General features: G+C 65.5%; 43 protein-coding genes, 6 tRNA genes and 1 other RNA gene. 18 read left to right on the top strand and 32 right to left on the bottom strand.

The window, feature by feature from the left end:
* Positions 1 to 72: 72 nt before the first annotated feature.
* The 5 genes from ffs to HMPREF1868_RS07685 form a co-directional block, all read right to left on the bottom strand.
* Positions 73 to 168, bottom strand: an RNA gene (gene ffs, locus HMPREF1868_RS07705) — signal recognition particle sRNA small type.
* Between the two features lie 133 nt (positions 169 to 301).
* Entirely contained in the window at positions 302 to 1,924 is a 1,623-nt protein-coding gene (locus HMPREF1868_RS09615; RefSeq protein ID WP_082719585.1) for a BspA family leucine-rich repeat surface protein, read from the bottom strand.
* 223 nt (positions 1,925 to 2,147) lie between these two features.
* On the bottom strand, positions 2,148 to 4,460 hold the full coding sequence (locus HMPREF1868_RS09610; RefSeq protein WP_197414977.1) for a C69 family dipeptidase: 2,313 nt from the start codon (positions 4,458 to 4,460) through the stop codon (positions 2,148 to 2,150).
* Positions 4,461 to 4,700: 240 nt separating this feature from the next.
* On the bottom strand, positions 4,701 to 6,395 hold the full coding sequence (gene pgi, locus HMPREF1868_RS07690; RefSeq protein ID WP_062531567.1) for a glucose-6-phosphate isomerase: 1,695 nt from the start codon (positions 6,393 to 6,395) through the stop codon (positions 4,701 to 4,703).
* A 201-nt stretch (positions 6,396 to 6,596) separates the two neighbouring features.
* Positions 6,597 to 7,154 carry a hypothetical protein gene (locus tag HMPREF1868_RS07685; RefSeq protein ID WP_062531566.1) on the bottom strand — a complete coding sequence of 186 codons (558 nt, stop codon included), beginning with the start codon at positions 7,152 to 7,154 and terminating at the stop codon, positions 6,597 to 6,599.
* Positions 7,155 to 7,275: 121 nt separating this feature from the next.
* Between HMPREF1868_RS07685 and trxA the strand changes: the two genes are divergently transcribed.
* Positions 7,276 to 7,593, top strand: coding sequence for a thioredoxin (gene trxA / locus HMPREF1868_RS07680; protein ID WP_009278325.1), 318 nt, complete (start codon positions 7,276 to 7,278; stop codon positions 7,591 to 7,593).
* Positions 7,594 to 7,692: 99 nt separating this feature from the next.
* Positions 7,693 to 8,388: a phosphatase PAP2 family protein gene (locus HMPREF1868_RS07675; protein ID WP_062531565.1), complete on the top strand. Its 696-nt coding sequence runs from the start codon at positions 7,693 to 7,695 to the stop codon at positions 8,386 to 8,388.
* Positions 8,389 to 8,473: 85 nt separating this feature from the next.
* On the opposite strand, the gene HMPREF1868_RS07670 is transcribed toward HMPREF1868_RS07675, so the two are convergent.
* From HMPREF1868_RS07670 to HMPREF1868_RS07650, 5 genes are all read right to left on the bottom strand, one after another.
* Entirely contained in the window at positions 8,474 to 8,923 is a 450-nt protein-coding gene (locus HMPREF1868_RS07670) for a YfcE family phosphodiesterase (RefSeq protein ID WP_062531564.1), read from the bottom strand.
* A gap of 32 nt (positions 8,924 to 8,955) precedes the next feature.
* Positions 8,956 to 9,693, bottom strand: coding sequence for a LytR/AlgR family response regulator transcription factor (locus HMPREF1868_RS07665; RefSeq protein ID WP_062531563.1), 738 nt, complete (start codon positions 9,691 to 9,693; stop codon positions 8,956 to 8,958).
* A gap of 101 nt (positions 9,694 to 9,794) precedes the next feature.
* Positions 9,795 to 11,141, bottom strand: a complete 1,347-nt coding sequence (locus tag HMPREF1868_RS07660) for a sensor histidine kinase (RefSeq protein WP_009278321.1) — start codon at positions 11,139 to 11,141, stop codon at positions 9,795 to 9,797.
* Positions 11,134 to 12,360 (bottom strand): glycosyltransferase, encoded by a 1,227-nt coding sequence (locus HMPREF1868_RS07655; protein ID WP_062531562.1) that lies wholly within the window; start codon positions 12,358 to 12,360, stop codon positions 11,134 to 11,136. Before HMPREF1868_RS07655 ends, HMPREF1868_RS07660 begins: the two co-directional genes overlap by 8 nt.
* 3 nt (positions 12,361 to 12,363) lie before the next feature.
* Positions 12,364 to 12,990 carry a QueT transporter family protein gene (locus tag HMPREF1868_RS07650; RefSeq protein ID WP_009278319.1) on the bottom strand — a complete coding sequence of 209 codons (627 nt, stop codon included), beginning with the start codon at positions 12,988 to 12,990 and terminating at the stop codon, positions 12,364 to 12,366.
* A gap of 196 nt (positions 12,991 to 13,186) precedes the next feature.
* Here HMPREF1868_RS07650 and HMPREF1868_RS07645 point away from each other — a divergent pair, with 196 nt between their 5' ends.
* Complete coding sequence (locus HMPREF1868_RS07645) at positions 13,187 to 14,104, top strand: YitT family protein (protein WP_062531561.1); 918 nt, start codon at positions 13,187 to 13,189, stop codon at positions 14,102 to 14,104.
* A gap of 27 nt (positions 14,105 to 14,131) precedes the next feature.
* On the opposite strand, the gene HMPREF1868_RS07640 is transcribed toward HMPREF1868_RS07645, so the two are convergent.
* Positions 14,132 to 14,803: a hypothetical protein gene (locus tag HMPREF1868_RS07640; RefSeq protein ID WP_062531560.1), complete on the bottom strand. Its 672-nt coding sequence runs from the start codon at positions 14,801 to 14,803 to the stop codon at positions 14,132 to 14,134.
* A 102-nt stretch (positions 14,804 to 14,905) separates the two neighbouring features.
* On the opposite strand from HMPREF1868_RS07640, the gene HMPREF1868_RS07635 reads away from it, so the two are divergent.
* Entirely contained in the window at positions 14,906 to 15,541 is a 636-nt protein-coding gene (locus HMPREF1868_RS07635; RefSeq protein ID WP_062531559.1) for a hypothetical protein, read from the top strand.
* A 102-nt stretch (positions 15,542 to 15,643) separates the two neighbouring features.
* Here HMPREF1868_RS07635 and arcC read toward each other — a convergent pair whose 3' ends face one another.
* Positions 15,644 to 16,609, bottom strand: a complete 966-nt coding sequence (arcC, locus tag HMPREF1868_RS07630) for a carbamate kinase (RefSeq protein WP_062531558.1) — start codon at positions 16,607 to 16,609, stop codon at positions 15,644 to 15,646.
* A 438-nt stretch (positions 16,610 to 17,047) separates the two neighbouring features.
* Here arcC and gluQRS point away from each other — a divergent pair, with 438 nt between their 5' ends.
* From gluQRS to HMPREF1868_RS07615, 3 genes are all read left to right on the top strand, one after another.
* Entirely contained in the window at positions 17,048 to 18,028 is a 981-nt protein-coding gene (gene gluQRS / locus HMPREF1868_RS07625; RefSeq protein ID WP_062531557.1) for a tRNA glutamyl-Q(34) synthetase GluQRS, read from the top strand.
* 166 nt (positions 18,029 to 18,194) lie between these two features.
* A tRNA-Ser gene (locus HMPREF1868_RS07620) sits at positions 18,195 to 18,286 on the top strand.
* Between the two features lie 182 nt (positions 18,287 to 18,468).
* A tRNA-Arg gene (locus HMPREF1868_RS07615) sits at positions 18,469 to 18,545 on the top strand.
* Between the two features lie 93 nt (positions 18,546 to 18,638).
* Here the strand turns inward: HMPREF1868_RS07615 and HMPREF1868_RS07610 are convergent.
* Entirely contained in the window at positions 18,639 to 19,007 is a 369-nt protein-coding gene (locus HMPREF1868_RS07610; protein ID WP_156439444.1) for a hypothetical protein, read from the bottom strand.
* Positions 19,008 to 19,164: 157 nt separating this feature from the next.
* A complete protein-coding gene (gene serS / locus HMPREF1868_RS07605) occupies positions 19,165 to 20,451 on the bottom strand; it encodes a serine--tRNA ligase (protein ID WP_062531555.1) in 1,287 nt (428 codons plus the stop codon).
* Between the two features lie 153 nt (positions 20,452 to 20,604).
* Between serS and HMPREF1868_RS07600 the strand changes: the two genes are divergently transcribed.
* The gene (locus tag HMPREF1868_RS07600; protein ID WP_062531554.1) at positions 20,605 to 20,823 is read left to right on the top strand and encodes a DUF6724 family protein; all 219 of its coding nucleotides are present in this window, start codon (positions 20,605 to 20,607) and stop codon (positions 20,821 to 20,823) included.
* 135 nt (positions 20,824 to 20,958) lie between these two features.
* Here HMPREF1868_RS07600 and HMPREF1868_RS07595 read toward each other — a convergent pair.
* Positions 20,959 to 21,045, bottom strand: a tRNA-Leu gene (locus tag HMPREF1868_RS07595).
* Positions 21,046 to 21,198: 153 nt separating this feature from the next.
* Here HMPREF1868_RS07595 and HMPREF1868_RS07590 point away from each other — a divergent pair.
* The 6 genes from HMPREF1868_RS07590 (at position 21,199) to pknB (ending at position 30,708) form a co-directional block, all read left to right on the top strand.
* Positions 21,199 to 22,974, top strand: coding sequence for a protein kinase domain-containing protein (locus HMPREF1868_RS07590; protein ID WP_369817537.1), 1,776 nt, complete (start codon positions 21,199 to 21,201; stop codon positions 22,972 to 22,974).
* 5 nt (positions 22,975 to 22,979) lie between these two features.
* Positions 22,980 to 24,062: an FhaA domain-containing protein gene (locus tag HMPREF1868_RS07585; RefSeq protein WP_062531553.1), complete on the top strand. Its 1,083-nt coding sequence runs from the start codon at positions 22,980 to 22,982 to the stop codon at positions 24,060 to 24,062.
* A complete protein-coding gene (locus tag HMPREF1868_RS07580; RefSeq protein WP_009278308.1) occupies positions 24,059 to 24,472 on the top strand; it encodes an FHA domain-containing protein in 414 nt (137 codons plus the stop codon). Before HMPREF1868_RS07585 ends, HMPREF1868_RS07580 begins: the two co-directional genes overlap by 4 nt.
* Positions 24,469 to 25,785 carry a Stp1/IreP family PP2C-type Ser/Thr phosphatase gene (locus HMPREF1868_RS07575; protein WP_062531552.1) on the top strand — a complete coding sequence of 439 codons (1,317 nt, stop codon included), beginning with the start codon at positions 24,469 to 24,471 and terminating at the stop codon, positions 25,783 to 25,785. Before HMPREF1868_RS07580 ends, HMPREF1868_RS07575 begins: the two co-directional genes overlap by 4 nt.
* A 1-nt stretch (position 25,786) precedes the next feature.
* Positions 25,787 to 28,639 carry an FtsW/RodA/SpoVE family cell cycle protein gene (locus HMPREF1868_RS07570; protein WP_062531810.1) on the top strand — a complete coding sequence of 951 codons (2,853 nt, stop codon included), beginning with the start codon at positions 25,787 to 25,789 and terminating at the stop codon, positions 28,637 to 28,639.
* An 89-nt stretch (positions 28,640 to 28,728) separates the two neighbouring features.
* Positions 28,729 to 30,708, top strand: a complete 1,980-nt coding sequence (gene pknB, locus HMPREF1868_RS07565; RefSeq protein ID WP_062531551.1) for a Stk1 family PASTA domain-containing Ser/Thr kinase — start codon at positions 28,729 to 28,731, stop codon at positions 30,706 to 30,708.
* A gap of 147 nt (positions 30,709 to 30,855) precedes the next feature.
* On the opposite strand, the gene HMPREF1868_RS07560 is transcribed toward pknB, so the two are convergent.
* The 12 genes from HMPREF1868_RS07560 to HMPREF1868_RS07505 form a co-directional block, all read right to left on the bottom strand.
* Positions 30,856 to 30,931 (bottom strand) — tRNA-Arg (locus HMPREF1868_RS07560).
* 239 nt (positions 30,932 to 31,170) lie between these two features.
* Positions 31,171 to 31,839 carry a hypothetical protein gene (locus HMPREF1868_RS07555; protein WP_062531550.1) on the bottom strand — a complete coding sequence of 223 codons (669 nt, stop codon included), beginning with the start codon at positions 31,837 to 31,839 and terminating at the stop codon, positions 31,171 to 31,173.
* Positions 31,826 to 32,722, bottom strand: a complete 897-nt coding sequence (locus HMPREF1868_RS07550; RefSeq protein ID WP_197414976.1) for a phosphoribosylaminoimidazolesuccinocarboxamide synthase — start codon at positions 32,720 to 32,722, stop codon at positions 31,826 to 31,828. Before HMPREF1868_RS07550 ends, HMPREF1868_RS07555 begins: the two co-directional genes overlap by 14 nt.
* Positions 32,723 to 32,859: 137 nt before the next feature.
* Entirely contained in the window at positions 32,860 to 34,398 is a 1,539-nt protein-coding gene (locus HMPREF1868_RS07545; RefSeq protein ID WP_062531549.1) for a HAMP domain-containing sensor histidine kinase, read from the bottom strand.
* Between the two features lie 12 nt (positions 34,399 to 34,410).
* Entirely contained in the window at positions 34,411 to 35,136 is a 726-nt protein-coding gene (locus HMPREF1868_RS07540; RefSeq protein WP_009278301.1) for a response regulator transcription factor, read from the bottom strand.
* 111 nt (positions 35,137 to 35,247) lie between these two features.
* Entirely contained in the window at positions 35,248 to 36,453 is a 1,206-nt protein-coding gene (locus tag HMPREF1868_RS07535) for a Tat pathway signal protein (RefSeq protein ID WP_072500325.1), read from the bottom strand.
* A 64-nt stretch (positions 36,454 to 36,517) separates the two neighbouring features.
* Positions 36,518 to 37,864, bottom strand: a complete 1,347-nt coding sequence (gene purB, locus HMPREF1868_RS07530; RefSeq protein ID WP_062531547.1) for an adenylosuccinate lyase — start codon at positions 37,862 to 37,864, stop codon at positions 36,518 to 36,520.
* Between the two features lie 127 nt (positions 37,865 to 37,991).
* A complete protein-coding gene (gene argH / locus HMPREF1868_RS07525; protein WP_062531546.1) occupies positions 37,992 to 39,389 on the bottom strand; it encodes an argininosuccinate lyase in 1,398 nt (465 codons plus the stop codon).
* A gap of 131 nt (positions 39,390 to 39,520) precedes the next feature.
* A complete protein-coding gene (locus tag HMPREF1868_RS07520; protein ID WP_062531545.1) occupies positions 39,521 to 40,834 on the bottom strand; it encodes an argininosuccinate synthase in 1,314 nt (437 codons plus the stop codon).
* A 557-nt stretch (positions 40,835 to 41,391) separates the two neighbouring features.
* Positions 41,392 to 41,467, bottom strand: a tRNA-Lys gene (locus tag HMPREF1868_RS07515).
* A gap of 51 nt (positions 41,468 to 41,518) precedes the next feature.
* Positions 41,519 to 42,802, bottom strand: a complete 1,284-nt coding sequence (locus HMPREF1868_RS07510; RefSeq protein WP_062531544.1) for an aminopeptidase — start codon at positions 42,800 to 42,802, stop codon at positions 41,519 to 41,521.
* A gap of 49 nt (positions 42,803 to 42,851) precedes the next feature.
* Positions 42,852 to 42,926: transfer RNA gene (locus HMPREF1868_RS07505), tRNA-Gly, on the bottom strand.
* Between the two features lie 188 nt (positions 42,927 to 43,114).
* Here HMPREF1868_RS07505 and HMPREF1868_RS09750 point away from each other — a divergent pair.
* Entirely contained in the window at positions 43,115 to 43,321 is a 207-nt protein-coding gene (locus tag HMPREF1868_RS09750; RefSeq protein WP_129583199.1) for a hypothetical protein, read from the top strand.
* A 37-nt stretch (positions 43,322 to 43,358) separates the two neighbouring features.
* On the opposite strand, the gene HMPREF1868_RS10045 is transcribed toward HMPREF1868_RS09750, so the two are convergent.
* Positions 43,359 to 47,768, bottom strand: a complete 4,410-nt coding sequence (locus tag HMPREF1868_RS10045) for a M28 family peptidase (RefSeq protein WP_062531542.1) — start codon at positions 47,766 to 47,768, stop codon at positions 43,359 to 43,361.
* Between the two features lie 168 nt (positions 47,769 to 47,936).
* Here HMPREF1868_RS10045 and HMPREF1868_RS07490 point away from each other — a divergent pair, with 168 nt between their 5' ends.
* Positions 47,937 to 48,914, top strand: a complete 978-nt coding sequence (locus tag HMPREF1868_RS07490; protein WP_062531541.1) for a helix-turn-helix transcriptional regulator — start codon at positions 47,937 to 47,939, stop codon at positions 48,912 to 48,914.
* On the top strand, positions 48,907 to 49,860 hold the full coding sequence (locus HMPREF1868_RS07485; protein ID WP_062531540.1) for a helix-turn-helix transcriptional regulator: 954 nt from the start codon (positions 48,907 to 48,909) through the stop codon (positions 49,858 to 49,860). The genes HMPREF1868_RS07490 and HMPREF1868_RS07485 overlap by 8 nt, the downstream gene beginning before the upstream one ends.
* A 5-nt stretch (positions 49,861 to 49,865) precedes the next feature.
* Here HMPREF1868_RS07485 and HMPREF1868_RS07480 read toward each other — a convergent pair whose 3' ends face one another.
* Both HMPREF1868_RS07480 and HMPREF1868_RS07475 read right to left on the bottom strand, forming a co-directional pair.
* Positions 49,866 to 52,811, bottom strand: a complete 2,946-nt coding sequence (locus HMPREF1868_RS07480) for a helicase C-terminal domain-containing protein (protein WP_062531539.1) — start codon at positions 52,809 to 52,811, stop codon at positions 49,866 to 49,868.
* Between the two features lie 17 nt (positions 52,812 to 52,828).
* A complete protein-coding gene (locus HMPREF1868_RS07475; protein ID WP_062531538.1) occupies positions 52,829 to 53,794 on the bottom strand; it encodes a D-alanine--D-alanine ligase family protein in 966 nt (321 codons plus the stop codon).
* A gap of 113 nt (positions 53,795 to 53,907) precedes the next feature.
* Here HMPREF1868_RS07475 and rlmN point away from each other — a divergent pair, with 113 nt between their 5' ends.
* A complete protein-coding gene (gene rlmN, locus HMPREF1868_RS07470) occupies positions 53,908 to 54,975 on the top strand; it encodes a dual-specificity RNA methyltransferase RlmN (RefSeq protein WP_062531537.1) in 1,068 nt (355 codons plus the stop codon).
* A gap of 313 nt (positions 54,976 to 55,288) precedes the next feature.
* Here the strand turns inward: rlmN and HMPREF1868_RS07460 are convergent, their stop codons facing one another.
* Positions 55,289 to 56,158, bottom strand: coding sequence for a ParB/RepB/Spo0J family partition protein (locus tag HMPREF1868_RS07460; protein WP_082719582.1), 870 nt, complete (start codon positions 56,156 to 56,158; stop codon positions 55,289 to 55,291).
* Positions 56,151 to 56,951, bottom strand: a complete 801-nt coding sequence (locus HMPREF1868_RS07455) for a ParA family protein (RefSeq protein ID WP_062531534.1) — start codon at positions 56,949 to 56,951, stop codon at positions 56,151 to 56,153. Before HMPREF1868_RS07455 ends, HMPREF1868_RS07460 begins: the two co-directional genes overlap by 8 nt.
* Between the last annotated feature and the right edge of the window lie 88 nt (positions 56,952 to 57,039).

Raw genomic sequence — 57,039 nt, 5'->3', positions numbered from 1 at the left:
CAGCCAGGGAACGGCGCCCCAGATAACAAAGGCGCTCCCGGTCACGAGGTGGCCATGGAGCGCCCTGGAGCGCGCTCGGCGGGAACGGGTGCCCGCCAGAGGCCCCTTATGGCTGCTGCCTTCCGACCCTGACCAGGTTCGAGGTGTGACGTCACCCGAACCCGCCCAACGCGCTTGCGGGATAACTCTACCAAAGTCGCACGTGGGGCGTGCCGCTCACACCAAACGGCCACGAGCGTGACGACGAGGCCCGGGCCACCCAAGGCAGCCCGGGCCCTCGAAGTCGAGAGGGACGCGCGCCCTAGGCCTTGACGCCGTACCAACCGACGTTCTCGTTGCGCCAGCCGAGCCTGACCAGGCCGTCGCGCTCTCCGGCGTTGACAGTGTAGTGATGCGACCCCGCCTTGGCATTGGGGTTGTAGAGACGGAAGAGCGCCTGTCCCTTGGCGTCGTCGGAGTACCAGCCTATCCCCTCGTACCTCCAGCCAAGGCTCACGAGCTTGTCCCGCTCGGCCTTGCTCGTGGTGTAGTGGTGGTCGCCGGCGTTCTTGTTGTAGAGGCGGAAGACCGGGGTGCCGGACTTGGTCGGAGCGACCCAGGCCACGCCCTCGTAGCGCCAGCCGGCCCTCACGAGGCCGTCGCGCTCGCCTGTGCTCGCGGTGTAGAAGTGCTCACCGCTGTTGGGATTGTAGAGGCGGTGCATGGCCTGGGCCTGGACGGCCTGCTTGCCGGACTTGGGACTCGGCTTTGGGTTCTGGTTGGGCTTGGGGTCGGCCTTAGGCTTGGCGGCGCCACCGTTATTGGGCTTGCTGGGCTTTGTGGGAGTCTTGCCCTGCTCGCCGCCCTTGCCCTGGGGCTTGGGGTCGGCAGGCTTGCCGGAGTCCTGCTTGGGGTTGGAAGGCTTCGGGTCTGCGGGCTTGCCCCCCTCGTTCTTGGGCGTCGAGCCCTGACCCTGCGGCTTTTCCTCGGGGACGGGCTTCTCCTCCCCCTTGCTGCGGTAGGTGTCGGCCATGCCGCTGCGCTGGGACTTGATCTGGTCGTTCGTGTACCAGCGGGAGTCCTTGACGGACCACCAGCCACGCTCGTTCGGGGAGCTGGGGAGCTCGTCCAGCACGGCAGGACGGAAGCCCTTCCCCACCTTCCACTCGACCAGGCCGGCGACGTCTCTGAACACATGCAGGGCCTCGGCCACGGCACCCATGTCAACCGCAGAAAGGTCGAGGGCAGAAAGCCGCGAGTCTCCCGCAAACATGGCATCCATGCCCCACAGCTCCGTGCCAAAGGTCTTGGGCAGCCTCAGGTCGGCAAGGGCATAGCACTCGGAGACCAGGGCGTTGGCAACCCTCACGCTCCTGAAGTCCAGCGATGAGAGGTCGAGGGACGTCAGCGAAGAGCAGGCGTAGAACATGTGGTCGACACTTTGAACCTTGGAGGTGTCAATGCCGCCCAGCTCGACCGAGAGCAGCTCGGAGCAACCCTCGAAGAGGCTGGCGAGCCTGATGGTCGAGGACGTGTCGAGACAGCTGAGGTCCGCGACCTTGAGTCCCTTGAGGTTGAGGAGCTCGCTCGAGTCCTCTGGTGCCTTGACGCCGGACCTGATGCTTATGGCGACGACCCTCTTGGTCACGTTTTCAGGAATCGCGTGGACCGACTCCATCACGCCAGAGACGCCGTCGGTCGGAAAGACCACGAGCTCCCCCCCGTCGTCCAACGTGTAGGAGCAGCCCTCGCCAAAGGTTCCCTCGACCGTCTTCGCCACGACGGACGTGGGAAGGAGGATGGAAGCGGCCAGCGCGAAGGCCGCGATGACGGACGCCAGAAGCACTCGGCCCACGTCCTTGATGTGTAGCCCTGTCGTCCGCCTTGCGGGATTCGGGGGCATGCCCACGTCTCTCTCCTGTCTGTTGTAGATTCTGACGTTCATTCAATAGTTCCGAACCGGATATAAAACCGTGGGGGAGCCGGCAGGGAGCATATTAACTGGGCAAACACACGGCACAGTTCCACTGGGCGGATGCGCGTACGTTGTGGATATTTCTCCATGAGCGAGAGGGGCGCGCGGCCGTCGTGGATGGCCCTTCCCACACAAGCGAGGGCGGGTCCCGCAAGCTGCGAGACCCGCCCCGAAGAGGTGACTTGGCGAGAGGCTACCCTGCCTTCACGCCGTACCAGCCGATGCCCTCGCTCCTCCAGCCGAGCTTGACGAGGGCGTCATGCTCGCCCTGGCTCGTCGTGTAGTGGTGGGAGCCAGACCTGGCGTTGGGGTTGTAGAGGCGAAGCAGGGGCTCGCCCTGGGCGTCGTCGGAGTACCAGCCGATGCCCTCGTCCCTCCAGCCGAGGGTCACGAGCGCGTCCCTCTCGTCCTTGCTGGCGGTGTAGTGGTGGTCGCCCGCGTTGGGGTTGTAGACGCGGTAGACCGGGGTGTCGGACTTGACGGGGGCGGTCCAGCCCCTGCCCTCGTAGCGCCAACCGGCCGAGACGACCTGCACGCACTCGTCGAAGCTCGCGGTGTAGAAGTGCTCGCCGCTGTTGGGGTTGTAGAGGCGGTACATGGTCCCGACGGGCTGCTCGACGACGGGCTTGCTCACGGTCACCGTGACGACGTCGGACTCGGCGGTCAGGCCCTCAGCATTGGAGACGACGACCTTGTACTTGGTCTCACCGACGGTACTGGTCTGAGGCACATAGGTGTCGGAGCTGCCCACGTTGCTCCAGCTGCTGCCATCCGTTGACTTCATCCACTGGTAGCTCAGGGGCGAGTCCGTGCGGCCGTCTGCCGCGACGGAGAGCGCGACCGCGCCGCTGCCCTGCTCGTAGCTCGCGGACATGGGCTGCTGGGTGATGGTGGGAGGGACCACCTTGGAGGCATAGGACAGCGTGCCGTCGAGGTCGCTGGACTTGAAGGGCACGGAGAAGTCGCCCGCGTTGATGTAGTCGCGAAGCTCCGTGCGCAACGCCTGCATCTTCTCGAACACCTGGGTCGAGACGACGTCGAAGGCCTCGTTGGCAAGGGAACCGCGCTCGCCCTCGGGCAGGGTCTTCATGTACTCGTCGACGATGCCATGCTGGTCATTAATCTGGTCCTGGACGAGCTTGAGGTATTCGGCGACACCACCAGCGCATGCCTGACGGTTGTTGTACGTCAGGGTGTTGATGTCCATCATGACGTAGTCCATGGTGTCGTCGTCCGCATCAGTAAGAGCGGTCTCGACGCTGTCGATGGACTCCTTCTTCCCCACATGGCTCAAATTGATGGTCTCGAAGTTGTCATAGATTCCCGGAACCTCGGTGAGAAGCGCCGAGTAGCTGGGCAGGTAGACGCTGAACTCCGTGCGAGAGAGAGCCTCCCACTGGATGGTGGCGATATCTGGGCTCATCCCCCTGCGAGTCTGGAAGATGTGGGACTCGATTGTCCGGTTGTTCCCAATGGCATAGAGCTTGCTGTTCTCGTTGGCGTTGAACTGCGTGCCCTCGCCGCGGGCCGCAAGGGAACGCTGTGCGTCATAGAGGGAGTAGTCACTGCGACCAGGAGTAAAGAAGAGGAGACGTGCCTCGGGGCTGACACCGCTCACCCTGCCGGAGGTATCGACCTCGAAGGTACCGTCGGTGAGGGGATTGCCGAAGTAGGAGCGACCCTGTGCATAACGCGTGTTCTGACCCGCGCCAGACTCGGTCTCGCCGTAGGAGCTGGCGACGTCCATGCCACCGTCCGCGAAGGTCACGTAGGTGCCGGCCTTCTTTGCGGTCTCCTCGAGGCCCTCCGAATGCAGACATACGCTCTTGTCGGCCAGGTCGACCTTGAACTGCAGGTTGCCCATGTTGGGATTGATTGAAGCAACGTCGTCAGAGATCTTGATGGCGATCCACTGGTGTCCCGAGAGCTGCTGGAAGTTCCAGACCTCGTTGGCGTCGCCAACCCAGATCTGGTTGCAGTCCTGGGCGCCGTACTTGTCCATGACGTCGCCGAGTATCTCCACTCCCTCACGGGCAGTGGCGGCCTCACCGAGCACGACGTCCGCGATGTTGTACTCGCCCAGGCCCTCGGCCGTCTTCGGGTCTGCCTCCTCGATCTTCTTGTTGAAGTCGGTGGTGAGCGTGGCGGAGCAGGTCACGCCCTTCTCGTTGATGCCTGCTTCGGCATAGGGTGGTGCCAGCTCTCCCCAGTCCGCCTGGGCATCGCGCACGAAGGTGTAGCGGTAGGTCTTCCCCACCGTCCGATTGAAGGCACTCTCTTCCGAGGTGTAGGTCTTGCCATCGGTGGCTTCCTGGACCCCGAAAATCTTCACGTGGCGCGACGCATAGTCTTCTGCGCGGCCGTACAGCACGTCACCCGAGGCGGTGAGCTTGGGACCGATGTAGACCTGAGTGCACGCCAGTGCCTGGACCGGCGTCGCCATGGCAATCGAGGCGGCTGCCATCGAAGCCACGGCGAACCTCTTGAGCAGGTTGCTCCTGTGCATGAGCACGGACTCCCTTCTTCAGCGGTCCCCCGACAGGCCAGGGACCAACCAACTAGACCACTCTTCCGCAGCATAAACGAAACAAAGCTGAAACAGTCATTAACGATTTGCTTCTCCTGCTGAAGGGACAAAAAAGTCCGCCGGACGTGTGCCGGCAGGCCAAGGGAGGACCCTGCGAATATGAAGGGGCGCCCTCTCACCATCGGACATGGAGGCGAGAGGGACGCCCTCACTGGGCTGCTACTTCCTATGCGCGCGGTAGTACGCGATGAGCGCCTTCGTGCTGGCGTCCTGGCCCTGGAGCGCCTCGTCGTCGTGGAAGGCTGGCGTGATCTGCTTGGCGAGCTGCTTGCCCAGCTCGACGCCCCACTGGTCGAAGGAGTCGATGCCCCAGACCGTCCCCTCGACGAAGGTGATGTGCTCGTACAGGGCGATGAGCTCTCCCAGCGCATGGGGGGTCAGCGCCTCACCGAAGATCGAGGTCGTGGGACGGTTGCCCGTGAACACGCGGGCGGGGACCATCCACTCGGGCGTGCCCTCGGCGCGCACCTCATCTGCGGTCTTGCCGAAGGCGAGGGCCTTGGTCTGTGCCAGGAAGTTGCCCAGGAAGAGCTCGTGCACGTCCTGGTCGCCGTCCTTGGTGGGGTTGGGGGTGTTGGCGAAGGCGATGAAGTCGGCGGGGATCAGCCTCGTGCCCTGGTGGATCAGCTGGTAGAAGGCGTGCTGCCCGTTGGTTCCCGGCTCGCCCCAGAAGATCTCGCCGGTGTCGGAGGTGACGGGGCTGCCGTCCCAGCGCACGCCCTTGCCGTTGGACTCCATGGTGAGCTGCTGCAGGTACGCCGGGAAGCGATGCAGGTACTGGTCGTAGGGCAGCACCGCGTGGCTCGCCGCGCCGTAGAAGTTGACGTACCAGACGTTGATGAGGCCCATCAGGGCGACGACGTTCTGCTCGAGCGGCGTGTCGCAGAAGTAGCGGTCGAGGTCGTTGAAGCCCGAGAGGAACTCCTCGAAGCGCTCGGGGCCAAAGGCGACGATGAGCGAGAGGCCCACCGCGGCGTCGACGGAGTAGCGCCCTCCGACCCAGCTCCAGAAGCCGAAGGCGTTCTGTGGGTCGATGCCGAACTCGGCGACCTTGTCGAGCGCGGTCGAGACGGCGACGAAGTGCTTCGCGATGGCCTCCGCCTCCCGCTCGGGCGAGCCGTCGATTGCGCCGCTGGCACGCAGGCCCTCGAGCATCCAGGCCTTGGCCTCGCGGGCGTTGGTCAGGGTCTCGAGCGTGGTGAAGGTCTTGGAGACGACGATGACCAGGGTGGTCTGGGGGTCCAGCCCGCGGACCTTCTCGGCCATGTCGTTGGGGTCGATGTTGGACACATAGCGCACGCTGATGCCCGCGTCGGCATAGGGGCGCAGGGCCTCGTAGACCATGACCGGACCCAGGTCGGAGCCACCGATGCCGATGGAGACGACGTCGGTGATGCACTTGCCCGTCACGCCCTTCCACTCGCCCGAGCGCACGCGCTCGGCGAAGGCGTACATGCGGTCGAGGACCTCGTGGACGTCGGCGACGACGTCCTGGCCGTCCACGACGAGGCTACCGCTCTCGCTCGCGGGGCGGCGCAGGGCGGTGTGCAGGACGGCGCGGTCCTCTGTCGTGTTGATGTGCTCGCCGGCAAACATGGCGGCGCGCCTCTCCTCCAGGCCCACAGCCTGGGCGAGCTTCGCGAGGAGCTTGAGCGTCTCGTCGTCCACGAGGTTCTTAGATAGGTCGAAGTGCAGGTCGCCGAGGTCGAACGAGAGCTTCCTCACGCGCTGTGGGTCGTTGGCGAAGGACTTCTTCAGGCTGAAGCCGCTCGTCACCAGCTTGTCGTGATGCTCCTGGAGCGCCTGCCACTCGGGGGTCTGGGTCGCGTCAATAGGTGCGGGAACGCCTGCCATGTCTGCTCCTTTGTTCGCCATGAGAAGAACCCTGGACACACAGCTAGCGTAGCGCAAACGGAGGGGTCGGACGTCACGTTTGGCAGATGCTTGGGAACGCCTCGACCCCGCGCCAACCCGATACGAGGGCGAGAGGGGCGAGCTTCCGTCATAGCACCCCCGCCAGGAACCACGAAGCACGCCGTCGCCGACGGCCCTGGGCTAGTACGGCTCACCCAGCGGCGGCAACCTCTTGAGGCGCGCCCACATGAGTTGCTTCTGGCGACCGTCTCCCAGAGAGGCCGCAAACTCCCCCAGCGCCATGACGCGCATGCCCAGGACGTGGGCCACGACGCCCTCCTCGAGCATGGCGGCGTCGAAGTCCGGCAGCCCTGCCAGCTCCGCGGCGTAGGCGTCGCGCAACGCCATGGCGGCGACGCCGTCCACCGCTATGACCGTCGCGGGGTCCAGTACGCAGACCGCCTCGCGCAGAAGCGCCGCGTCCAGCGGCGCTGTCGAGCCGAGGCCCACGGCGCCCAGGGCCACCCAGTCCTCCGGCGCGTATCCCAGCGCCGCCAGCGCCGCGCGCAGCGCCTCGCCGTCCGCACCACCCAAGAGCGGCCCGCCGGCGAGCTCGTCCCCTGAGAGGGACCCCTTCACAAAGAGGCAGGACGAGAAGGCGTTTCCGGACATGTTTACGTCGCGCTCGGCGAGGGATGCCAACTCGAAGCGCTGCTTGCGCAGGTAGGCATCCCGTCTTAGCTCGCGCTCGCCCCTCATTGCCCGCCTTCCGTCACCGTTTCCACACTTATCGATTCTACTGCCGGCATGCCACCGCTATGGGGTATAAGCCGCCCAGAGAGCAAGCGCCGCAAGGCACCCTACACAAGGAGAGACAACAATGGCCAACGCTATCACCAACGCCGAGTTCGACTCTGTCCTCGCCAACTCTGACAAGCCCGTCCTGGTGGACTTCTGGGCCTCCTGGTGCGGCCCCTGCCGCGCCCTGGGTCCCGTCGTCGAACAGGTCGCCGACGAGCTGTCCGACAAGATGGTCCTCTACAAGTGCAATGTCGACGACGAGGGCGAGCTCGCCCAGCGCTTCCAGATCGTGAGCATCCCCACCCTGATCCTCTTCAAGGACGGGAAGCCCGCCCATACCATGGTGGGCAACATGCCCAAGGCTGACCTCCTGAGCGAGCTCAACGCCAACCTCTAAGCCTTTTGAGAAGGGCAGCCCCTTGGCGGCCCGAAGTAATACCCTTGGAGGCGGACGCCCACGCGTCCGTCTCTTTTTGTCTCTGGCTGGAGGGTCCACATGGGCGAGCGCGTCAGTAAAACCTTCGACCTCTTCGGGCGCCTCGTGCGCAAGAACCTCTGGACCATAGTCCTCATCCTCGCCGTGGTGGGCTTCATCGCACTGCTCGAGGAGGTGCACGAGGACGGGCTCCTCGCCCTGGACGGATGGGCCTACTACCTCGTCGTGCTCCACATGAGGAGCGAGTGGCTCACTCCCATAATGCAGTCCATATCCGAGCTCGCGCTTCCCGTCGTCCTCGTCGTCATGCTCCTGGTCGTCGAGGCCTTCGCCCCCGGAAGGCGTCCCGGCCTCTGCGCCGCGGTCAACCTTGCTCTGGCGCTTGCGCTCAACCTGGTGCTCAAGGAGCTCGTGCAGCGACCCCGGCCCGAGGGCTACCGGCTCATCGCGGAGTCCGGCTATAGCTTCCCCTCCGGCCACTCCATGGTGGCGATGGCGTTCTATGGGCTCCTGGTGTGGATGGTCTGGCGCTACGAGGGGGACCGCTTCGTGAAGGTCCTCTGCATGAGCGGGCTCTCGCTGGTCATCGTCGCCGTCGGCCTGAGCCGCATCTATCTGGGTGTCCATTACGCGTCAGACGTGATTGCCGGATTCTGTGTGTCCATCGCCTGGCTCTGCGCGTACACCCGCATCTTCGTGCCCATGTTCCTGCCTGAGGGACATGGGCCGGAGCGTCGGGCGGCGCAAGAGCCATAGCCCCCGGCACCCAGCCGGCAACGGGAAGCTCGCACCTCTCGCCCCTTCCAGGCGAGAGGTGCGCCTCATCCTGGCTCGGAATCGCTCACAGGCCTACGATCTCTGCCTTGAGCAGTCTGCCGTCCTCCGCGATGATCCTGCCCATGGTCGGGCCGCCGCCACGGGGCAGGCTGGGGCTCCCCGGGTTCATGACCAGGACTCCCGTGCGGGAGTCTCGCTCCAGGAGGGGGCGGTGCGTGTGTCCGCAGATGGCGACGTCGCAGACCTCGAGGTCGAGTCTCTCCTGGTAGTGGCAGACCTGCCAGCGCAGGCCGCTGGCGAAGAAATGGGTGACGTTGCCCACGAAAGGGCCGTAGTCGTAGCCCCAGTCGTTGTTGCCCTTGCAGAGCTTCAGGGGGGCTATCCGCTCCAGGCGGCGCGCGTCCGCCGTCGAGCACATGTCACCGGCGTGCACTATAACGTCAGCGCCCTCAAGTGCCCGGAGCAACTCTGCGGAGAGGTGGCCGTGGGTGTCAGAGACTATGTCGTAGCGCATGGAACTCCCGTCGGGTCCGTCTTGTCGGCGGCCTAGATGCCCAGGGCGCGCTTGAGCGCGACCACGCGGCGGCGCGAGACGGGGATCTTCTTCTCGGGAATGCCCTTGAGGCCCAGCTGCAGGATTCCGCTGGAAATGACCTCGACGTCCTCCACGTGGTCGAGGTTCACGATGTAGCCGCGATGCACCCTGAAGAAGCCGTGGGGCACGAGCCTCTGCTCGAGCTTGGCCAGGGAGATGGTCGAGAGGAAGCGGTCCTCGTCGGTGTAGATGCAGGAGTAGTCGTCCTTCGCCTCGATGAAGCGAATCTGGTCGACGGGGACCAGCACCTTGCGTCCGCCCTTCTCCACCGGAATTCGCTCGATGGAGACGCGGGTGCTGGGAGCGGGCTTGAGGCGCGCCTCGACCTTGTCGAGGGCCTGGGAGAGGCGATCGGTCTCGACCGGCTTCATGAGGTAGTCGACCGCGTCGACGTTGAAGGCGTCCAGCGCGTACTCGCTGTATGCGGTGACGAAGACCACGGCAGGCGGGTTCTTGAGCTTCCTCAGCGCCTCGGCGAGCTGCATGCCAGAGGTCTTGGGCATCGAGATGTCCAGGAAGAGCACATCGGGATGGCGCTCGGCACCCTCCTTGCTGCGCACAAGTGCCTCGACGGCCTCGCGCGCGCTGCTCGCCTCCTCGACGGACTCGACCCTCCCGGTCTCGTCCAGGAGGAACCTGAGCTCGGAACGGGCGGGAGCCTCGTCGTCTACGATCAGAACGTTAAGCATGCAATCAGCCAACTTTCTTCCGCCGGCGGCGGTAACCGAATGCCTACGAATACCAAAATGACCACGTCAGGGCCCAATTCACCATCTTACGCCTGTTGGCGCTAGCCCGCGCCCCCTGTGGGTGCGGCTCCCACAAGCCGCAGCGTGACGCAGGTGCCCGCACCCTCACGGCTCATGATCTCGACCCCCGACCCCATGCCGAAGAAGCGCTCGATGCGCTCGGCCACGTTGCGCAGGGCGATGCCGGTCCCCTTGTCGCTCTGGGACATGCCCCTGCCCTCGGCGCTGGCCTCGAGCAGTCCGTTGGCGACCTCCTCGCTCATGCCGAGGCCATCGTCGGCGACGGCGATGAGCACGTCTCCCCCGTCCGAGACAACCTGCACGTCGATGTGGAGCGGTCCCTCGTCGCTCATGGCGTGGCGCACCGCGTTCTCCACGATGGGCTGCACGAGGAAGCCCGGAACCCGCACCTTACCGCATCCGGGCTCGACGCGCTCGGTCTCGACGATACGGTCGTCGCCGAAGCGCGCCTTCTCTATCTTGAGGTAGCGCCTGGTCTGCTCCAGCTCCTCCTCGAGGGGGATGAGCTGCTCGGAGCTCTCGAGCGTACGACGATAGAAGACGGCGAACTCGCGCAGGAGCTCGCGGGCGCGGGAGGGGTCGGTCCTCGTGAGCGACGCCATCGTGTTGAGCGCGTTGAAGAGGAAGTGCGGGTTGATCTGGGCCTGCAGGGCCTTGACCTCGGCACGTGCCGTGAGCTCCGCCTGGCGGTCGAGCTCGTAGGCAGAGAGCTGCGTAGAAAGGAGCTCCGCGAAGCCGCGCGCAATGGCGAGCTGGGTGCGGTCCACGTCCCGGCCGTGGCGGTAGTAGAGCTTGAAGGTCCCCACGGGTCGGCCCGCCACCTCGAGCGGCGCGATGATGCCCACGGGAAGCACCTGCTCGCGGGCATCGCGCGAGAGCCCGACCTCCATGTCGGCCCATTCGTCCCAGTCGAGGTTGGTGAAGGTCTGCACGTGTCCGCTGGACAGGACCTCGCGGGTGGGGTCGCTGTTGGGGGCACCGACCTTGAATCCCGAGAGGTCGTCGCCCACGAAGGCGATGGTCCGCCTGTCGTCGCTGATGGCTATGGCCGATGCCGTGGTCTCGGGAAGGACCAGCTGGCAGACGGCCATGGCGCTCTCGGGGCTGAGGCCGGCGGACATCTGACGCAGGGTCCCGGACGCGACGCGCAGGGTCCTCTCGGTCGCCTGCGACCTCAGGTCGTCCGGTGCCATGAGGGCGGAGCCGCCCGCCACGATCACGACGGCGAGGCCCGCGCCCGCGACGACCGCCGCGGTGATGTTGCTCACACCGATCCCCCAGCCCAAAAGCACCAGGAGCGCGAGCGACGACGCCACCAGGAGCGTGTTCACGAGGAGCCTGAAGTGCGCCATCACGAACCTACGCATGCGTGCCGCCATCCTGCGCCACGGGGGTTCCACTATGGACGAGACGCCTGGCCAGCAGCGCGTCCTGCCAGAGCGTCCCCATGATCTTTGGCCAATAGGTCTGGAAAGCGAAGTAGCTCGAGCAGTGGCGGTCGGCCCAGGCGCGCGCCTTGCGACGGCCGCGCAGGAAGATCTTGAGGTAGGCCATGCGCTCCGGGCCCGCGATGGCGCGCAGGAGCGAGGTCAGCGCGATCCTGTGGCTCACCTCGGGAGAGACCCACTCGCTGGGGTACGGCCTGAGGGACTCCGGACGCACCTGGCGGAGGCCGATGCTCGAGTTGGCGAAGCGCAGCTTGGCGACCTCGTACTCCCAGCGATAGACATCCTGCAGGAAGCGTGCCGCGCGCGAGGGGCACTCGGGCGGCAGGTGGCGCACCCTCCATTGGTTGTCGAACCACACGTCCAGGCCGTGCATGCGCAGGTCGAGCAGGTAGTCGAGGTCCTCGCCCCTGGGAATGGCCGGGTCGAAGGCCACGTTGCAGAACGCCTGCGCCGCGACGGCGAAGCAGCCGCCGCAGACGTAGTTGGAGCGAGAGATGCGCGTACCCGTCTGCGCACGGTGCATCCACTGGTTGAACTCCACGCGCTTGGCCCAGTAGCGGTCCCGCCAATGCGGCTTGGAGACGTCCGCGTAGGGAGATCCCGAGCGGTCCAGGAAGTGGCCGCTCTTCGCCATGATGGGAAGTCCCTGCCGGTTGTCGAGCCCCAGGCCGAAGAGCGCGTCGATGAGGAAGTTCTCGTCCAGGGCCACCTCGTCGTCGTCCAGGAAGACCACGACGTCGTGTCCGAGCACGGCGGCGACGGCGAGCCCCATGTTGCGGATCGCGCCGTAGCCCCTGAGCGAGACGCTCTCCCTGTCCATCTTCGGCGCGATGGCCTCCACGGCACGAGTGACCAGGTCGGCCTCGCGCTGGTCCACCACCAGGGGGTTGAGCCTTGGGTGGGACCGGCAGATCGCGTCCACGCGAGCGCGGGCGCCCTCCGCGCAGGAGCGCGGCGCCACCAGGAGAACCACGACCCTCAAGACCCCGCGGACCGCATCGAGCGAGGCGAGGCAGGTCTCCAGCTCGGGCAGGGGCTTCGCTATGGGCGTCGCATGATCGTACGCACCGACCCGCCCGATCTCGAGCGGCTCGTCCTGCCAGGTCCAATAGGAGGGTATGACCACGACCGGATTCAAGGGCTACGCCCCCTCCGTCGCCGTCGGGGCAGCCTCGTCCTGCAACAGACGCCGAGGAAGCGGGCTCGCGAGGAGCGCCCTGAAGAGGGGCAGGCCCAGGGCATAGACCACCAGGCCCTCACCCAGGCCACAGGCGACGAAGCCAAAGAGGTACATGGCGGGATAGGCGCCGTCCAAGGCGATGGACGTGAAGGGGATGGTGTAGAAGCCCAGGCCCTGGAGGAGCAGGGGCAGGTAGGCGGGGACTATGAGGGCGTTGGCCAGGACGGGCCCCAGGACGGCCACGGACGGGCGGGAACGCAGCCTCCAGGTGACGAGGGCGCCCAGGGTCGTGGCCAGGGTGCCGAACACCACGTCCAGAAGGCCCAGGAGGCCAGTCCCGGAGAGCGCGATGTTCGCAATGTTCGCGATGGCGCAGCCCAGGGCAAGGCCGGGGACGGCGTCCGCGGTGAGGAGGGCCAGGACGCAGACCGCCTCGGAGAGCCTGAGCTGCACGGGCCCCCACGAGAGGCCGCCCAGGAAGGCCATGCAGACCAGGGTCAGCGCGGCATACAGGCCGGCGATGGTGGCGATGCGCGTGATTCGGGTGGGGGTGAGCTGCTTCTTAGTTGAGTTGGGAGAAGCGAACAACGTGGAGCCTCCTTCTGTGGGCGTCTGGCCCGTCGGTAGCAAGTGCCAGTCCATTCTACCCTCACCCACGGTTCGGGCCCCCTGGGCGAGCAGCTCGTGCGGGCTCCTTGACATGGGCGCCCGGCCACAGCATCATGGCGGGGCCGGCGGGCCAGAGGGGCTGCGCCGCATCGGATGTCAAAGGGACGGCTGGGTAATGTCAGGCATTCAGGAGGAACTCTCCGCCTCGCAGATCGAGGAGTCCGTACGCATCGCGAACCGAAGGGAGCATCCCGGCAAGCTGCGCTTCTTCGCCACGCTCAACCTGGGCATCTTCCTCACCTCGCTGGGAGTCGAGCTCTTCAAGTCGCCCAACCACTTCGCCCTCGGCGGCACCTCGGGCATGTCGATCATCCTCGCGACACTCTTTCCCGGGCTCCCCGTGAGCGCCTTCATGTGGGTGATCAACACCATCCTGGTCGTCTTGGGCCTCGTGTCCCTCGACCGCAAGACCATGGGCTGGACGGTCTACACCTCCTTCGCCCTCTCGGCGTACATCAGCCTCCTCGAGCTGCTGCTGCCCATGCCCCACCCACTCACCGACGACACGCTCCTCGAGCTGATCTTCGCGGTCCTCCTCCCTGCGGTGGGAAGCGCCATCGTCTTCAACATCGGCGCCTCCACGGGAGGAACAGACATCCTGGCCATGATCTTGAAGAAGCACACCTCGCTCGAGATCGGCAAGGCGCTCATGGTGGTGGACTCCCTTATCGTGGCCGCCGCCGCCGTCATCTACGGCCCACGGACGGGGCTCTACTGCGTGCTGGGACTACTGGCGAAGGCCTTCTTCGTGGACGTGTTCATCGAGAGCATAAACACGCTCAAGGTCTGCACCGTGATCAGCCGCAACCCCGACGAGGTGCTCCGCTTCATAGTGACCGTCCTGCACCGCACGGCGACCGTCCGCAAGGAGTGGGGTGGCTTCAGCGGGCGGGAGGAGCGCGTGCTGGTGACGGTGCTCAGCAGACGCGAGGCCGCCAAGCTCCGCAACCAGCTGCGCAGGTCTGACCCCAGCGCCTTCATCACCATAGTGAACAGCTCCGAGATCATCGGCAGGGGCTTCCGCGGCGTCTGACGGACGCCCGCGCGCGGTAGCCCTCCGTCAGGAGCCCTGGCCCAGTCTGCGCGCCTTCCGGAGCAGCGTCCCGTATCCCTCGAGGAATCGCTCGCCCAAGGGACAGGCTAATCCCTCGGGCAGGACCACCCCATGCTCGTCGGACACCACGAAGGCCTCGTCGAAGGCAAGTCCCCCAGAGCGGACCTCGTCGAGGAGGCCCGACCTGCGCTCCACCGAGATGCCAAGCGTGCGGGCGAGGTCCTCCACGAGCGAGGCCGTCCCGGAGGGGACGCATCCCTCCCCCAAGCCCCAGACGAGACCTCCGTCAACGACCGACCATATGGTCTCGGGCGCGACGTCGGTCTGGTCCGCCTCCCTCTCCGCGAGGTCGGCACGGGCCAGGAGCGCGGGCAGTCGGCGGTCCGTCAGGGGCTCGTAGGGACCCACTGTCATCGCCGCCCTGCCGCGCTCGTCCACCATCAGCATGAGGACGCCATCGGGATGCTCTGCCGCCCCGGACGCGAGGGTCCACTCTATGTGCTGCTTTGCCCAGGCCACGAGCTTGTCGTCCAGGGGAGCGTCCCCCAGGTGGCGACGGCTCAGGGCACGGAGGTGGCGGTTCTCGAGGGGGAGGGTCGCCCCCGCGAGGCGCCAACGGCAGACGAGCGCGGGCTCGCCGAGCATGAAGTCGCTGTCGTAAGGCTTGGTTTCGGGCATGTTCGTCCCTTCTCGGGTGGCCGCTCCTGACGCGGGCCAGCAACTCGAAATGATATGGTCCTGGGACGCCACATCTCAAGGCCTAGGGGAGGAGAGCGCAGAATGTCGCGGCTCGCACGGGAGAACGTCGCCTATCGTCCGTTTGAGGAGAGGGACTTCGACGCGGTGGCAGGGCTCTACCAGACGCTCTGGTGCGCCGGGCTCGACGAGCGCGTCGCGGCCAGGGCCGGACAGCTTGCCGCGGCGACGTACCTCTCCGCCTCGTCCCTTGGCCTCGTCGGCTGCGTGGGGGAGGACGTCCTGGGCGTCGTGCTGGCGCGCGATGGCTTCGGGCGCAGGGCGCCGCGCTGGGAGGGCCGTCGCAAGGAGCTCTTGGCAGAGGCCGAGGGGCTCGGCCTGGCCCGTGAGTTGGTGTCCGCGCTCGCCATCGACCGCAGCGAGTTCTCGCTTGCGGCGGACTACTCCCGCAGGGGAGGGCGCTTCTCCCAGGCGCAGATGACGCTCCTTGCCGTGAGCCCCGAAGCGCACGGTCTGGGGATGGGCAGCGGCCTCTTCGACCGCATGTCATCCTTGATCGCGCGCGCCGGTGCCCCGAGCTTCTTCCTCACGACCGACGACGAGTGTGACTGGGGCTACTACGAGCACCGGGGGCTGAGCAGGATATCGTCACACGAGGTGGTCGCGGACGCCGACGGCAATGTGATTCGGGTCTACCTCTACGGACGTGACCTGACGTAGGCCTCATGTGTCCCGCTGACGCGCGGGGACCCGCACAGGAGGAGGGGCCGCGACGAATCGCGGCCCCTCCTTGCGTTCGGGCGATGATGCCGGCGCCGTGTCCTAGGCGGTGATGCGGGTGCCTGAGAGACCGGCCATGGCCTCGGCGGCCTTGTCCAGGGAGCCGATGATGCAGACGCGGCCGGGGCGGCTCTCGGCGAACTTGATGCCAGCCTTGACCTTGGGCTCCATGGAGCCCTTGCCAAACTGGCCCTCCTCGACGTACTTCTTGGCCTCCTCGACGTTGATCTCCTCGAGGTCCTTCTGGTCGGGCGTGCCGAAGTTGATGGCGACGTGGTCGACGGCGGTCAGCAGGACCAGGACGTCGGCGTCGCAGTCCTCGCCGAGGAGCTCGCCGCCCATGTCCTTGTCGATGACCGCGGCGACGCCCTTGTAGGCGCCCTTGTCGCTATAGTCGCGGACCACGGGAATGCCGCCGCCACCGCAGGCGATGACGATGAACTGGTTGTCGAGCAGGTTGAGGATGCTCTCGTACTCGACGATCTTCTTGGGCTCGGGAGAGGCGACGACGCGACGGTAGCCGCGGCCGGAGTCCTCGACGAAGGTCATCTCGGGGTGGGCCGCCTTCTCGGCGTCAGCCTGCTCCTTGGTCAGGAAGGCACCGATGGGCTTGGTGGGGTTGCGGAACGCGGGGTCGTCGGGGTCGACCTCGATCTGGGTGACCACGGAGGCGACGTGCCAGCGCTTGTAGGCCTTGTGCATGGAGGCACCGATGGCCTGCTGCAGGTGGTAGCCGATGTAGCCCTGGGACATGGCGCCGCACTCGGGCAGGTCCATGCTGGGGATCTTGGGGTCGGTCTGGTTGGCGTAGGTGAAGGCCTTCTGGATCATGCCGACCTGCGGGCCGTTGCCGTGGGTGATGATGATCTCGTTGCCCTGCTCGATGACCTTGAGCAGCGTGGGGGCAGCCTCGCGGACGCGACGGATCTGCTCCTCGGGAGTGTCGCCGAGTGCGTTGCCGCCGAGTGCGATGACGACGCGGTTGGGCTTTCCGGGGGCCTTGGACATGCTTCTTTCCTCCTTGTGTGCTGAGTTCTGCCTGGCGTGGTTCCAGATGCGTCAGGAACGGGCTCGTGGCTCGTAACGTATCGAATGGTAGTCCGTATCGAATCTACTTTATTTAGAGAATATATGCACTCCCCAAACGGTAGGTTTTTCTCTACCAGAGGGGGACCGTTTGCGGGGCAGGAGACGTTTTCCCACATATCTCTACCGCAGCTATGGTGCCAGCCTTGCTCGTCCTAGCTGCGACTATCTGGATGCGGACAAGATGCTGCCCACAAGGGCCGACCCCCGCTTCGCCCCCTTGGCACCCAGCCTTGTCCGATGGATTCAAAGTATTGGATATATTCTCTTTTTCTTTCTTTCTTTTCTATATGTGCAAATGGGCCGACCGCCGCAGGGGGACGGGACACGGGCCCGCCCCCCTGCGCTACGATTCTCGCCATGAGCACAGACGTCCGCACAGCACCCCACGGCAGCGCCGCCCATGGCGTGGTGGGCCGCTTCGCCCCGACCCCCTCGGGGCGCATGCACCTGGGCAACGCCTTCTCGGCCCTCATGGCTTGGGCCTCCGCCCGCTCCGCGGGGGGCCGCATGGTGCTGCGCATCGAGGATCTCGACCCTCGGGCGCAGGACAGTCGTCGCAGCGAGCTGCTCATGGACGACCTCCGCTGGCTCGGCCTCGACTGGGACGAAGGCCCGCACTTCCAAAGCCAAAGGACCGAGGTCTACCTCGGGGCGTTGGAGGAGCTGCGCCAGAGGGGGCTCACCTACCCCTGCTTCTGCAGCAGGTCAGAGCTGCACGCCGCCACCGCACCCCATGCCTCGGACGGCACCTACGTCTATTCGGAAACATGCAGGGACCTGTCCGCCGAGGAGGTCGCACGGAGGTCAAGGGAGAGGCCCTCCGCGACGCGGCTGCGCGTCCCCCGTCGTGGGGAGCCCGATGCCAGCATCGCCTTCGAGGACCTTGGCTTCGGACGGCGCGAGGAGTGCCTGGAAAGCGAATGCGGGGACTTTCTCGTGCGCAGGAGCGACGGGGTCGTGGCCTACCAGCTGGCCGTCGTGGTGGACGACGCCCTGATGGGCATCAACCAGGTGGTGCGCGGCCGAGACCTGCTGGGGTCCGTGGCGCGGCAGACCTACCTCGCGCATGTCCTGGGGCATGAGGCACCGACCTTCGGACATGTCCCCCTCGTCGTCGCCCCCTCGGGGCGCAGGCTCTCCAAGCGTGATCGGGACCTCGACCTCGGCGCGCTCCGAGCCTCCGGCGTCAAGCCCCAGAGGGTAATCGGCGCTCTCTGCCAGGGCGTCGGGCTTGCCGAGCCTGGGGAGGAGCTTGCGGCGGACGAGCTCGCGCGGCGCTTTTCCTGGGACGCGATACGAAGCCACCGGGACGACCTGGTGGCAGACGCGCTTGCGTAGGCGGCGAACGGGCCACCCATCCGCTGGGGGGCCAACCCTTGGTCGCCGCGAGGAGGGCGGGCTCGCCAACCACCGCCCATGACAACGTTTCCACAGGCCAGACAAATATCCCGTCCCCGTTGTGACGCGAGCCCGTTGTGGGGTATCATGCTCTAGCACCTCGAACGGAGAGCTGACCGAGAGGCCGAAGGTGCTCGCCTGCTAAGCGAGTATAGGATGCAAATCCTATCTGGGGTTCGAATCCCCAGCTCTCCGCCAGATTCTGCTGCCTGGAACGCGACGCGTCCCAGGCTTTTTCTTTATTTCCGGGCATAGACTTAGAGGTGCATCTACACAAAAAAGTTTTCTAGCTTCTACCAGGCATTTCTTGTGTTCTCCTAAATATTTCAAGATTCTCGCTTGACTCATGGTGGTGGGGATGGCATTCTAATTCCTGCAACGCGGCGTTACCTCAGCTGGATAGAGGGTCTGACTACGAATCAGAACGTCACAGGTTCGAATCCTGTACGCCGCACCAGCGAATGCAAAGCCACCTGCTCGGGCAGGTGGCTTTTTTCATGCCCTTCCACATGCCACCCGCAAGCTACCCCATGACAAATTGCCCGCTTGCCTATGCATCGAGGGCGAGGCGGAGCTCCTCCCCACTGGGCCTGAAGATCACGTAGCCCGAACGTTGGGCCTCGTAGGCATAGGGAAGGCCCGCCCTATCCATCGCGTCCTCCAGGTCGAGAAGGCAGTGGCCCTCCTCGAAGTAGCGGGCCAGAGAGACCGTGGTGCCTTCGCCCTCCGTTCCGCCCAGCAGCTCCACGAGCCGCCCGACGAGCCCCTTCTCCATCAGAATCCTGTGCCTGTGGAGGGGTATGCCGAAGACCGCACTCGTCACGGGCCCCATGCTGCGTTCCGCTATGGAAATCTGCCCTGCGGACTCCTCGTACAGGTGATGGCGCTCCTCCTGGCCCTCCTGACGGCTGTGGAGCAATTCTCTTCTCGGCCTGCGCATTCTCTCCCCTTCTCTCGCCCTGCCCCCATTGTATCAGAAAAACAGAACATATGTTCTGTTATATCGAGCGGGTCGGGCGGGGGAGGAAGAGGCGCCCCGAAGGACGCCTCTCGACCTCATGCATGTCCTTCCGATGCTACGCCTCGGGCTTGATGACCTCCACGCCGCCCATATAGGGCACGAGCGCCTCGGGGATGGTGATGCTACCGTCGGCGTTCTGGTAGTTCTCCATGATGGCTGCCATGGTGCGCCCGACGGCAAGCCCCGAGCCGTTGAGCGTGTGCACGTAGCGGGTGCCCTTGAACTCGGAGGGGTCACGGTAGCGGATGTTGGCGCGACGAGCCTGGAAGTCCCAGCAGTTGGAGCAGGAGGAGATCTCCTTGTAGTTGTCGTAGCTGGGGAGCCAGACTTCGATGTCGTAGCACTTGCGGGCGCTGAAGCCGATGTCGCCGGTGCAGAGGGTGACCACATGGTAGGGAAGGCCCAGGGTCTGGAGGCAGAGCTCCGCCTCGGCGACCATGCTCTCGAGCTGGTTCATGGAGTCCTCGGGCTTGGCGAACTTGACCATCTCCACCTTGTCGAACTCGTGCACGCGGATGATTCCGCGGGTGTCGCGGCCTGCGGAGCCCGCCTCCTCGCGGAAGCAGGGGGTGAAGGCCGTGTAGAGCAGGGGGAGCTGGCTCGCGTCGAGCACCTCGTCGCGGTGGATGTTGGTGAGCTGTACCTCGGCCGTGGGGATGAGGTAGAGGTCGGGGCGCACGTGATAGAGGTCCTCGTCGAACTTGGGCAGCTGGCCCGTGCCAAAGAGGGAGTCATGGTTGGTGATGACGGGGGGCCACCACTCCTTGAACCCCGCCCTGTCGTGCATGTCGATGAAGAAGTTGATCAGGGCCCTCTCCATGCGGGCCCCCATGCCGCCCAGGAGGTAGAAGCGGGCGCCGGCGAGCTTCACGCCGCGATCGAAGTCGATCATGCCCGTCGACGGGCCGAGGTCCCAGTGGGCCTTGGGCTCGAAGTCGAACTCGCGCGGGGTGCCCCAGCGACGGACCTCCGGATTGTCGGAGTCGTCCTTGCCATAGGGGACGCTGGGGTCGGGGATGTTGGGTATGGCGGCCACGAGGTCGAAGAGCTCCTTGTCCAGCGCCCCCCTGCGCTCGTCAAGCTCGGCGATGCGGCTCTTGCCCGCGGCGACCTTGGCCTTGGCCGCCTCGGCCTCCTCGTACCGGCCCTCGCGCATGAGCTGGCCAATCTGCTTGGAGGCGGCGTTGCGCTCCGCCTGGAGCGCCTCCACCTCCACGATGGTCTGGCGGCGCTCGTCGTCCAGCTCGAAGAAGCGCCTGCGGTCCCAGTGGGCGTTCTGCCTGGATTCGCAGGACCTATCGATGGCGTCGGGATTCTCCCTGACGAACTTGATGTCGAGCATGTCGTTCCCCTCATGGTCTGGATTCTTTTGGGTTCGGGTGCGGCGCCCCAACCCCTGGCGCGAGGTCGCGCACGTATCGCAAGTATATACTTGTGCTGCTTTTGGACGAGTGCGCGGCACGCAGGGCCGCGCATGCTATGGAAAGGGCACGTCATGGACTTCTTCAGCTGGCTCTTCGGAACGCGCCCGGGCGTGTTGGCCCTCATCCTGGGCGGGATCGTCCTCTTCCTGATCATCTCCCTCGTGCTCGAGCGACGCACTCGTGCCCTGTACAAGAACCACAAGAAGTCCGAGGGCGACTGGGACCTCTTCGACTTCGACGAGGATGACTCGGAGAGCGGCTGGAACGACTTCGAGGACGACAACAAGTAGGCACGCCCGACCTGGCGCAGACCCACGGGGGAGAGGGGCATGCCCCTCTCCCCCGACTTCTTGTCCTTTGATGGAGATTCGAGCGACGACTCCGGGCACAAAAAAGCCCCGGACGAAACCGGGGCCAAGCGATCATGGTGCGGGCGAAAGGACTTGAACCTTCATGAGATTGCTCTCATACGGACCTGAACCGTACGCGTCTGCCAATTCCGCCACGCCCGCGTAGGCATGGATTCTACTACCACCTTCCGATGGCGTGCAACAGAAATCTGCCCTCGTTTCGCAAAAACCGCCGCCGCGGCGCGTTGGGCGCTAGAATGGGTAGACACGGATGGCTCTTGAGCACAGCAGCTAAATCGAAACGAGACCCGAGCCATGGCAGACACTCTGGGAGCCAGGGGTGCCTCTTCGGCACCATACGGCCAGGCATACGAGCAACAGACGCGCGACCAGCTCCTGCTGGGGCGTTACCGCGTCATGCACCCGGGCACCGTCGGTGGCTTTGGCACGGTCCTCACCTGCTGGGACACCCGCCTCCAGCGCCGCGTCGCCATCAAGCGCATGCCGCTCGTGGCCCAGGGGACGGGCGCCGCGGGCACGTCCACGGTGATGGAGGCCCTTGCGGAGGCACGCACCTCCAGCATGCTGGCCCACCCCAACATCGTCACGATGTTCGACTTCGAGGCCGACCGCCACTGGGCCTACCTGGTCATGGAGTACGTGGACGGCCTCACCCTGTCCGAGCTCCTCGCGCGGGTGGAGGGGGGGACCCTCACCAACGACGAGTGCGCCCACCTGGTGAGGTCTGTCGGGAACGCCCTGGCCTTCGCGCACGAGAACGGCGTCCTCCACCTGGACATCAAGCCCACCAACATAATGATTGAGCGCTCGGGAACCATAAAGCTCTGTGACTTTGGCATGGCAACGCTTGCCTCGGCAACCGGCTTCGGCGACGCGCGCGGCGGCACCGTGGGCTACATGCCCCCCGAGCAGATCGAGGGGGGGGCTCGTCGACGAGCGCAGCGACATCTTCTCGCTCGCGGTGGTGGTCTGGCAGGCCCTCACGGGCGAGAACCCCTTCGCGGCGCCAAGCGCGGAGCTCTCGCTCAAGAAGATCGAGAAGGGCCCCAAGTCCACCCTCGCCAAGCTCGACCCCAGCCTCGCCGGCATGGCCGACGAGGTGATGTGCCAGGCGCTGAGCCCCAGTCCCGCGGGGAGGGTCCCTACCGTCGAGGCCTTCAGGGACGAGCTCTCCTTCGCGCTGGGAGACGCCGAGGCGGGCGCCGAGTCGCTGAGCGCACTCATGGAGCAAGACGCGGACGAGGACGGGGCGGGCTCCCTGGAGCGGCCCTACGAGGAGCTGTCCCTCTCGTACCGCTACCCCTGGCTCCCGCAACTCGTCACACGCGCTGGCTGCTCCCTAGCAGCCCTCGCCGCGACCTGGGTGGCCCTGGGCGGGGTCGAGCTCGCACAGGCATCGTGGAGGCCGTGGCTGGCGCTTGCCTGCGCCGGCCTGACGGCGGCCTGGACCCCGCTGGGAGGGCTCCTCGCGACGCTCTGCCTCTGCGCCAGCCTCTTCGACCAGTCCACGGTCACGGGCCTTGCCCTCCCCATGGCGCTGGCGCTGGCCTTCCTCGTCTGGTGGGCCCGCGAGGGGAGAAGGGACCCGCTCGGCAGCCTGACCCTCCTCCTCCCCTCCCTGACCCAGAGCCCGCTGGCGGGGCTCCCCCTTGCGACGTCGGTCCTCGGACCGCCGCGTGCCGCCCTCGCCACGGCGGCGGGCTGGGCCTTCGCCCACTGCCTCATGAGCTCGTGGCGGCTCGGCTTCGACGCGCCCGCGGTGGCGCGCGACCTCTTCGACCTGGCCCTCCGACCCAGCTCCTGGCTGGTCCTGGCCGGTGGCGCCGCGGTTGCCGGGCTGGCCTCGCTGCTCGCCCATTGGAGGGAGACTCCCGCCGCCCAGTACCTGGCACAACTGCTTGCCCTTGGAGGCTCTGTCGGCGTCAGGGCAGTCGCCGCGCGGATGGAAAATGGGGGCACCTGGGTGGCCCCGAGCTGGCCGGCCACCGTCGTTGCGGTAGTCTGTTGTGTGATTTTGTGTCTTGCCGTCAGGCTGAATGGCCCTATTCCCGCACCCGAGGGGGCTGGTGAGTTCCATGAATCTGCTTAGGACCTTCGAGAGCCGCGTGAGCGACGCCTTCGGCGCCGGCGCGTCGGGAAAGCCCGCCCCGTTCTCGTTCAAGAAGCTCGCAAAGCGCGCCGCGCGGGCCATGGAGGCGGAGACCTTCCAGATCGACGGCGTGGACACCGCGCCCGCCCTGTACACCATTCTCGTCGCCCCCGCGGACGACGCGGCCATGCGGCCGCTGTACCGCGAGCTCACCGACGAGGTCTGCGGCTTCGTCGAGGCCCAGGCAGACGCCAAGGGCTACGCCTTCGTGGGCAGGCCCCTCGCGCGCTTCATGGTCGACCCCTCCCTCAAGGCAGGGCGCTTCGCCGTGTTCGCGGAGAACGTCGACTCCCACACCCTGGGACGCCTGAGGGAAGAGGAGGAGGCCTTCGTCAAGGGGTCCTCCGGCATCGGCGGCGCGGCGGCGCGTCCGGCCCAGCCCGCGCCGCGCAAGGCAAGGCTCGCCGAGCCCAGGAAGGCGGCGCATGCCGAGCCCGCCGAGCGGCTCGAGGCCCAGGTGCCCTCCTGGGAGGAAATCCAGGCACCCGCAGCCGAGGAGTTCGCCCCCCTCGTCGCACCACTCGCGGGCGACGCCTCGGCCGGCCTCAACGTCCTCCCCACCGACTTCGTGGACGACTCCGTGCAGGAGGCGGGAGTCGCGGCCGAGGACGTGGCACCCGCATCGCCCGCCGTGGACATCCCCCCGACCGTCCGCCGCAGCGTCCCCCTCGTTAACCCCCAGCGCGCCCAGACGTCCCGCGAGCTTCCGGAGGAGGGCCCCAGCTGCCTGCTCATCGACCACCAGAGCGGACGCACCTACACCGGCGGCTCGCCGGTCACCATCATCGGCAGGGAGCGCACCCAGGGCGGCATCGTGCTGCGCGACCCCAACGTCTCGCGCAGGCACGCCGAGCTAAGCTACGACGGCCACGACTGGCGCATCGCCGACCTTGGGTCCACCAACGGGACCAGGGTCAACGACATCGACGTCGACAGCTGCATCCTGAGGGACGGCGACCTCATCACCCTGGGCCTCATGAACCTTGAGTTCAGGGAGAGCCGCGCATGATAGACCTCGTCCTCTTTGGCGGGCGCATTGCGCTCGTCATCCTCCTCTACCTCTTCCTCTTCGCCGTGATGAAAACGGGCATAGGCCTCGTCCGCGGCCAGAGGCGCGACTCGGCCATCTGGTCGGTCGACGTCGAGAAGGGCGAGAGGTCCCTGCGCGGCCTGCACGTGGACATGCTCGGACCCGTCATCGTGGGACGCTCCCCCTCGTCCGACATCGTGATTGACGAGCCCTTCGTCTCATCCTCCCACGCCCGCTTCACCCTACAGGGACCGGCCCTCGTGCTCGAGGACCTCAACTCGACCAACGGGACCCTGGTGAACGGCCACCCCATAGCCCAGCCCGTGACCCTGCGCGACGGCGACGAGATCCAGGTTGGCAACGCCGTCATGCGCGTGAGCCGCCGATGAGCCCGTTTCCCCTACATAGGGACGAGCTCGAGCGAATCCTGCGCGGCGGGGGCGAGGGCGAGGCGGCCCAGCCCGTCAACAGCCCCGGCCACGACACCGTCGCGGTAGGGTCGCGCGAGGGAAGCGAGTCCAAGAGCGGTTCCACGACCAAGCTCTCGTGGGGCTCGCGCACGGACATCGGCCTGGTGCGCGCCCACAACGAGGACTCCTTCCTGGTGCAACCCCCCGCCTTCGCCGTGTGCGACGGCATGGGCGGGCACGCCGCCGGCGAGGTGGCAAGCTCCATAGCCGTGGAGACCATCGGTTCCCGGCTGCCCCTCCATGCGGACGACGTGCTCCTGGGCGCGGCCGTGGAGGCGGCCAACCTCGCCGTCATCCAGGGGGCGGCCGAGGGGCTGGGCAAGCCCGGCATGGGCTGCACGGCATCCTGCGTCCTCGTGGAGAACGGCAAGATGGCCATAGCCCACGTGGGCGACTCGCGCATCTACCTCCTGCACCACGGGACCCTCGTCAGGCTCACGCACGACCATTCCTACGTCGAGGAGCTTGTCGACGCGGGGGAGATAACCGCCGACGAGGCGCGGGTGCATCCCTCCAGGTCCGTGATCACGCGCGCCCTGGGCTCCGACCCAGACATGTACGCAGACCACTTCACCCTGGACGTCACTGCCGGAGACCGCGTCATCCTCTGCTCCGACGGCCTCTCGTCCATGGTCGAGGACTCGGAGATCGAGGCAATCGCGGTCTCGTCCCCCCTGCCACAGATGGCGGCCGACAACCTGATGTCTGCCGCGCTCGCCGCGGGCGGGCACGACAACGTGACCATCGTGGTCGTGGACGTGACGGACGACGGCATGGTCGAGGCGCACTTCCACCGCCGCCGGAGGGTCGCCATGGGGATCGTCGGCGCGCTTCTCGCTCTCGTCGTGGTCCTTGCCGCGCTGGGGGCGGAGCTCGTGGGCAGCTCCTGGTACCTGGGCGACAACGATGGGACCGTGGGCATCTACCACGGCATGGAGAGCAGCTTCCTGGGAATCCCGCTCTCGAGCCTGGCCGAGACCTCCTCGGTCAAGACCAGCGACCTCCCCCTCGCGATCCAGGACCGCCTCAGGAGCGGCATCCTGGTCAACAGCGAGGAGGAGGCCCGCGAGGCCATAGAGGGCTACCGCGACCAGATCGACTCTGACAAGAGCTCCGCCGCCGTCACCGCCGACCGCAGCACGGCCGGCACCGAGGTCTCGAGCCCGCAGGAGATACAGGCCGCACCAGAAGAGGGCGGCGGCTCGGGGTCGTCGGGCAAGGGTGGTGAGTGACGTGGCAGAACGCCATGCGAACACAAGGCGCAACACGGAGCTCCTGCTCCTCGTCCTCGGGGCCGTCCCCGTCGTGCTCCTCTATGCCATGTACATAGCAAACGCACAGGCCGCCGTAACCCTGGGCTCCCTCGCGCTGCCCATCGGGCTCTTCGCCGCCTTCGCGGTGGCGCATGTCGCCATCAGGATCTACGCCCCCGGCGCCGACCCAGCGATCCTTCCCATAGTGTTCCTGCTCTCGGGCGTGGGCATCACCTTCGTGTCAAGGCTCGCCCCCGACCTCGCGGGCGGACAGGTCATGTGGCTCTTCGTCTCCGTCGCCGTCATGGTGGCGGTCCTCGTCGCCGTGCCCAGCGTGGACACGCTCGCGGAGTACAAGTACACGATGGGGGTCGCGGGCGTGGCCCTCCTCCTGCTGCCCATGCTCGTGGGCACCGAGAAGGGCGGCTCCAAGCTCTGGCTCCAGCTGGGCGGCCTCTCCTTCCAGCCCGGAGAGATCGCCAAGGTGCTTGTCGTCCTCTTCCTGGCCGCCTACCTGGCCGAGAACCGCGAGCTCCTCTCCGCGTCGACCCGCAAGGTGGGACCGCTCTCGCTTCCCCACCCCCGTATGCTCGCACCCATGTTCGTCATGTGGGGCGTCTCCCTGCTCATCGTCATCTTCGAGCGCGACCTGGGAAGCGCATTGCTCTTCTTCACCTTCTTCGTGATCATGCTCTACGTATGCACGGGACGCGTGAGCTACGTGCTTGCCTTCCTCATCCTCCTGGCCGTGGGCGGGGCGCTCTGCTACGTGCTCTTCAGCCACGTCCAGACGCGCGTGCAGATCTGGCTCGACCCATTCAAGGACCCCAGCAACGCGGGCCTGCAGATCGTCCAGTCCCTGTACTCCCTCGCCGACGGAGGGCTCACCGGCGCCGGCATAGGCAAGGGCCTGCCCAAGCTGATCCCGGTGGTCGAGTCCGACTTCATCTTCTCCGCCATCGGAGAGGAGATGGGTCTCCTAGGCGGTTCGGCCGTCCTCATCTGCTACCTGCTCCTCGCCGTGCGGGGATTCGCCACCGCGGCCCGCGCCAAGTCGGACGTCGCCGCCTTCACGGCCGTGGGTCTCACGGCCGCCCTGGTGTTCCAGGCCTTCCTCATCGTGGGAGGCGTGACCAGGCTGCTCCCCCTCACGGGCGTGACCCTGCCCTTCATGAGCCAGGGGGGCAGCTCTCTCCTCGCAAGCTTCGTGATCGTCGCGCTGCTCCTCAAGACCGGGGACGAGGGCACGGGTCGCGAGGCCATGGTCCAGGCCTCGGGAACCGGCAAGGTCGCGTCCGTCGAAGCCCCGTCTGAGGTCGTGCACGGCTCCCATGCGCGCGGACGCTTCGGCATCCTCACCCCCGAGTCGGGCGTACTGGGCCGCGTCGCCCTGGGCAACCGCCTCGTCAGGCTCCTCGCCGTCTTCTCGCTCATGTTCGTCGCCCTGGTGGCGAACCTGAGCTATGTGCAGGTCGCGAAGGCCGACTACTACCAGTCGCTGCCCAACAACAATCACACCATCGCCAAGAGCGCCAAGGTGCAGCGCGGGGCCATCATCACCTCCGACGGACAGACCCTCGCCGAGTCTACCCCCCAGGAGGACGGCAGCTACGTGCGCCGCCATCCCCTTGGCGCGCTCGCCGCGCACACCGTGGGCTACCTCTCCACCCGCTATGGCGCGACGGGCGTCGAGGCGTCGATGAACGAGGCACTCACCGGAAGGGCCGACTACTCGAGCTGGAAGTCCGCGCTCTTCTCCATGGCCGGAATCGCCAACCCCGGGTCGTCGGTGGTCCTCACCATCAACTCGCAGATGCAGCGCGCCGCCGAGTCGGCGCTCGAGGGCGAGAGGGGCGCCATCGTCGTCCTCGACCCCTCGACGGGGGCCGTGCTGGCGAAGGCCTCCGCGCCCTCCTACGACTACGACAGCATCGAGGAGGTCATGACGTCGGACGGCAGCGGGGGCTCCCTCATGGACCGCTCGACGCAGACCCTCTACACCCCCGGGTCCACCTTCAAGGTGCTCTCGCTCGCCGCCGCGCTTGACTCCCAGAAGGCGACGCTCGACACGAGCTTCCCGGCTCCCGCGAGCATCTCGATCGGCGGGGCTGACATCACCAACGTCGACCAGGAGGAGTGGGACTCCCTCACGCTCAAGGAGGCCCTGGCCTTCTCCGCCAACACGGTCTTCGGCCAGCTAGGCCAGGAGCTCGGCGGGAAGCTCCTCGTGAGCTATGCCAAGGCCTTCGGCTACGGCAGCAAGATCGGCCAGGACTTCTCAACCATTGCCTCGCTCATGCCCGACCCCGCCGAGATGAGCGAGTGGGAGACTGCCTGGGCCGCCGTGGGACAGCCCGTGGGCATGCACGACAGCCCGGCTGGCCCCCAAACCACCGTCATGCAGAACGCCGTGATGGCCGCGGCCATCGCCAACGGCGGCATAGCCATGAACCCCTACCTCGTGGACCACATCCTGAGCCCCGAGGGAACCACCTCCTCGACGACGCTGCCCAAGGCCCTGGGCCAGGCGGTGTCCGCCCAGACGGCGGCCTCGGTCAAGGAGGCGATGCTCCAGGTGGTCGAGGGCGGAACCGGCACCGCGGCGCGCGTGAGCGGCGTCAAGGTGGCGGGCAAGACGGGCACCGCGGAGGTCAGCTCCTCGGTGGCCAACTCGCTCTTCGTCGGGTTTGCCCCCTATGACCAGCCAACCCTGGCCATATCGGTCTGCATCGAGGGGTCCGAGGACAACGACGTGCAGGGCAGGGCTGCGAGGGTGGCGGGCAAGGTCCTCGCCTCCTGCCTGAGCGTCCAGGCGGCAGGGGCGAACCTCTAGGGGCCTGGGGGTACGGCAGGCGAGGGCGCTGCCTGCCTCGAACGTGGTAAGACGGCGCGGGTGCTGCCGCGCATGCGATGGGAGAGATGATGTCAGACAGGGTGCTAGGCGGACGCTACACGGTCCAGGACAAGATTGGTGCCGGCGGCATGGCCGTGGTCTACCGCGGGTTGGACGAGGTGCTGGGCAGGACCGTCGCCATCAAGACCATGCTGCCTCAGTACGCGGGTGACGCGTCGTTCGCCGCGCGCTTCAAGCAGGAGGCCCAGGCGGCCGCGGCGCTGCAGAGCCCCTACATCGTCTCCGTCTATGACTGGGGGCGCGACGGCGACACCTACTACATCGTCATGGAGTACCTCCGCGGGACCGACCTCAAGAGCGGCATCCGCAGGCATGGCGCCCTGGACGGCAAGAAGGTCGCCCAGGTGGGCTCGCAGATTGCGCAGGCGCTCTCCGTCGCGCACCGCCACGACATCATCCACCGCGACATCAAGCCGCAGAACATCATGGTGCAGCCTGACGGCAACATCAAGGTGATGGACTTTGGCATCGCGCGTGCCAAGAACAGCCATCTGACCACCGACAACTCAGTGCTGGGCACAGCCCACTACGTCTCTCCCGAGCAGACCCAGGGCAAGGAGCTCGGCCCCACGACGGACATCTACTCGCTGGGCATCGTCATGTACGAGGCGGCCACGGGCAAGGTGCCCTTCGACGGGGACGATGCCATATCGGTCGCCCTCAAGCAGGTCAACGAGCAGCCCAAGCCGCCCAGCCAGCTCAACCCCAGCGTGGACAGCGCGCTCGAGGGAATCATCCTCAAGTGCATGCAGAAGGACCCCGAGGCACGCTTCCAGACGGCGGACGAGCTCTACCACGTCCTGCGCGACTACCTCGCTGGCAGGATGCAGGCGGTGAGCAGCGCCACGGCCACGACGGCGATTCCGACCACACCAGTCATGGCACCCCTCCAACCCGTCAACAGCACCCAGTCCATCCCCCGCATCCAGGCCAACGGGCACGGCCGGCCCCGAAGCGCGACAGAGCAGGCGCGAGAGAAGGCACAACGCGAGGCACACGGCCGCAGGCGCAAGCTCGTCTTGGGAACCGTCTTCGTCACCCTGGCGCTCATCGCCGCCATCGTCGCGATAGCCAGCCTCCTCACCAACCGCAACGCCACCGCAAGCGTTCCCAACCTGTCCAACCTGACCGAGGAGCAGGCTCTTGCAACCATCGACGCCTCGGTTTTCGAACGGGGCACGGTCAAGGAGTCCTACAGCTCCACCGTCGCATCTGGACTGGTGATGGACCAGAGCCCCGACGCAGGTCTCGAGAAGGCGCGTGGCACCCAAATCAGCATCGTCATCTCGAAGGGCCCCGAGCCCGCGGCGGACGTCGTGGTCCCCGATCTCAAGAACCTCTCGCCCTCGGAGGCGGAGCAGGCCCTTGCCAAGGCGAACCTCGTGGGCCAGGCCGGCGACTCCGTCTATAGCAGCGAGGTGGAGGTGGGCAAAGTCGCGCAGCAGAGCATCGCGGCCAACAGCACGGCCAAGGCAGGTGACACCGTAACCTACCAGCTCTCGAAGGGCGTCGAGACCGCCGAGGTGCCCGACGTCACGGGCTACGGCGAAGAGAGTGCGAGGAACACGCTCCAGAACAGCGGCTTCGGCGTGAGCGTCCAGCGCAGCTCGAGCAACAGCGTCGAAGAGGGCGAGGTCATCAGCCAGTCTCCCACCGGCACCGCAGAGAAGGGCGGCACCATCACCATAACGGTCTCAACGGGACCCGCCGACAAGAACATCCCCAACGTGGTGGGCTACAGCGAGGACGGGGCACAGAGCGCCCTGGACAACGCGGGCTTCCTCGTCAACACGACCTACGCCACGAGCCCGAGCGTCCCTCGGGGCAACGTGATCAGCCAGTCCCCCACCGGCAGCGCGAAGGCGGGAAGCACCGTGACCATCGTGGTCTCCACCGGGTCCGGCTCTGGCACGAATGGAGCGGGCGAGGCGGATGGTGGTAGCTCTGGCAAGAGCAGCGGCACCTCCAGCTCGACCGAGACGAAGTAGGCGTCGCCGACGGACGGTGCGAATACCCCCGCATCCATCCATCTGGGTGCGGGGGTTCCCTTGTCCGTCCGACCACCAAGAGCACGAGGCGGGCAAGACAAGAAGAGGCCTCGTACCGCAGCGCGTGCGATACGAGGCCTTGTTCTCTGGTGACCCCGATTGGATTCGAACCAACGACACCAGGTTTAGGAAACCTGTGCTCTATCCCCTGAGCTACGGGGCCATGCAAAGGCATTCTACCATCACCTGGCCGCGGGCGCAGCACAAAGCTTCACGTCTCGCAGTAATTGCGGCGTGTCGGAGTCTCGTGAGCCGCGAACTCCGATCATCCTGCATTGCCGGTGGTTGAATGCCGACAGACGTAGGGCGAGAGGGAATACGAGACAAGAATATCCCGCTTGTCGGCACTTTGCAGAGCATGCGGTGCCGACAAGCGCGGGATGTCCCGACGGTCGGAAAGGCCTACTTCTTCTTGGCCTTCCCCTCCTGCTCGAGCTGCTTGGCGTCCGCCTCAAGAAGGGCCATGACCTTCTTGCTGCTCATGGATGCCACCTCCGCGTCAGCAGCGCGACGCAGGGGCCTCACCTTGCGCCAGTCGTACACGAAGGCCGCGATGATCGCCACGTACGCGAACACGATGGCGACCAGCATGACTATGCCGGCAGGCGATGACGGGTTGGTCGCCGCCTCGGGGTAGAAGTAGGTGATGGCCCAGGTGACCAGGGTGATGACAAGACCGGAGCCGATGAGCGCCCACCAGACGCGTTGGCTCTTCCTGAACTCCGAACGCTGGTTGAGAAGAACGCGGGACAACGTGGCCCTGCGGTCCTCCTCGTCGCGCCGCGCGTTGCGTGCCGCCTTGCGCTCCTCCTTCGTCATCTCGCTCTCGGCCTTGCCCGAGGCAGATTGGCTGCCGCGGCGCACCTTCTCGCTCGAGACGACCCTCACGCCCGACGCCGCCTCGCGGGCGGGACGAGCGCGCGTGACCGAGCGCCTGGTAAATCCGGCGCGGGGCTTGTCTCCCCCGTCGGCTGCCTCACCGGCCTTGGATGCCTTGGGGCTTGCCGCGGGAACGCTTCCCGCCTCCTCGGCCTCCTTGCGGGCCGCTTCGATGGTGTCACGCAGAGACATGGGACTCCTTCATGGGCTTGAACTCGCTTGCGGTGATTATCTTGAATGCCTCGGCATAGCGCCTCGAGCTGCCCTCGATGACGTCGGAGGGGATGTGGGGCGGTTCCCCGGTCATGTCCCAGTTCGCCTTGAGCCAGTCACGCACGAACTGCTTGTCATAGCTGGGCTGGACATGGCCGGGTTCGTAGCCGTCGGCAGGCCAGAACCGGCTCGAGTCGGGGGTCAGGCACTCGTCGATCAGGGTGAGCCTGCCATCGACCATGCCAAACTCGAACTTGGTGTCGGCAATGACGATGCCCCTGGTGGCCGCATAGTCCGCGGCGGCCTCATATATCCCAAGCGAGGCGTCGCGCAGCTGCGCGGCCACCTCTTCCCCCACGATCTGGGCGCAGCGCTCGAACGAGATGTTCTCGTCGTGGTCGCCGAGCTCGGCCTTGGTCGAGGGGGTGAAGATGGGCTCAGGCAGCTTTGATGCCTCCTCCAGGCCGCCGGGAAGCTTGATTCCGCAGACGGTGCCGTCCTGGTCGTAGGTCTTCTTGCCGGAACCCGTGAGGTAGCCGCGGACGATGCACTCGATGGGAATGGTCTGGGCCTTCATCACCAGCATTGAGCGGCCGCTCAGGTAGTCTGCATAGGGGGCAAACTCCTCTGGATAGTCCGAGACGTCCATGCTCAGCATGTGGTTGGGCATGAGGTCCTGGAACCTCTCGAACCAGAATGCGGAGATGCGGGTGAGAACCTCCCCCTTGAAGGGGATCTCGTCCGGAAGGACGTAGTCGAACGCGCTCACACGGTCGCTGGCGACCATGAGCAGGCTGTCGCCGCAATCGTAGATGTCGCGGACCTTGCCGTGCGAATCGGGGCGAAGCTCCATGGCTTCCATTGTCTCTCCCATCGATGTTGACGACCGTGGTCGTGCCGGGCACGACGTTCCCCATTCTAGATGAAGCCTGACCAAGCTCGGCAAACAACGGAACAAGTCACCCGATGGCAACCGGACTGGCGGGGAAGCGCCCTCCCCTACCTCTCCTGTTGCGGGCGAGCGGGTGTCTTGCGTTGCTCGAGGGGGAGGCGGAGGGTGAAGGTGGTGCCCTTGCCCAGCTCGGACTCCACGCCAATGACGCCGTTGTGCTTCTCGACTATCTCCTTGGTGAGGGCGAGGCCCACCCCCAGGCCGCCCGAGACGCGCTCGCGGCTTGCATCGGAGCGCCAGAAGCGCGAGAAGACCCTGGGGATGTCCTCCTTCGAGATTCCGATTCCCGTGTCCTGGACCGAGACCTGCACCTCTCCCTTGACGCGGTCGCGCCTGACGCCCACGACGACCCATCCGCCCTCGCCCGTGTAGCGCATGGCATTGGACATGAGGTTGGTCACGGCCTCGCGGATGAGGTCCGCATCCACCTGGGCGTAGCACTCGTGCGCGTCCGTCTTGTCGTCGAAGCGCAGGTGGAGGCCCTTCTCATGGAAGAGCTGATGCTGCATCGAGACCATGCTCTTGACCAGGTAGACCATGTCGGTCCGCTCGAGCTTGAGCGCGCGCGTGCCGTTCTCGATGCGCGAGAGGTGGAGCATGGCGTCCACGAGCCGGGAGAGGCGGCGCACCTCCTCGGCCACCGTCTCGAAGTGCTTGTCGTCTGAGGGCAGGACGCCGTCCTGCATGGCCTCGACCGTGGCGAGCATGGCCATGAGCGGCGTCCTGAGCTCGTGGGCGACGTCGCTCGTCAGGCGGTGCTCGAACTTGATGTCGTGCTCGAGCTCCGTTGCCATGGAGTCGAAGGTCTCTCCCAGGCGCCCTATCTCGTCGTCACCGCGCAGGTTGGTGCGGGCCGTGAGGTCGCCGCTCCTTATCTGCGCCGCCGTCGAGGTGATGGCCTTGATGGGCTTGGTGAGGGCACGCGAGGCCAGGTACCCGATGACGCAGGCAAGGATGACCGCGACCGCCGCTGCCGCCGCGACGGCACCGTAGGAGTTGGTGCGGAAGGTCGAGTCGGCGCTGCTCGTGAGGGCGGTGGACCCATAGGCAAGGAGCCTGACCGTCCCCACCACGTTGCCCGACGAGCTGAGCACCTCGGCCGAGACTATGGACTCGGGCCGGCTCGAGGGCGCCCGTCCGCTCGTCGCCGACATGCGATGCGAGACCGTCCAGGAGTCGTCGTAGAGCATGGTGCCGTCGGAGTCCTCGAGCTGTACCGCCACGCCGGCGGACGAGACGGAGGCGAAGTGGGCGTAGCCCAGCACCTCGTCGGTCCATGAGCCCGCGCTGTCGTACTGTACGGCTATGCCGTCGGCGAGCTGGTCGGCGAGGGTCTGAAGGTTCTGCTGGGTGTAGCGACGAAACTGCCCCTCCCAGACCACCGCAAGCACCACCGAGAGCACCGCAGCCGTCATGATCGCCGTCAGGGCGAAGTAGAAGGCCATGCGAGCGGTGAAGGTCTTGGTCGGTCGCGAGCCGGACGTCCGCGCCATGGTGTTGAAGGAGGACTTGGGTGAGTCCGACCCAAGTGAGGAGGCCTCGCCGTACTCGCGGCGGGCCTCCTCGTTGTCGAGTATGTCAGGCAAGGTCTGCGTCCCCTACCTCTTCGCCTCGCCGGCGTCCGCCTTCTGGGCTGACTCGAAACGGTACCCCACGCCGTGGACGGTGTACAGCCAGCGCGGGTTGCGCGGGTCGTCGCCCAGCTTGGCGCGGAGGTTCTTCACGTGCGAGTCGATGGTGCGCTCGTAGCCCTCGAAGTCGTAGCCCAACACCTTCTCGACAAGCTCCATGCGGGTGTAGACGCGTCCTGGGTAGCGGGCGAGGGTGGTGAGCAGCTTGAACTCGGAGGCAGTGAGGTCGACCTCGTTGCCCTCGACCATGACCTTGTGGCCCGAGATGTCGATGACCAGGTCTCCGAAGTCCAGCACCTCCAGCGGGGGCTCAGCCTCGGTGTGGGCGCGCCTGAGGAGGGCGCGCACACGGGCGACGAGCTCCCTGGGCGAGAAGGGCTTGATCAGGTAGTCGTCGGCGCCGAGCTCCAGCCCGATGATGCGGTCTTCCACCTCGCCCTTCGCGGTGAGCATGATGATGGGGACGCTCGACGTCTCGCGAACGGCGCGACAGACGCGCTCGCCCGAGAGCTGGGGAAGCATGAGGTCGAGCACGATGAGGTCGAAGCTGTGCTTCTCGAACTCCTCGAGGGCGCTCTTCCCGTCACCCACGCCGCGGACGATGTAGCCCTCGCGCTCGAGGTACGCCGCCACGGCGTCACGAATGGTCTTCTCGTCCTCAACGAGCAGAATCTTCTTCTCTTCCGAAGCCATTCCGGCCCCCCTCACGTCCCGCCGATATCCCAGCTCCCCACGTCAGGCATGGGTGCACAATTTGCCTATACAAGAGTCATTTTAGCGCACCTGGCGTCCGTGCCCCAGAGACTAGAGCGCGAAGGACCTCACGGCGACGGCCGACGGATATCCGGTCTTCTCGTCCTTGACCGTGGCGAAGGTGACGAAGTGGTCGCTCGTGCCAAGGGTGGCAGGATACTCCCCGTAGTCGATGCAGCGGTTGGATGCCGAAAGCACCGAGTAGGTCTTTGCGTTGGTGTCCACGACGAAGTAGGAGGAGGTGCTTTTGATGACGAACGTGTCACCCTTGCCCGTCACGGCCGCAGTCGGCTCGCGCGAGAGCATGACGAAGGGCCCCTCGCCACTGCCGATGTAAGTGCCCATCTTGCCCAGGAGGCCACCGGACGAGTAGCTCGCCTCGATGGAGAAGGCGAAGCGGTCGCCGATGCGGACGGCATTGAGGGGCCTCACCGACGCGGGAAGCACGAGTTGGTCAATCTTGGTTGAGAGCTTGTCGGAGAGCGAGTACGCCGTGATGCCATAGAAGGTTCCCTGGTCAGCGTTCACCCGGGGCACGAGCGTGACCGTCCCGTCCGAGACGGCCGGCTCGGTGGCGAAGCGACCCGGCGACTCCACGACGGCCTGTGCGCTCGTGTCGCCGGTCTGCCAGAGGTAGCAGAAGGAGTGCTCGGACCTCTTGTCGCCCGACGCGGAGGGCATGACCTGCCAGAGCACCCTGGAGTCCGTGACCGCGAAGCGCGGCGGGTCGTAGTCCGAGCCTGCCGACCAGAGCGTCGAGGGTGTGCCGGAGAGGGCTCCGTCCGCAAAGGCGGCAGCATAGAGGGTCCAGTCGTGGGTGAGCAGGTTGAGCTCGACCCAGGCGTATGCGGAGTCGGAGCAGCGCACGTCATAGATGGCCACGTTGCTAGCATCGCCGGCCAGGGGCTTCGGGACCACCTCGCTGACCTGTCCCGTCGAGATGGAGAAGGCACCACCCTTGACCATGGGGTTCGAGCTCGAGCCGGCCGTGGTGCAGGGGACCCAGCTCCCCTCGCCCGGATGGAGCACGTTGCCCAGGGAGATGCTCCAGCCACCCTGCTGCGCGATGGGAAGCTGCTCTGCCTCCTGGTAGCTCTCGAGGATGTTGGTGGCAGACTCCTCGCCCACCACCACCGGGCTCGACCCCTCCTCGGACTTGTGCTTGCAGCCTGCGAGCACACTCACGCCCGCCGCGGCGACGCTCGCGGCGGCAGTGGCGCGAAAGAGGCCCCTCCTGGTGATGCTGTGCTTCGTCATGCGAGAAGGAACCCCTTTCCGGAATCGGTCGGCCGTCGGCTGGGCGCATCCCATGCCATCCCGCCTACTCGAAGCTCAGTCCTTCCAAGCGGTCAAAGAGCACGTCGGACCTGGTCAGGAAGCTACGTGGGTCGAAGATGGCGTCGAGCTGCTCGTCCGTGAGAGTACAGGCCGGGTCTGCCTCGAGCTTCTCGCGGAAGCTCGTGCCCTGCTCGCAGCGCTGGATCTCTCCCCAGGTGGCCATGGCGTTCGACTGCACCACCTTGTAGGCGTCCTCGCGGCTCATGCCCGTGTCCACCAGGGCGAGCAGGACCTTGGACGAGAAGAGCATCCCACGGGTGCGGTTGAGGTTCGCCATCATCTGCGCCGGGTACAGCACCAAGCCGTCCACGATGCGGATGAGGCAGCCAAACATGTGGTCGAGCGCGATGAAGCTGTCCGCCTGGGCGATGCGCTCCGCGGAGCTGTGGCTGATGTCGCGCTCGTGCCAGAGCGCGACGTTGTCAAAGGCCACCTGCGCGTTTGCCTTGACCACGCGAGACAGGCCGCAGACCTTCTCCACCGTGATGGGGTTGCGCTTGTGGGGCATGGCGCTCGAGCCCTTCTGGCCACGACAGAAGGGCTCCTCGGCCTCGAGGGTGTCGGTCTTCTGGAGGTTGCGGATCTCTGTCGCTATGCGCTCGCAGGTGGCGGCGCAGGTGGCAAGGACGCCGGCGAGGTATGCGTGGTGGTCTCTGCTGATGACCTGGGTCGAGAGCGGGTCATGCGCGAGGCCCAGGTGCTCGCAGACGTACTCCTCGACGCGTGGGTCGATGGACGAGTAGGTGCCCACCGCGCCGCTGATGGCCCCGAAGGCCACGTTCTTGCGGGCATCCTTCAGGCGGTCGTGGTCGCGCTTGAGCTCCCAGGCCCAGCTGCCAAACTTCATGCCGAAGGTCATGGGCTCGGCATGGATGCCATGGGTGCGGCCCACGCAGAGGGTGTCCCGCTCCTCGAAGGCACGCCTCTTGCAGATCTCCCCCAACCTGGCGCAATCGTCCAGGAGGATGTCGACGGCCTGGGTGAGCTGGTAGCAGAGGGCCGTGTCGCCCAGGTCTGAGCTGGTCATGCCGTAGTGCACGTGGCGGCTGGGCTTGGGCTGGCCCTCGGGGACCTCCGCGTCGATGTACGAGCCCATGTTGGTCAGGAAGGCGATGACGTCATGGTTGGTCACGGCCTCGATCTGGTCGACCTCGTCCTTGTCGAAGGCGGCGTGGTCGCGAATCCAGCGCGCCTCCTCCTTGGTGATGCCGCCCTGTCCCAGCTCGGCATGGGCCTCACAGGCCAGGACCTCGATCTCCTGCCAGATGGCGTACTTGTTCTGGAGCGAGAAGATGTGACCCATCTGGGGGCGGGTGTAACGGTCGATCATGCGGGGTGTCCTTTCCTGGGCTGCGGACGTCCCCCAATTCTAGCGCGCCGCAGCGGGGTCCACTAAGCGTGCAGAGGTGGGGACCCTGGCCGGAAGGCCGCCGTCGGTGTCCCCTGCCGTCTGCGACCTACTCCCCCGCCAGCGAGCCCTCGTCGGCCTCGAGCGCGGCGCGCGCCTCCTCGAGCTGGCGAGCGAGCGCCTGTGTACCCGTGCCGCCGTAGCTGTTACGGGCCGAGACTATCCCCCTTGGGTCGAGGTCCTCCGTCACGTCGGAGTCGAAGAGCTCGGAGGCCTGGCGGAACTCCTCGGGCGTCAGGTCCTCCAGGCCCTTGTGATGCCTCTCGCAATATAGGACGAGCTCCCCCACCACCTCATGGGCCTTGCGGAAGGGCACCCCTCGCTTGGCGAGGTAGTCTGCCACGTCGGTCGCGGCGGTGAAGCCCTTCCCCGACTCCTCTTCCATGCGGCCCTCGTCGAGGCGCCAGGTGGAGACCATCCCCCTCACGCACGCCATGCAGTCGAGCAGCGTATGCGCCGCGTCGAGAGGACCTTCCTTGCACTCCTGGAGGTCCTTGTTGTAGGCCAGGGGAAGCGACTTCATGGTCGTGAGGAGGGCCACTAGGTCACCGTACACCCGACCGGTCTTGCCACGGGTGAGTTCGGCGAAGTCCGGGTTCTTCTTCTGGGGCATGATCGACGAGCCGGTCGAGTAGGAGTCAGAGAGCGTGACGAAGCCGAACTCCGTGGTGGACCAGAGCACGATCTCCTCGCAGAGACGCGAGAGGTGCATCATCGAGACGGAGCAGGCATAGAGCAGGTCAAGGAGGTAGTCACGATCGCTCACGGCGTCCATGGAGTTGGGGATGGGATGGTCGAGGCCCAGGGACTTCGTCGTCTGGAAGCGGTCTATGGGATAGGTGGTCCCCGCCAGGGCGGCGGCTCCCAGGGGGTTGGCATCCGCCTCGTCGAAGGCGAAGGAGAGGCGCTTGAAGTCACGCCCCAGCATCCAGAAGTAGGCAAGCAGGTGATGCGAGAGGAACACGGGTTGCGCATGCTGCAGGTGGGTGTAACCCGGCATCACCACGCCCCGCCGCGCCACCGCCTCGTCGAGAAGGGTCCTCCTGAGGGCAAGGTTTCCCCTCATGAGCTGGGCAAGGAGGTCCTTGGCAAGGAGTCGCAGGTCAAGTGCCACCTGGTCGTTGCGCGAACGTCCGGTGTGAAGGCGCGCGCCGGCTGGACCGACCATCTGCGTGAGCTTCGACTCGACCGCCATGTGGACGTCCTCGTCGTTCACGTCCCACTCGAAGTCGCCGTCGTCTATCTGCGTGAGGATCCGAGAAAGGCCCTCCTGAATCCTCTCGGCGTCATCCACGCCGATGATGCCCTGGTCAGCCAGCATCCGGGCATGTGCCATGGACCCGGCGATGTCTTGACGGCACATGCTCTTGTCGACCTCGAGCGAGGCGCCGAAGCGCTGGGTGAGCTCGTCGACTCCCTGTTCGAACCTTCCAGACCAAAGGGCCATCCTGACCCGCCTTTCTCATCTCGTGTTCGCTCAGTCGTTCGCCACTGTATGTGCCTGAGGACGCAAGGGCGCGCACGCGGGCCGAGTCTTCCCGCGTGCGCGCAACCCCAGCTCCCGCCGGACAACTTCCCCTACGCGGAGAGGGCCGCGTAGCCCAGCTTCGCCTGCTTCTTGCCCGCAGGCGCGGGAACCGCCTGTTTGTGGGCGGGACCCTGCTTGCCCGACCAGGTCTTGCTTGGCAGGCTGTGCAGGTCTATGAAGCCCTTGGAGGCACTGCGGTCGAAGCTGTCGCCGTCACCGTAGGTCGCAAGGCTGAGGTCATAGAGGGAGTAGGCGCTCTTGCGGCCGGTCACGGTGAGGCTGCCCTTGTAGAGCTTTGCCTTGACCTCACCGGTGACGAAGGCCTGGGTGCTGGCGCAGAAGGAGTCAAGCGCCTCCTTGAGCTGGCTGTACCAGAGGCCGTCGTAGACCACCTTGGACCACTGCTGGTCGATCATGTGCTTGTACTGCAGGGTGTCGTGGTCGAGGCAGAGGGTCTCGAGGGCGTGGTGCATGTTGATGAGGGCGAGGGAGGCGGGGCACTCGTAGCACTCGTGGCTCTTGATGCCCACCACGCGGTCCTCGATCATGTCGATGCGTCCGTACCCGTGTGCGCCACAGACCTTGTTGAGCTGGACGATCAGGGGCAGGAGCTCCATCTTCTTGCCGTTGAGCGAGCAGGGCACGCCCTTCTCGAAGCCGACCACGATCTCTTCCGGCTGGTCGGGGGCGGAAATGGGGTCCACCGTCATGGTCCAGATGTCCGCAGGGGGCTCGTTCCAGGGGTTCTCGAGGACGCCGCACTCGATGGCGCGACCCCAGAGGTTGTCATCGATGGAGTAGGGCTTGGCGGCAGTGGTGGGCACGGGCACGCCATGCTCCTGGGCCCACTCCATCTCCTGCTCGCGGGTGAGGAGGTCCCATTCGCGCACGGGTGCCAGGACCTTGATGCTGGGGTCGAGAGCGTGGATGCAGGTCTCGAAGCGCACCTGGTCGTTGCCCTTGCCCGTGCAGCCATGGGCGATGTACGAGGCACCCGTCTTGTGGGCGATCTCCACGAGGTGCTTTACGATGAGGGGACGCGAGAGCGCGGAGAGCAGGGGGTAGGTGTCCTCGTAGAGGCCGTTTGCCTTGATCGCCTTGGTGAGAACCTCCTTCGCGTACTCCTCGCGCATGTCCAGGGCCTCCGAGTGGACGGCTCCCATCCGCAGGGCCTTCTTCTCCACCCAGGCCAGGTCCTCTGCGTCCTGGCCCACGTTGCCGCAGATGGCGACGACGTCGAGTCCCTTCTCGAGCTGGAGCCACTTGACCATGACGGAGGTGTCCAGACCGCCGGAATAGGCGAGGACGACCTTCTCCTTCGTGGCGGCGTTGGTGGCGGCGTTTTGGATCTTGGTTGCAGGCATGGTTGCTCTCCCCTGTTTTGTCGTTCGTTGCTTGGTGTGTTGGTTATGGTCGTGGGCACGCGATGGGAGGGCGTCCCCTCCCAAAAAGGTGAATACGCTGCGTGCCAGGTATTTTTCGTACAAAAAAGCCTGGCATTGCCAGGCGGTGTCACAGTCCTATGTGTGCGAGGCCTCTAGTTTTGCCTCAGCGGACCGGGAGCAGCTCGCGCTGGCGTCGCAGCGTGATTCGTCGGCCCTGGCGTCGGAGAGAGAGCTTGATGCCTGTGTTGTTGTCCATCGAACCTCTCCCCCTTCCCTGCGCCTGGACTCCTGCTCCACTTGTTGTTGAGGGATATTACGCCTCTATGCAAATGCGCGTAAGACGAGAGCCCCCTTTGGTTTCCTGCTCGAAACAATTGGGCAGGTGAAGATGGACAAGGATCTCGATGTCGTCAATTGCTTGCGTCAACGATTTGAATATCAGCAGCTAGCAGCCTGTTACATAGGGAAATAGTTGCATCATGGGCATACGAGAAGCAGGCCAACGGGAAGCACCACCGTTGGCCTGCAAGCGTACGTGGTGGGCCGTGTGGGGGTCGAACCCACGACCTTGGGATTAAAAGTCCCCTGCTCTGCCAACTGAGCTAACGGCCCGATATGTCACGCGATGAGACGTCCGTGCGATTCTACCACGTGCCTGGGTCGCTACTCGGCCTCCCAGGCCCACTGCCCGCCCACGAAGATGGGGGTCTCCTCTCCGTTAGTGTCGACTCCCCAGACGTCCAAGTCGTCGGCGCCCACCATGAAGTCGACGTGGGTGGAGGACTGGTTCACCCCATGGGCCAGGAGCTCGTCCTTGCCCATGTCGAGCCCGCCATCAAGACACTCCGGGAATCCCATGCCAAGGGCGAGGTGGCAGCTCGCGTTCTCGTCGTAGAGCGTGTCGTAGAAGAGGATCCCACCCTGCCTGATGGGGGTGTTCTTTGAGATGAGGGCGACCTCTCCCAGGTGATGGGCACCCTCGTCTGCCGCCATGATCTGGTCGAGCGCGGCCTTGCCCCGACGGGCGTCCCACTCGACCGCCGCGCCGTCTCGGAACCTGATCCAGAAGTCGTCGATGACCTGACCCGCATGCACGAGCGGCATGGCGGAGTGGACGATTCCCTCCGTACGGTTGCGGTTGGGGGTGGTGAAGACCTCCTCGGTGGGGATGTTGGGGAAGAAGACGGTCCCATCCACCGTCCGGGCGGCCCCTCCCTCCCAGAGGTGGCCGGCGTTCATGCCAACGACGAGGTCCGTACCATTCGACGACCGATACCTCAGGCTGTCATAGGCGGCAGCGTTGAGCAGGCGCTTGTTCTTCTCGAAGGTGGCGTTGTGGGTCTCCCAGGCACTCTGGGGGTCGCGGCCGTCCGAGCGCGCCACGCTCAGGATGGCGAGCCAGAGCCTGTAGATCGCCTCGCTGCCCGAGAGCTCGGGGAAGACCTCGCGGGCCCAGGCCTCGACGGGAACCCCCGCGATGCACCAGACGTTTCGGCCGAAGTCCATACCCTCCCTGAACGCGAGGCACTCGGTGTTGCGCGCCTTTCGTGCGGCCGCCGGCTTGGCGGGGTCAATCCCGTCGAGCGCGGAGGGGTCGCTTCCCTCGAGGAAGAGGAACGCAGCACCAGCCTCGGCGAGAGAGTTGAGCTGCTCTCGCTGCCACGAGGGGACGTGCTCGAAGTAGGCCTTGTCCACGTGCTCGTAGGTCAGGCGTCCCACCACGTCGTCAGACCAGATGACCGTCACGTGTCCCGCGCCCGCCTCGTAGGCCTTCCTCACGACGCGGCGGGCGAAGTCCGCCCGCTCCACGGGCGCCTGCAGTACGAGCTCCTGTCCCCGCCTCAATGCCGCACCCTTGCGAACCAGCAGCTCGGCATAGTTGTCAATCTTGGGAGAAAGATGCCCGATGGCGACATGGCACTCTTCGGCGGTCATGGGAACGCTCATGGATTGCCCTTTCACGAAATCGGGCCCCGAAGGGCCCGATGACAGTCTATGGAGCGGGCAACGGGATTCGAACCCGCGGATGATGGCTTGGGAAGCCATTGCCTTACCACTTGGCGATGCCCGCATGTTTGTGGATTCTATCACAGCTCCCATTGCGACGTGCCCAAGGCTTTTGTCGAAACTGTCGCGAATCCCATGCTCGGAGGGCTCGCGTCCCTAGCTGACGCCAGACTGGCGCAAGCTGCCGATGGGTTTGCTGCCAGCTCGCATGAGTAGCCTCTACTCCCCAACGTAGGCGACCGGGGAGGTCTGGTGGAAGAGACGCTGCTTGCAAGGCAGGAGATACGACGGGCGGAGGCGCTTGGACCGGACGAGGTCGGCCTGGCCTCTGGGGCGGCGGGCAAGAGGCGGCGTCCGCCGCGGGCCCAGCTGCGCGGAGGCGACCCCGTGCGCGGGGGCAACCCCCTCGGAACGGGACATGCCGGCAGCCACCACAGGGGGACCGCCGGCATGCAATAGGTTCATTGGGTCGGACTTGGTTCTTGGACGGACCCTCCTATGCCCGTCGAATGAGCTCGGCGACGAGCTCGGCGACGTCGACCACCTGCGCCGCATCGAGGTTCTCCGGCACGTCGTCCGCGGTGTGAGAGAGCGCGGGAACGCCGTCCTCAGAGACGCCCATGATCGTTGCCGCACGCATGGACGACTGCATGGCGGGTGTCGCGTCCGTGTCAGCCCAGTCGAAGCGAACCTTCTCCAGCCCGACGTGCAGGTCGTCTGCGATCTTTGACAGCAGGCGGACCATCCTGCGGTCTGCCCTGCGCGGACTGGTGGCACCCTCGCTCGTGAGCACGCTGAGGCGACCGGCGCCGACGGTGTCGAGGTTGACGACGAAGGCGCCACGGATGTCCTTGCGGTGCTCGGCCATGAAGCGCTTTGCGCCAGCGTGGTCGAGTCCCGAGGCACCCAGGGCCACGAACCAGACGTCGTGGGCAAGCAGCTCGTCGTCACCCATGCTCGTGATGGCCTCGCGCAGCTCTTCCATGCCAATCCCCTCCCGGGGCTCCATGGCCTGGGGCTCCTCTCCACCCAGGATGTAGCCCTCCGCAGAAGCCTGGCTCGCGCCTTCCTCGGAGCCGGCAGGCTCATCCTCGACGAGCCTGAGGTCAAAGCGGCTCGTCGCGCCTCCCTTCCATCCGTCGCGAGGCCTCCCCTGCTTCGCGTCCGAGAAGTTGTCCCAGCTGCCAATCTCGCGGCCGCTCTTCTTGGCGTCGAAGTCCTCGTCAACGCCAAGCCAAGAGCTCAAGGAATCTGAGTCTTCCGTCTGGTCCTTGTGGCGACCGAAGATGTTGAAGCGCTTCTTGCCCATGGGCCTTGCCTGGTGGGACCCACCCCGTGGCCGCGGAGACTCAGACCGCAGGGCACCCTCGCCCACCACGCCCAACGGCTCGCGCTCGCCCCTCGTATAGGAGAGGTCCGCGGCCGACGGGCGCGCGCGTCCCTCGTCGATGCCGCGCGGGGCGGGAGTGGGGCTGGGCTCCTCGGGGGTAAGCGGGTCGGGCGTGGCCTCTGACGGATCAGGAAGGTCGAAGAGCACCGCCCGGCGCGCGATGTTTCCCGGCTGAGGCGTGAACTCGCTCTTGCCCCAGTTGGGATCATCGACCGCCGTCGGCTCCGGACGCCGAGGCTCTGCCGGACGGGGTTCGGTGCCGTCCATGGCATAGGTGTCCAACCCCGACACGTCCTTGGAGGCCAGTTCCTCCTCGCTAGGCTCCTCGTCCTCCATGAAACTCAGGTTGGGGGCGATGACGGTTGCGTTGGGATCCAGTTCCTGGGCGGGGTCGCCGGTAGCAGACGACTCCGTGACCCTGACGTCTTCTGCGGACACGAAGGGCCGTGCGTCGAGGGTCAGCTCGCTCTGGTCGACCTCTGCCGGCTCCTCGCCCAGGACGTAACCGACGGCCCTCTCGGGTCGGTCGTCCTCCGGCTCGGCTTCGTCGAGGGGTTCCGCAGCTGACGGCTCCCCTCCCTCTACCGGCATCTCCTCGTCTGAATCGGGTGCCACCTCGGTCGACGCCTCCGGCTCCTCGCGCTCGATCGGCCTCTCCTCCACGTCGTCCTCGGCGACGGGCATGGTCACGAGGGTCGGCTCGTCGCTACCGTCGGCAACCACGGGTTGGGCCATAGTCTGGCCAAGCTCGTCCGCCCCTGGGGTCGGACCGTCCTCCGGAAGCCGCTCGAACTCGGCATCCATGATGTAGTCGTCGCGCAGGGGCGCGAACAGGCTGAATCGTGGGAGAGGTGCCTCGTCCTTCGCTGGCTCTTGCTCCAAGGTCTCTGCTCCCGCGCCTGCCGGCCGAGTACCGTCCGGCAAGGTGGCTTGCCCTGGCTCCGCGACATCCTGGACCAAGGGCTCCGCCTCGTCCTCGAAGGCAGCTCCGTCGTCAAGGGCATCCGCTTCGCCACGTGAGGCACCGGCTTCGGAGACCTCCGCCTGCTGGTCAGGCTCCCCTGCTCCCGCAGATCCCTCACGCAGGTCCTCGCCGTCGAATTGCTGGGAGTCGCAGGGTGGTTCGTCCTCTCCCTCGACGTCGCCCTCGGTGACCTCGGCTGTCGCAGACTCAGCCCGAGGTCCGTCCACCCAGGCTTCCTCGGTTGCCGGGCCGCCGTCTGTGACGGGAACGGGGACGGCCTCAGAATCGGGCTGAGCCCCCTCTTCGGGGACGAGTTCCTCCGCTTGCTCGTCCTGACTCCGCGGAGCGCCCTCTAGCGCTGTCCCTTCCTGAACCGCTTCGCTCCCGTCCGCGCCGTCCGCCGCGAATCCGGGCTGCAGGTCTGCCGAGGCATCCTTCCGACGCAAGGACTGGCCGCCAACCTGGGGCTCGAACTGCGCATCTTGCTCGTGGGCAAAGTTTGGCTCGGGAACGGGCGCGATGGCTGGGTTGGGAACCGCCTTCAGACGCGTGAAGATGGCTGCGTTGTCTAGGTAGGCGTCGTTGATCGAGGGAACGCTCGCGGGATCGACCTTGCGGGGTTCGACGTCATGGACGCTCGGGGTCTCGAACTGTGACGCCATGGGGCCGTCGTAGGGCAGGGGCTCTTCGTCACGGGCGTCTGCAAGCTCGGACTCGGAGTCAGCCTCCTCGCCCTCGGCATCCACGGCCACGAGGACCCTCTCTTCCTCGTCTGCGGCGCCCTGCGGATCGGAAGAGGGTCCGTCCGTGATGCCAGGTGCGTCCTTTGGTCCGGCGGCGTCGAGCGACACGCTTGGAACGGTGTCCCCTGCGGCGCGCGCGTGGACTTCCGCTAGCAGTGCCTCCTCGTCCTCATAGGTCACGGCGGGCGTGGCGACGGTCTGGCTGGGATCCTCTGGCTGCAGGGACTCGCCCTTCTCGTCAGCCTCCGTCCCCTGACCATCCGCGACCTGCACGACAGGCTGCTCCCCAGGCTGGCCGGAAGCCAGCTCCTCCCCACGCTCGATCTTGGGAGCCTGGCGCTCGCCTCGAGGGATGAGCTCCCTCACATGGGAGAGCGCCGACTTGACGGAGGCGAGGAGCTCGGCAGGGCGGGAAGGAGCGTCGGGGTCGATGACCTCGAAGTCAGCGATGAGGGCGTCGTCAGCCGACGAGCCCTGCGTGGAACCACCCTCGGCGGCCTTGGCGGGGTCCGCGGATGATTCCTCCTCGAGGGACGACTCGGAGATGCGGGCGTTGGCGCGTGCCATGAACTCGGGCATGGTGGCCCCGGGCTCTGGCCGTGCCCCCGCCCCAGACGAAGTCTCCCCCATCTCGCTGGTGGACCCGCTTGCGGACGGGGAAACTCCGGGGAGAGCGCCGTCGACGTCGATTTCGGGCAGGTCGGGAAGAACGACCTGGGGCACGGGAGGCTTCTGATAGACGATCTGGCAACTCTCGGGAAGAATCTGGAGCTCCTCAATGAGCCTTGCGCCGCGACGGACCGACTTGGGACCCTCTGGTTCGGGCGCGGGAATCACCTGGGGAGTGAAGGCGGCGGTCGCCGGGTGGAGGCCTTCCGCCGCGGTCGAATCAGCAGGCGACGGAGCGGTGGAAGTGACGTCCTCTCCCCCCCTGTCAGCAGGAAGCTCGTCCAGAGAGGCAAAGGCCCGCTCGGAGGCCTCCTCGTCACTCTCTACCTCGAGCTCCTCCTCGAGCGGAGCAGAAGGACCCTCGCCAACCCCCTCGGAATGAGGATGGGCGGCGGCCCAGGCCTTTGCCTCGTCATCCGCGGGACGCAGCTTGTCCAGCACGCCCAGCATGGCCGCGACGGAGGCCTTGTTGTCGTTGGCGCCGGTGGTACAGGAGGCGAATCGACCATAGATTCCCGCGATGCCGACGAGGAGGAGGGGGAGGGCCGCCAGCATTCCCAACACCCAGAAGACGTGACGGATTGAGGCGGGGATGATGGCGATGACCTGAATCAGGGAGCAAAAGGCCACGGCGATGCCACACCAGAGGCTCGACCGCATGAGGAGCGGCTGCCACCTGGCCAGCTGGGGCTGGAAGAGGAGCCCCTCGTTGGGACTGTCGTAGTGGGCGACGATCACGATGGGACGGTTGCCCTTGACCACCAGGGGGCCGCTGGCTCGATGGACGCCGATGACGTTCTGGCTGCGGGCACGGGTCCCGATGCCCGATATAAGGTCCCGGCCACCGAAGCGCAGGCCCAGGAGGATGGACGGCACAAGCACCAGGGCGAGGCCGACCAGGCCCACGACGGAGCCCAGGATGCCCGAGAGGACCATGCCGATGACCATGATCACGAGCAGTATCGCCCGCGGAAGCTCAGGCGCCGCGGGCGCGGCGAACTCCTGCAGGCTCGTGTCGAGGCCGTGCTCCTGCATGATCGACTCGATCAGCTGGGAGGCGTCTAGCTCCTCCTGGCTGTTCGCCGGAGAGATGTCCACCTTGTCGTTGAGATAGTCGAGGTAGCTGCGCGTCGTTGCCATGCCATACGTCCTTTGCCGAAGCAGGGAGAGAATCGTCCACTTTCCTATCGTCCGAGTATACGTCTTATGATGCATATTTGTTCTACCAGCACAGCTCGGGGGTCGGAGGCGGCAGCTACCCGCACGGGGGCAAGGCCTCGCTGCACGGCATCGGATGTGGGAGGACGCATGGAGGACGATTTCGTCACGGTGAGCAGGGACGACGAACAGGCCAGGCGCGTGGCGGGACTGATCCTCGCCTTCTCAAACGCCAAGCACGCCCTCTCCAACGAGGAGCTCCGGAACACCTACTACCCGCAGGCAAGCGACGAGGCGTTCCGAAAGGCCTTCAGGCGCGACCGCGCGGCCATGTCCGCCTGCGGCCTCAGCCTCGTCAACGTCGCGAGCGAGGGACAGCCCGGTCTCTGGAAGGTTGACGAGGCCGCGTCCTTCCCCGGAGGGGGGTCCCTCTCCTCTAAGGATGCGCTGGTGCTGGACGTCGCCTGCGCTCCCCTGACTCACGACCCGAGCTTTCCGCATAGGAGCGAGCTGAGGCTCGCCCTGGCCAAGGTCGACGGATCATTTGGTCCCAGCGGTAGCCTCGAGCGGCTGTTCTCTGGCAGCGGGATCGACGACGGGCTCCTACCTCCCCTACTCGCCGCCCTGTCTGGGAGACGGGAGGCGGTGGTCACCTACCAAGCAAGGGGCCAAGAGCCAAGGGAGAGGAGGCTGCGCCTCTATGGGAGCTTCGGCCTGAGGAGGCAGAGCTATTTCGTCGCCTCGGAGCTCCGCGATGACGGAAGCTGGAGGGAGCCCCGAGTCTACCGCCTGGACCGCTTCCTCTCCGCGAGGGTCGTGTCGGGCAGTTCCTACCGCATACCCCCGGATTTCTGCGTGGGTGACTACCTGCGCCTCCCCTTCCAGATCGGGCCCGAGGTCGGCACGGTCACGATTCAAGACCTGGGTTGCACAGAGGGGGAGGTGGCCGCGGAACTCGACCGACGCGGCAGGCACGTCGATGGGCGCGGGGGGCGATGCTGGGAGGTCGGATACTCCGACCCCGAGGCGTGCGCCCGCTGGTGCGTGGCGCATCGCCTGATGCCCGTCGGACCGCGGAAGGTCGCCGACCACTGGGACAGGGTCGTGGAGGAGGCGTGCGATGCCTAGCGGGGCTTCCAGGCGAGGCAGGAGGGGCGGGCTCGAGGAGGCACGCGAGCTGGCCGCCCTCCTGGGCAGCCTCTCGGCCCAGGGTAGGTCACTCTCGCTATCCACGGTCGCCGCGCGACTCGGCTGCAGCACCCGGCACGCGCGCCTGCTCCTGGAGCTCGCCCTCACCGCCCACGACGAGGAGGGCATGGGTCTCCCCATTGGCCTCGGTGACGACGACCAGCTCGTCCTGGCATTCGACAGCGAGCGCAAGGGGCACCCGCTCAAGCTCACCCCTTCCGAGTCCGAGGCGATGCGGGCGGCGCTCGAACGACTGGGGATGTCGCAGGATGACCCAATCTACCAGGGAGTCCTTCCCTACCTCTCTCCCACCGGCGAAACGGGCGCGGAAGGGCGGCCACAGGGGCCGGACGTCAGCGGCAGGCCGAGCGTCCTCGACCTCTGCGCCCAGGCCATAGCCGATGGTCATGGCCTGGGCTTTTGGTATCGCGGCGCCGCCGATGCCGAACCAAGGAAAAGGCGCGTCATCCCCCAGACGCTCAGGACCGAGGAGGGGGCATGGTATCTCGAGGCGCTGGACCTCGAGATACAGGCCCAGAGGACCTTCCGCCTGGACCGAATGGCCGACCCCAGGCCGTTCGCGACGGGGGAGCACAAAGGGGCGGTGACCATGGGGCAGCAGGGCCATGAGGTCGTGCGCGAGGTTGCCGTGGACTTCCTCGACCAGGGCCTCCTTGAGCTCTTCTCCTGGCATGGCATGCGAGTGACGGGAGAGTCGGAGGGCAGGACCTCCGTGACCCTCCCCCTCTACGCAGGAGACTGGCTGCCCCTCAGGCTCGCAGCCTGCGGAAGCTCCGTGGTGATACGCGACGAGGACCTCAGGGCCAGGGTGAGGGAGGCCGCGCGGGCTCTGCGCGCCGCCGCGACAAAGACGGGCCGGGTGTGAGCTCCCTACGACTCGTGGCCCGCCCGCCACATCCTGATGTACTCCCCCACGTTCCCGCACTCGAGCTCGCAGGGTGGCTGCTTGGGCAGGGAGTTCGTGAACTGGCGCCCATAGCGCTTGCTGACCAGGCGTGAGTCGGCGAGCACGAGGACGCCGGTGTCGCTCGAGCTTCTGATGAGCCGCCCTGCCGCCTGCTTGACCGAGATAACCGCCTCGGGGAGGGAATGGCGCCACCAGGAGCGGTCCTCGCGAAGCTCCCTCTCCCTCACCAAAGGGTCCTTGGGGCTGGCGAAGGGCAGCTTGGGGATGACGACGCAACGGAGGGTGTCCCCTGCCGCGTCGAATCCCTCCCAGAAGGACCTCAGGGCGAAGAGGGAGCGGGAGCGGTCGGCGAGGAACTGGTCGCGAAGCCTGCGCGGTGACGCGCCACGCTCCTGCATGATCAGCTCAAGTCCCCGCTCATGCATGCGGGGAAGCACCTGCTGGTAGACGAGCTCCATGTCACGCCTGTTGGTGAAGAGGGTGAGCACCGAGCCGCCCATGGCCGTGTGGACGTCCACGAGGAGCTGGGACAAGGCCTCGCGATAGCGTGGGTCGTTGGGCTGGGGCATGTCCTTGCACACCACGACCGACATGTTGTCCTCGTAGTCAAAGCTCGAGTCGAGGCGGAGGTCACGATGGGCGTCAGGCCCTAGGGCATCGAGCCCCACGGAATGGTCGAAGTGCTCAAAGCTCTTTCCGACGGCCATGGTGGCCGACGTGAACACGACGCTTTGCATCTGCGACAGCCATCTCTCGGCCAGGTCGGGTCCGACCTCGAGCTTCTCCGCCACGAGGCGCTCTGATGGCATGTCCCGCTTGCGGCGGGCGAGCTCTGCTGAGTAGAAGTAGCTCTGGTCGCTCCCGTCCAAGACGAGCGAGAGGGACTCCCCCAGCTGCCCCAGGAAGCTCGTCGATGCCCTGAGGTCGCCTGCCAGAGGAGCGTCGGCCTCGGACAGGGCCTCGAACGCCTCTCGCGCGTCCTTCTCCGCCTCCTCGAGGCGTCTCAGGCAGACGTCGCCCACCTGCTTCAGCGACCCCCACTCGTCGCTCTCCCGCAGCCTCGCGTCAATCCAGACGTTCACGCGGTCATAGTCGCCCGACCCATCTGCCTGGCCTGCAAGCCCATGCAAGGCCAGGAGGAAGTCCGCGCAGGACACGGAGGCGCGGGCGGACGACGCGGACAGCTTGGTGAGAAGACGCTGGTAGAGGGTCGCCTCGGCAAGACCCGAAACCTGGACCATGAGGTTGTGGAGGGTGCCGGTCTTGCTGCTCCCCAGCTGCTCGAAGCCACGCCTCACCAGGTCGCCCGAGAACTCACGCGCCCATTGGCGGCGCGCCTCGCCCTCGAAGCCGTGTGCCTCGTCCACCACCCAATGGCTGATGGGGGGCAGGATCTGTCCATCGAGGTCGATGTCCCGGAGCAGGAGGGAGTGGTTCGTGACCACGACGTCGCTTTGGCTCGCCCTCTTGCGGGCGCCGTGGACCAGGCACTCGTTGGGATAGAAGGGACAGCGGTTCCTCAGGCACTCGTTGGCCGTGGTGGAGAGCATCTGCCGTGGAACGTAGCGCCAGCGGATGCCCAACGCGTCGAGGTCGCCCTGGGGGGACTGCAGGCAGAACGCGTAGCTCACCGCGATTGCCGTGAGCATCTCGGACTGCGTCGTCCGTGGAGACTTTCCCATGCCGTCCACGAGCGAGAGGGGCAGCTCGGCGTAGGTCGAGGTCTCGAGCCTGTGGAGACAGGGATAGTGGTCGTAGCCCTTGAGGCTCGTAAAGCTGAGCCCATCTGGGAGAACCCGCGCGAGGGCGGGAAGCTCCTGGGATATGAGCTGGTCAGTGAGGGCGTTGGACTTCGTGGCGACCCCCACGGTCAGCCTGTTCCTCTGTGCGAACATGAGCTCGGGAAGCAGGTAGGCCATGGACTTCCCCACCCCGGTGCCCGCCTCGATAGAGCGATGCGAGGAGCTTGCGAGGGCATCCCTGACCTCCAGGGCCATCTGCTCCTGCTCCTGTCGCCACTCGAAGGACGGGTACATGCGCTCGACCAGGCCGCCGCGCCTGAACTGCGCCGTCACCTCCTCCGACGAGGGGGAGACGAGCTCCTCTCCCCCATCCGGCGCTTCCGTCCTCATGGCTGGGCGCTCGCCGGCAAGCAGGTCCCTCCTGGCCTGCCTCAGCGAGAAGGTCGCCTGTCCCTGCTCCTGGGAGAGGTGACCAATGACGGGTCGGAAGGGCCAGTCCACCTCGGGGTGCATGTCAGCGAGACGACCCAGGAGGCCGGGCCCCAAGTCACTGAGTCCCAGGAGTATGACGCGCCACATTCCACACAGCGCGTCAACGTCCGCCATGGCGCGATGCGTGACCGCATCACAGCCAAAGGCGTGCGCCATGTCGGCGAGGCGATGGGTCGAGAGGCGCGGCAGCGCGATGCGTGAGAGCGCTAGCGTATCTATCCAACTGTCACTCACGTCCTTGCCGCCGGGCACGGACTCCACGAAGGTCCTGTCGAAGGTCGCGTTGTGCGCAAGCACGGGGACTCCACCGACGAAGTCCGCGAGCCTGCCAATGACATCGGGCGCCTCGGGCGCGAGGGCCACGTCGGCGTTCGATATCCCCGTGAGCGCCGATATCTCGGACGGGATGGGTCGATGGGGATGCACGAAGCTGTGGAAGCGTTCCACCACCTCGCGTCCGCTCAGGCGGGCGGCGGCCACCTCGATGAGCTCGCAGCCCTTGAACGAGAGGCCCGTCGTCTCGGTGTCAAGGACGACTATGTCCTCCTCGAGGAGGTCAAACGAGGTCTTTGTGGCACGGCGCTCAAGACTGCGATAGCGCTCGGCAACCTCTTCCGGAGTGCCCGGCAGGAGAATCTCGTCGACGGGCGACGCCAGGGGTCCCATCCCGCTCATGCTGCTCCCGTCACTCCCTAGTCCTGGTCGTTGCCCTCGAGGGCAAGCTCCACGAAGCGCTTGCAAAGATCCGGGAAGCTTATTCCCGCGTGACGCGCGGAGTCGGGAAGCAGGCTCATCTCCGTCATGCCGGGGATGGTGTTGGTCTCGAGGATGACGGGGGTGCCGTCGGCGCGAACGATGAAGTCGCTCCTCGAGGCGCCCCTGCAGCCCAGGGCCTGGTGCGCGCGGATGGCCAGCTCCTGGGCCCTCGCGTAGCTTTCCTCTGGAATGCGGGCGGGGATGACGTGGTGGAGCTCGGATGGCTCGTACTTTACCTTGAGGTCATAGAACTCCGCGTTGGTCACGATCTCCACCACAGGCAGGGCCTCGGGCTCCTCGTTTCCCACGACAGGAACCGTGATCTCCGTCCCCTCTACGCAGGATTCGATGAGGACGCGGCATCCTCCCTCCCCTGCCCGCGCCACGGCGCGGGCGAGCTGGCCCGCGGAGGTGACCTTGGTGATGCCGTAGCTCGACCCGTTGGCGGCGGGCTTCACGAAGACGGGAAGCCCGAGATTGGCTACGAGCTCCTCTGCCTCGCTGTCTGCTAGGGCGACGTCGCCAGGGAGGTCCACCCCCTCGGGAACGGGTATCTGCGCCTGGCGATAGATCGCCTTGGCAACCTCCTTCTCCGTGCCCATGGCTGATGCGAGCACGCCAGAGAAGGTGTAAGGCAGGTGCAGGACCTCAAGCATCCCCTGGATGCAGCCGTCCTCGCCGTAACGTCCGTGCATGGCGACGAAGGCCACGTCGTATCCCCCCGAGACGAGCGCGGCCACGAAATCTGGCGCGGCGACGTCCAGGAGAGTGACGTCAGAGAAGCCCGCCTCGGCGAGGGCCTTCGCACAAGCCTCGCCCGATTCGAGCGAGACCTCCCTCTCGTCGGACCATCCGCCCGCAAGGACCACGAGCTTGCTTTGTGTAACGTCGGTCTTCGACATTCCTGGACTCCTTAGGGCGCGAGCGCCGTGCGCTAGACTCTTCTTGCAGGAAAAACACCTAGATGACGAGGATACTCCTGCCTCGCATCCAGACAGTTTGAGGGGTCCAAAACATGCAAGACGACAACAACGCGGCTGGTGGGACAAGGCCCGGAGTCGACCTCCACAGCCTGTCCCACGGACAGCTCCTCTCCCTTCTGGAAGAGCTCGGGCAGCCAAAGTTCCGCGCCAAGCAGATCGAGGAGTGGATATGGGAGAAGAACGTCAGCTCCTTCGAGCAGATGTCGAACCTCCCAAAGTCCCTTAGGGCACAACTTGCCGAGCGCTGTAGCCTTGGCGGGGTCGAGGAGGTCGCACGCCAGGTCTCCGCTGACGGCAGTCGGAAGTACCTCCTGCGCTTTCCTGATAGGGTTTCGGTCGAGTGCGTGGGCATGCCCAACAGGGATCGCCTCGCGGTCTGCGCCTCCTCGCAGGCGGGCTGTGCCATGGGATGCGCCTTCTGTGCGACAGGGGCTGCCGGCCTCACGCGCTCCCTCACGGCAGGAGATATATACGAGCAGGTCATGCACGTACGCGATGACTTCGGAACGCGCGTGACGAGCGTCGTCCTCATGGGACAGGGCGAACCCCTCATGAATTACGATGCCACGCTCGCCGCGCTGCGCAGGCTCAACTCACCCGAGGGTGCGGGAATCGGCGCTCGACACCTCACCGTTTCCACCTGTGGCGTCATTCCCATGATCAAGCGCTTCGCAAACGAACCCGAGCAGTTCACCCTCGCCGTATCCCTCCACTCTGCCGTGCAGCGCACACGAGACATGCTCATGCCAGGCGTGCGCAAGTACTCCCTGCTCCACCTCTATGACATCATGGGCGAATACGTGGACAAGACGGGGCGCAGGCCCACCTACGAATATGCACTCATCAAGGGTGTTAACGACAGCGAGGAGGAGCTTGCCTCCCTCTGTGACTTCTGTCGGGACAACCTGGCCCACGTGAACCTGATCAAACTCAACGAGGTGAAGGGCAGCAAGTTCCGCCCGACATCCGACGCTCGCGCGCAGGAGTTCGTCCGTAGGCTCAACTCCGTGGGCGTGGAGGCAACCATTAGGAACTCGCGCGGCGCAGACATCGATGCCGCTTGCGGGCAGCTCAAGCAAAACATCGATCGTATGGCTTGATTCTTCCTTCCAAGACGCGATGCCCCGTACTAGAACATTTGTTCTAGTACGGGGCATCGACTTATGTCAAAAGAGACCTATAGGCCCAGACGTATCCATTCTTGCTCTACGTCTTGGGTCGGCACTTCTTCCTCCATGACCATTCCCGTGACTCGTTCCATGAGTCCGGACACTTGACGAGCTGAGCTCATCACTGTTTCGGTCATGTCCCTGACCGACCTCCGTGCCTCCTCGTTGAGCAGGAGGTGAAATGAGAGGAGACTCACGCCAGATAGGACTACCACTGCTGCAATGGTTCTTCTCAGATGGGTCATTACAATGCTTCCATTCCGCCGCTCAGCCTATCGACGAGCTGCGCAAGTTCCTCTTCATCCGCAAACTCTATCTCTACCTTGTTCTTGTTCCTAACCCTCTTCACCTTTACGTTGGTATCCAATGCAAGACGAAGCTGTCGTTGGGCCCGCTTGAACGACTGGGGCACCAGCTCTCTCTTAGGCTTCTCCCCCGTCTCATTGTTGCCAGAAAACAATGGGGCAAGGTTTTCTGTCTGTCTGACGCTCAGTCCTTGCTCTAACACCTTCTGCGCCAGCTTGAGCTTCCCCTCTTCGCCTGCCACGGCAAGGATCGCCCTTGCATGCCCAGCGGTGAGCTTTCCGTCCGCCATCATGTCCTGGACTTCCTGGGGTAGGTCAAGCAGGCGAAGCGAGTTGGCGATGGCCGAGCGGGACTTGGAAAGTATCTTTCCGAGCTGTTCCTGCGTAAAGCCGTTGTCTTTGATGAGCTTCCTGTATCCCAGGGCCTCCTCAATGGGATCAAGATCGGAACGCTGCAAGTTTTCGATGAGTGCCAGTTGGAAGACCTCATCGTCACTAATCTCTCGAATGCTTACTGGAATCTCTTCGAGACCAGCGAGCTTCGCAGCTTGGTAGCGCCTCTCCCCTGCCACTATCTCGTAGTTTGCACCCTTTTTCCTCACAAGGATGGGTTGTAGGACCCCGTTTTTCTTGATTGAATCAGAGAGATCCTCAAGTGACTGCTGATCGAACTTCTTTCTCGGCTGGCCCTTGTTAGGCTTTATTTGACTAAGCGGCAGTGTTGATGACGACGTGATTGCGCTCACTTCCGCATCGGCACCACCCATGAGTGACTCGAGGCCCTTTCCGAGCCCACCTTTTCTAGCCACGACGCACGACCTCCCTTGCAAGCTTCATGTAGGCGAGAGAACCCTTGCTTACGCGCGCATACATATTTATCGGAAGGCCATGTGACGGCGCTTCCGAAAGCTTCACGCTTCTAGGAATGATGCTTTTGAATACCTTGTTCCCGAAGTACTTACGAACTTCCTCTACAACCTGTTTTGAAAGAGTTGTCCTAGCATCGTACATTGTCATTACTACGCCAAAGACATCCAATCCAGGATTCAAGCGCGCTTTGACCATCTTCATCGATTCAAGGAGCTTAGTCACGCCCTCCAAGGCATAGAACTCGCATTGTATGGGGATGAGCAATGCATTTGCCGCAACCAGCGCATTGATCGTAAGAAGCCCCAACGACGGGGGACAGTCAATGAAGACGTAGTCGAACTCGTCTTTGATTCCCTCGAGTACGCTCTTCAATATCGTTTCTCGCGACATAACCGAGACTAATTCTATCTCTGCACCTGCAAGCTGTATCGTGGCTGGTATTACGAAGACATGAGGCTCTATTGTGTCTTCTATAAGTTCCTCGATGGGATAGTCATGCAACAGTGCATCGTAAATGTCGTGTTCCAGCTCTTCTTTCTCAATCCCGAAGCCAGATGAGGTATTCCCTTGAGGATCAAAATCTACTATCAGGACTTTCTTTTTTTGTTCACCTAGGGCTGCGGAAAGATTCACGGCAGTGGTCGACTTACCAACCCCACCTTTTTGGTTGATTATTGCTAGTACCTTTGCTTCTCTATCTGGAAAGGCCCTCTTTATATCCTTGAATCCCACAAATCCTCCCTCATAGCCCGTCTGTTTTTGCTTCGTGTCTCAAAGGCTTCATTCATGATAGGGGACTTGTTTCACGTGAAACAAGTCC

The sequence above is a fragment of the Olsenella sp. DNF00959 genome, assembly GCF_001553055.1.
Classification (GTDB): Bacteria; Actinomycetota; Coriobacteriia; order Coriobacteriales; family Atopobiaceae; genus Olsenella_I; species Olsenella_I phocaeensis.
This window is presented reverse-complemented; position numbering and strand designations above follow the sequence as displayed.

Excerpts from the sequence above, each read along its gene's own strand:
- HMPREF1868_RS09615 (WP_082719585.1), bottom strand. The coding sequence starts at position 1,924 with ATGAACGTCAGAATCTACAACAGACAGGAGAGAGACGTGGGCATGCCC.
- HMPREF1868_RS09610 (WP_197414977.1), bottom strand. The coding sequence starts at position 4,460 with ATGCACAGGAGCAACCTGCTCAAGAGGTTCGCCGTGGCTTCGATGGCA.
- pgi (WP_062531567.1), bottom strand. The coding sequence starts at position 6,395 with ATGGCAGGCGTTCCCGCACCTATTGACGCGACCCAGACCCCCGAGTGG.
- HMPREF1868_RS07685 (WP_062531566.1), bottom strand. The coding sequence starts at position 7,154 with ATGAGGGGCGAGCGCGAGCTAAGACGGGATGCCTACCTGCGCAAGCAG.
- trxA (WP_009278325.1), top strand. The coding sequence starts at position 7,276 with ATGGCCAACGCTATCACCAACGCCGAGTTCGACTCTGTCCTCGCCAAC.
- HMPREF1868_RS07675 (WP_062531565.1), top strand. The coding sequence starts at position 7,693 with ATGGGCGAGCGCGTCAGTAAAACCTTCGACCTCTTCGGGCGCCTCGTG.
- HMPREF1868_RS07670 (WP_062531564.1), bottom strand. The coding sequence starts at position 8,923 with ATGCGCTACGACATAGTCTCTGACACCCACGGCCACCTCTCCGCAGAG.
- HMPREF1868_RS07665 (WP_062531563.1), bottom strand. The coding sequence starts at position 9,693 with ATGCTTAACGTTCTGATCGTAGACGACGAGGCTCCCGCCCGTTCCGAG.
- HMPREF1868_RS07660 (WP_009278321.1), bottom strand. The coding sequence starts at position 11,141 with ATGCGTAGGTTCGTGATGGCGCACTTCAGGCTCCTCGTGAACACGCTC.
- HMPREF1868_RS07645 (WP_062531561.1), top strand. The coding sequence starts at position 13,187 with ATGTCAGGCATTCAGGAGGAACTCTCCGCCTCGCAGATCGAGGAGTCC.
- HMPREF1868_RS07640 (WP_062531560.1), bottom strand. The coding sequence starts at position 14,803 with ATGCCCGAAACCAAGCCTTACGACAGCGACTTCATGCTCGGCGAGCCC.
- HMPREF1868_RS07635 (WP_062531559.1), top strand. The coding sequence starts at position 14,906 with ATGTCGCGGCTCGCACGGGAGAACGTCGCCTATCGTCCGTTTGAGGAG.
- arcC (WP_062531558.1), bottom strand. The coding sequence starts at position 16,609 with ATGTCCAAGGCCCCCGGAAAGCCCAACCGCGTCGTCATCGCACTCGGC.
- gluQRS (WP_062531557.1), top strand. The coding sequence starts at position 17,048 with ATGAGCACAGACGTCCGCACAGCACCCCACGGCAGCGCCGCCCATGGC.
- serS (WP_062531555.1), bottom strand. The coding sequence starts at position 20,451 with ATGCTCGACATCAAGTTCGTCAGGGAGAATCCCGACGCCATCGATAGG.
- HMPREF1868_RS07600 (WP_062531554.1), top strand. The coding sequence starts at position 20,605 with ATGGACTTCTTCAGCTGGCTCTTCGGAACGCGCCCGGGCGTGTTGGCC.
- HMPREF1868_RS07590 (WP_369817537.1), top strand. The coding sequence starts at position 21,199 with ATGGCAGACACTCTGGGAGCCAGGGGTGCCTCTTCGGCACCATACGGC.
- HMPREF1868_RS07585 (WP_062531553.1), top strand. The coding sequence starts at position 22,980 with ATGAATCTGCTTAGGACCTTCGAGAGCCGCGTGAGCGACGCCTTCGGC.
- HMPREF1868_RS07580 (WP_009278308.1), top strand. The coding sequence starts at position 24,059 with ATGATAGACCTCGTCCTCTTTGGCGGGCGCATTGCGCTCGTCATCCTC.
- HMPREF1868_RS07575 (WP_062531552.1), top strand. The coding sequence starts at position 24,469 with ATGAGCCCGTTTCCCCTACATAGGGACGAGCTCGAGCGAATCCTGCGC.
- pknB (WP_062531551.1), top strand. The coding sequence starts at position 28,729 with ATGTCAGACAGGGTGCTAGGCGGACGCTACACGGTCCAGGACAAGATT.
- HMPREF1868_RS07555 (WP_062531550.1), bottom strand. The coding sequence starts at position 31,839 with ATGTCTCTGCGTGACACCATCGAAGCGGCCCGCAAGGAGGCCGAGGAG.
- HMPREF1868_RS07550 (WP_197414976.1), bottom strand. The coding sequence starts at position 32,722 with ATGGAAGCCATGGAGCTTCGCCCCGATTCGCACGGCAAGGTCCGCGAC.
- HMPREF1868_RS07540 (WP_009278301.1), bottom strand. The coding sequence starts at position 35,136 with ATGGCTTCGGAAGAGAAGAAGATTCTGCTCGTTGAGGACGAGAAGACC.
- HMPREF1868_RS07535 (WP_072500325.1), bottom strand. The coding sequence starts at position 36,453 with ATGACGAAGCACAGCATCACCAGGAGGGGCCTCTTTCGCGCCACTGCC.
- purB (WP_062531547.1), bottom strand. The coding sequence starts at position 37,864 with ATGATCGACCGTTACACCCGCCCCCAGATGGGTCACATCTTCTCGCTC.
- argH (WP_062531546.1), bottom strand. The coding sequence starts at position 39,389 with ATGGCCCTTTGGTCTGGAAGGTTCGAACAGGGAGTCGACGAGCTCACC.
- HMPREF1868_RS07520 (WP_062531545.1), bottom strand. The coding sequence starts at position 40,834 with ATGCCTGCAACCAAGATCCAAAACGCCGCCACCAACGCCGCCACGAAG.
- HMPREF1868_RS07510 (WP_062531544.1), bottom strand. The coding sequence starts at position 42,802 with ATGAGCGTTCCCATGACCGCCGAAGAGTGCCATGTCGCCATCGGGCAT.
- HMPREF1868_RS10045 (WP_062531542.1), bottom strand. The coding sequence starts at position 47,768 with ATGGCAACGACGCGCAGCTACCTCGACTATCTCAACGACAAGGTGGAC.
- HMPREF1868_RS07490 (WP_062531541.1), top strand. The coding sequence starts at position 47,937 with ATGGAGGACGATTTCGTCACGGTGAGCAGGGACGACGAACAGGCCAGG.
- HMPREF1868_RS07485 (WP_062531540.1), top strand. The coding sequence starts at position 48,907 with ATGCCTAGCGGGGCTTCCAGGCGAGGCAGGAGGGGCGGGCTCGAGGAG.
- HMPREF1868_RS07480 (WP_062531539.1), bottom strand. The coding sequence starts at position 52,811 with ATGAGCGGGATGGGACCCCTGGCGTCGCCCGTCGACGAGATTCTCCTG.
- HMPREF1868_RS07475 (WP_062531538.1), bottom strand. The coding sequence starts at position 53,794 with ATGTCGAAGACCGACGTTACACAAAGCAAGCTCGTGGTCCTTGCGGGC.
- rlmN (WP_062531537.1), top strand. The coding sequence starts at position 53,908 with ATGCAAGACGACAACAACGCGGCTGGTGGGACAAGGCCCGGAGTCGAC.